Here is a 56,885-nt window from a genome sequence, read left to right as displayed (position 1 = left end):
TCGGCGAGGTCCGAACTGTGCACCCAGCGCAACGGCCTCTCGAGGGCGCCGACGGGGAGCGCGGCCGGGTGCGACACCAGACGGAGGTCGAGATCGCGGCGCCGGAGGAGGGCCTGCAGAGTGGGCTGATCGGCCATGCGCCGCCTCTCTTGTACGTCTCGGCGAAGTCTCGTCCTCGATTGTACAGTCGGGCGAATGCGCGATGTCGGTGCCCGGTCGTACGCTCGCGACATGGCACTCCTCGACACCGCATCCCCCGTCGTCCCTCTCGGAGGACCCGAGCTCCCCCAGGAGCGTCGCCTGGTCACCGACCTGCCCGGCCCGCGCTCGGCCGAGCTGTTGGCCCGCAAGGCGGATGCCGTGGCCGCGGGTGTCGGTCACACGGTTCCCGTCGCGGCGGTCGCCGCGGGTGGCGGCGTGGTCGTCGACGCCGACGGCAACTCGCTCATCGACCTCGGCTCCGGCATCGCCGTGACCTCGGTCGGCAACGCGCACCCGAAGGTCGCCGCCGCCGTCGCCGCGCAGGCCGCGCAGTTCACGCACACCTGCTTCATGATCTCGCCCTACGAGTCGTACGTCGGCGTCGCCGAGGCGCTCAACCGCATCACGCCCGGCGACTTCGCCAAGAAGAGCGCCCTGTTCAACTCGGGAGCCGAGGCGGTCGAGAACGCGATCAAGATCGCCCGCAAGTACACGGGTCGTCAGGCCGTCGTCGCCTTCGACCACGGCTACCACGGCCGCACCAACCTCACGATGGCGCTCACTGCCAAGTCGATGCCCTACAAGAGCGGCTTCGGTCCCTTCGCGCCGGAGGTCTACCGGGCACCCATGTCGTACCCGTTCCGCGACGGTCTCGGGGGCGGAGAGGCCGCGGCCCGCGTCATCCTGCAGCTCGAGAAGCAGATCGGCGCCGACAACCTCGCCGCCGTCATCATCGAGCCCATCCAGGGCGAGGGCGGTTTCATCGTCCCCGCCGAGGGCTTCCTCCCCGCGATCGCCGAGTGGTGCCGTGCGAACGGCGTCGTCTTCATCGCCGACGAGGTGCAGACCGGTTTCGCCCGCACGGGGCACATGTTCGCGAGCGAGATCTTCGGCATCGAGCCCGACCTGATCACGACCGCCAAGGGCATCGCCGGCGGTCTGCCGCTCGCCGCCGTCACCGGCCGCGCCGAGATCATGGACGCCTCGCACGCCGGTGGACTCGGCGGCACCTACGGCGGCAACCCGATCGCCTGCGCCGCGGCCCTCGCCTCGATCGACGTGTTCGAGAACGACGGAGTGATCGAGCGCGCACGCGAGATCGGCGAGATCCTCACCGCTCGTCTGCTCGACATCCAGAAGAGCGACGCCCGCATCGGCGACGTGCGCGGACACGGCGCGATGATCGCCGCCGAGTTCGTCGACCCCGAGACGAAGGCGCCGGATGCCGCGCTCACGGCCGCGGTCGCGAAGGCCGCCATCGCGCAGGGCGTGATCGTGCTCACGTGCGGCACCTACGGCAACGTCATCCGCTTCCTCCCGCCGCTCTCGATCGGCGACGAGCTGCTGAACGAGGGCCTCGACATCGTGGCGGCGGCGCTCGCCGCGGCGTAGCCGTCGGGCGCGCGTTCGCGCCACCCGGAACGTCCGGCCGCGACCCTGATCGGGGGATTGGGGGTCGCGGCCGGCACTCTTCACCACAGATCCACCCCGACAGATTCACCCGACAGTTTCATCCGACGAAGGAGTTGCAATGGCTGAGATCACGCGAGACGTCCTCATCATCGGCGCCGGCGCCGCCGGCCTCACGGCGGCGAACGACCTGCGCAAGGCGGGACTGTCGGTCGCCGTCCTCGAGGCGCGCGATCGCGTCGGCGGGCGCCTGTGGACCGATGTCATCGACGGCGCCATGCTCGAGATCGGCGGCCAGTGGGTCTCACCCGACCAGCAGGCTCTCATCGACACGATCGACGAGCTCGGCCTCGAGACCTACAGCCGCTACCGCGAGGGCGACAGCGTCTACGTCGGCCCCGATGGCAAGACCTCGCGCTTCACGGGCGAGATGTTCCCCGTCTCCGCTGCCACCGAGAAGGCGATCGCCGAGATCACCGAGCGCCTCGATGCGATGGTCGCCGAGATCGACCCCGACCGTCCCTGGGCGCACCCGAAGGCCGCCGAGTGGGACGCCGTCACCTGGGATGCGTGGCTCCGCCAGCAGACCGACGACGACGAGGCCGTGCGCAACCTGGCCTTCGCCACCGGCTCCGCGATGCTCACCAAGCCCACCCACGCGTTCTCGCTGCTGCAGTCGCTGCTGATGGCGGCATCCGCGGGTTCCTACTCCCACCTCGTCGACGCCGACTTCATCCTCGACAAGCGCGTCCTGGGCGGTCTGCAGCGGGTGCCGATCCTGCTCGCCGAGCGGCTCGGCGACGACGTCCTGCTGAACCAGCCCGTGCGTTCGCTCGAATGGGGCGCGACCGGGGTGACCGCCACGACCGACGACCTCACCGTCCGCGCGCGTTTCGCGATCCTCGCGCACGCGCCCGTGCTTTACAGCCGCATCTCGTTCGTGCCGCCGCTTCCGCGCCGTCAGCACCAGCTGCACCAGCACCTGTCGATGGGCTTCGTCATCAAGGTGCACGCCGTCTACGACCGGCCGTTCTGGCGCGAGCAGGGGCTCAGCGGTACCGCGTTCAGCCCGTACGAGCTGTCGCACGAGGCCTACGACAACACCAACCACGGCGACGAGCGCGGCACCCTCGTCGGCTTCGTCTCCGACCAGAACGCCGACGACCTGTTCGAGCTGTCGGCCGAGGAGCGCAAGGAGCGCATCCTCGAGTCGCTCTCGCACTACTACGGCCCCGAGGCCAAGAACCCCGTCGTCTACTACGAGAGCGACTGGGGCACCGAGGAGTGGACGCGCGGCGCCTACGCCGCGAGCTTCGACATGGGTGGTCTGCACCGCTACGGCGCCGATCTGCGCGCCGCGGTCGGCCCGATCCACTTCGCCTGCAGCGACATGGCCGGCGCGGGGTACCAGCACGTCGACGGCGCGATTCGCATGGGTCACCTCGCCGCCGAGAACATCATCGACGCGGGTCGTGCCGGCACGGCAGCGAGCGGCGCATGACCTCCGCGATCGTCGTCGGGTACACGGCGACGGATGCCGGGGCGGATGCCGCGGCCCTGGGCGCGCGTCTCGCGCGCAGCCTCGATGCGACGCTCCACCTGGTGATCGTGCTCCCCGCCGAGGGGACGCGCAGCCCGGTCGTCCCGCCCGAGCGGGCCTATGAGGACCACATCCGCGCCCAGGCGAAGCGCTGGCTGGAGGACGCGATCCTGCGCCTTCCGCACGAGGTGCTCAGCCGCGGTCACGTGCGGATCGCCGAATCGTTCGCCGAGGGCCTCATCGCCGCCGGCGAGGAGTTCGATGCCCGCCTGATCGTCGTGGGCGCGGCCGCCGGCAGCCTCTTCGGCCGGCACCGCCTCGGCTCGGTCGCCTCGGAGCTGCTGCACTCCTCGACCATCCCGGTCGCGCTGGCACCCGCGGGCACGGCGACGCAGGACGACCACGTCGTGCCGCGCGTCACGGCCGCCGTCGGAACCCGACCGGGCGCCGAGGTACTGCTCGACGAGGCGGCGGCGCTCGCGGCCGACGGAGGCGTCGACCTGCGACTCGTCTCGCTCGTACCCTTCGACGTTCCCCCGGGACTCGACACCGGCGCGATCCGCGTCGTCGGCGAGGAGCACGCCCACGAGGTGCTGGCCCGGGCGAAGGACCGTCTTCCCGACACCCTCGGTGCGGTGGTGGAAGAGGCCCCCGGAGACAGCGTCGAGGACGCCGTCTCGAATCTCTCCTGGCTCCCCGGTGAGGTCGTTCTCGTCGGCTCCAGTAGGCTCGCACAGCCGCGACGCCTGTTCCTGGGCAGCACGGCGGCGAAGATGCTGCACGAGCTGCCCGTTCCCATGATCGTCGTCCCGCGCACGCGCGGGGAAGCAGGAGACCGCTGATGAGCAGCACGAATCGGGCGACGGAGCCCGAAGCAGTCACCACCGGCCTGTCGAGCAAGGGCCTGAGCGCCGGCACCATCGGGCTCATCGGAGCCGTCGTCATCGGCATCTCGTGCATCGCCCCGGCGTACACGTTCACCGCCGCGGTCGGCCCCACGGCATCCACCGTCGGTGCGCAGATCCCCGCGATCATCCTCGTCGGCTTCATCCCGATGCTCCTCGTGGCCTTCGGCTACCGCGAGCTCAACAACCGGATGCCCGACTCGGGCACGTCGTTCACCTGGGCCACTCGCGCGTTCGGACCGTGGATCGGGTGGATGGCGGGATGGGGTCTCGTCGTCGCGACGATCCTCGTCCTCTCCAACCTCGCCGGCATCGCGGTCGACTTCCTCTTCCTGTTGATCTCCCAGATCACGAACAACCCGGCCATCGCCGACCTCGCGAGCGTCACCTGGATCAACATCGGCGTCTGTCTGCTCTTCATGCTCGGCGCGACCCTCGTGTCGTACCGCGACATGCAGACCACGCAGAAGCTGCAGTACTGGCTCGTGGGCTTCCAGCTGCTCGTGCTGGTCTTCTTCGCCGGTGCGGCGATCGTGCAGGCGGTCAGCGGCAACGGCTTCGACTACCAGCCGTTCGACCTGAACTGGTTCAACCCGTTCGCGATCTCGTCGTTCAGCGCGGTCGCCGCCGGGCTCTCGCTCTCGATCTTCATCTTCTGGGGGTGGGATGTCACCCTCACGATGAACGAAGAGACCAAGGACCCCGAGAAGACCCCGGGTCGCGCGGCCACCGTCACCGTCGTCACGATCGTGACGCTGTACCTGCTGCTCGCGGTCGCCATGATCATGTTCGCGGGCGTCGGAACGGGCGAACTCGGGCTCGGCAACGAGGAGATCCAGGAGAACGTGTTCTTCCACCTCTCCGGGCCGATCCTCGGACCGCTCGCGTTCCTGGTCTCGCTCGCCGTTCTCACGAGCTCGGCGTCGTCGCTGCAGTCGACGTTCGTCGGCCCCGCCCGCACGCTGCTCGCGATGGGGCACTACGGCGCCCTGCCGAAGTCGTTCGCGAAGGTCAGCCCCCGTTTCTTCACCCCCGGGTACGCCACCATCGTGTCGGCGATCGTGGCCTCCGCGTTCTACGCGGTCATGCGCGTCGTCAGCGAGAACACGCTGTGGGACACCATCCTCACGCTCGGCATGATGATCTGCTTCTACTACGGCATCACCGCGTTCGCCTGCGTCTGGTACTTCCGCAAGCAGTGGTTCGACTCGGTGCGCAACGTCTTCTTCACGTTCCTGTTCCCGCTCGTCGGCGGGGCGATCCTCGCCGTGCTGTTCGTCACGACGCTGATCGACTCCATGGACCCGGCCTACGGCTCCGGCGCCCAGGTCGGCGGCGTCGGGATCGTGTTCATCCTCGGCATGATCATCATCGTCGTCGGCATCGCGGTGATGATCTGGAACGCCGTCAAGCGCCCCGCGTTCTTCCGGGGGCAGACCCTCGGCATCGACGCCCCGCCGAGCCTCCGCCGCCGCTGATCCCCTTCGCCTCCTCAGAGAAAGAGAACCATGACCACGCAGATCGCACCGGCCGAGCAGGCCCTCCTCGACAGCATTCCCACCGGCCTCTTCATCGGTGGCGAATGGACGGATGCCTCCGCCGGCGGCACCTTCGACGTCACCGACCCCTCCACCGGGGCAGTGATCCGCACGATCGCCGACGCGACGCCGGACGACGGCATCCGCGCCCTCGACGCGGCCGTCGCCGCGCAGGAGTCGTGGGCGGCGACCGCGCCGCGCGTGCGCAGTGAGATCCTGCGCCGTGCGTTCGACCTCGTGCAGCAGCACAAGGAGGACCTCGCGCTGCTCATGACGCTCGAGATGGGCAAGCCGCTCGCCGAGGCGCGCGGAGAGGTCGTCTACGGGGGCGAGTTCCTGCGCTGGTTCAGCGAGGAGGCCGTGCGCATCAGCGGCCGATACGGCATCAACCCCGAGGGCACCGGGCACATGGTGGTCTCGCAGCGCCCCGTGGGACCGTCGTTCTTCGTGACGCCGTGGAACTTCCCGTTCGCGATGGCGACGCGCAAGATCGCCCCCGCGCTCGCCGCGGGCTGCACCGTCGTGATCAAGCCCCCGGCACTCACGCCGCTGACGACCATCTTCTTCACCAAGCTGCTCGAAGAGGCGGGGCTCCCGAAGGGCGTCGTCAACGTCGTGCAGACCTCGAAGTCGAGCGCCCTCTCGGCGCCGATCATCGCCGACCCCCGGCTGCGCAAGCTGTCGTTCACGGGCTCGACCGAGGTGGGTCGCAAGCTCATCGCCCAGGCCGCCGAGGGTGTGCTGCGCGTGTCGATGGAACTCGGCGGCAACGCCCCGTTCGTCGTGTTCGATGACGCCGACCTCGACAAGGCCGTGGAGGGCGCGCTGCTGGCGAAGTTCCGCAACATCGGCCAGGCGTGCACGGCCGCGAACCGCTTCATCGTGCACGAGGACGTCGCCGACGAGTTCGCCCGCAAGGTGACCGAGCGCGTCAATGCGATGAAGGTCGGCCGCGGCACGGAGGAGGGCGTGGCGATCGGCCCGCTCATCGACGAGGGCGCGGTCGCGAAGGCCTCCGAGCTCGTCGGCGACGCCGTCGAGCGCGGGGCCAAGCTGCTCGCCGGAGGCAAGGCGCTCGACGGCGTCGGCACGTACTACCAGCCGACCGTCCTCACCGACGTCGTTCCCGGCAGTGCGATCCTGCGCGAGGAGATCTTCGGACCGGTGCTCGCGATCTCGACCTTCTCCGCCGAGGAGGAGGCCGTGCGTCTCGCCAACGACACCGAGTACGGGCTGGTCTCGTACGTGTTCACCGAGAACCTGCAGCGCGGGCAGCGGATGATCGACGGCCTCGAGACCGGCATGATGGGTCTCAACGTGGGCGTCGTCTCGAACGCCGCGGCACCGTTCGGCGGCGTCAAGCAGTCGGGTGTCGGCCGCGAGGGCGGATTCGAGGGCATCCACGAATACCTGTCCACCAAGTACACGCTCATCCCGGTCTCCTGACCCAGACACCGGCGTGGGTCCCTGAGCCCGTCGAAGGGTCCCACGCCACCACGAGAGGACACGCCATGACCGACTACGCCGTCATCAACCCCGCCACCGGAGAGACGCTGGCGTCCTTCGACACCTTCACGGACGCGCAGATCGAAGAGGCACTGGTCGCCGCCGACGAGGCGCACCGCGAGTGGTCGCGCACCTCGACCGTCGCCGAGCGCGCCGCGCTCCTGCGCCGTGCAGCCGAGCTGCACCGCGAGCGCCGCGAAGAGCTGGCCGACATCTTCGTGCGCGAGATGGGCAAGCCCCGCGAGGCCGCTCTGGGTGAGGTCGACTTCGCCGCCGACATCGCGGAGTACTACGCCGATCAGGCGGAGTCGATCATGGCCGACCAGCCGATCGCGATCCTCGGCGACGGCTCGGCGATCATCCGTCGCTCGTCGCTCGGACCGCTCGTCGGCATCATGCCGTGGAACTTCCCGGCGTACCAGATCGTGCGTTTCGCGGCGCCGAACCTGATCGTGGGCAACACGATCCTGCTCAAGCCCGCGCCGCAGTGCCCGGAGTCGTCGACCGCGATCGAGGCGATCTACCACGACGCCGGATTCCCGAAGGGCGCGTACCAGAACGTGCTCGCCACGAACGAGCAGATCGCGACGATGATCGCCGACTGGCGCGTGCAGGGCGTCTCGCTCACGGGATCGGAGCGCGCCGGTGCCGCGGTCGCCGAGATCGCCGGACGCAACCTCAAGAAGGTGGCCCTCGAGCTCGGCGGGTCCGACCCGTTCATCGTGCTGTCGACGGATGACCTCGACGCGACCGTGCAGGCCGGTGTCGACGCGCGTCTCGACAACAACGGCCAGGCCTGCAACGGCGCCAAGCGCTTCATCGTCGTCGACGACCTCTACGACGCCTTCGTCGAGAAGTTCACGGCGGCGATGGCGGCGGTCGAGGCATCCGACCCGACGCTCGACGACACGGTCCTCGGACCGGTGTCGTCCGAGACGGCGGCCGAGAACCTGCAGAAGCAGATCGATCAGGCCGTCGAGCAGGGCGCGACGCTGCTGACCGGCGGCACCCGCGAGGGCGCGTTCTTCGCCCCGACCGTGCTCGCCGACGTCACTCCCGCGATGAACGTCTACCGCGAGGAGCTCTTCGGGCCCGCGGCCGTCGTGTACCGCGTCGCCGACGAGGATGCCGCCGTCGATCTTGCGAACGACACGACCTTCGGTCTCGGCTCGTACGTCTTCACGACCGATGCCGCACAGGCCGAGCGCGTGGCCGACAGGATCGAGGCCGGCATGGTGTACGTCAACCTCGTGCTCGCCGACAGCCCCGAGCTGCCCTTCGGCGGCGTGAAGCGCAGCGGCACCTCGCGCGAGCTCGGCCACCTCGCCGCCGACGAGTTCGTCAACAAGAAGCTCATCCGCATCGGCTGACCGCCCTTGCGTACCCTCTCGTGAGAGGTCAAGAAACGCCGCCTTCCCGCCCGGGAGGCGGCGTTTTCTGACTCTTCGGGTGCGGTCTCGCGCGCGTCCTCCCGTGAGGAGTCACAACACGCCGCAGGGTACGCCACCCATGCGGCGTGTCGTGACCCCTCATGGGTTCTGCACAGCCCGCGACTCTCTTGCGTTCTGCACAATGTCCGGGGTGCAACGGCCTCGAGGTGCTCATGACGCTCGCGAGGACGGCACGATCGGCGGATGCGTCCGTCCCCGCTTCCGTCAGCTCTGCCCACCGCGTTCACCGTCTCTGCAGCGCTCACCGAAGGAGTGACCCTCAAACGGTTGCGGGCGAAAGACCTCGATCGGCCGTTCCACGGCACACGCGCTCGGGTCGCGCTCGAGAACACTGAGAAGCTGCGACTCCTCCTCCAGGCGCTGCCCTCGCACGCCTTTGTCTGCAACACCACGGCAGCGCTGCTCTGGGGTCTGCCACTCCCGATGAAGGAAGAGGCAGATGCCTGGGCGCGTCCCCGAATCGGCGTGGCCCGGGCCGAGACTCGGATCCGACGAGCCGGAGTTTTCGGGCACCGACTTGAAACGGAGGAGGACGATGTCCTCGTCGTCGACGGCATCCGTGTTCTCGCGCCGGCTCGGCTGTGGGTCGATGTATCGCGAGTTCTCTCGCTTCCGCACCTCCTCGCCCTCACCGACGCGATCATCAGCCGTCGGGATCCGATCGCCACCCTCGGTGGGTTGATGACCGCTCACCATCGGTTCCGCGGTGGGCGCGGCGCGAGGTCGAGGGAACGCGCCCTGGAGTTGGCCGACGACCGAGCCGAATCGCCGCGCGAATCGATGGTGCGCCTGATCCTGATCGAGGCCGGTCTCCCCACGCCGCAGTGCAATGTGGAGATCCGAGACGGGCACCGCTTCATCGCCCGGGTCGACATGCTCTACCCCGAGTCGCGCCTGATCATCGAGTACGACGGCGATCACCATCGTGACCCCGACCAGTGGAGTCGCGACCAGATCCGTCGCGCGGAGCTCGAGGCGCTCGGGTACCGATACGTGACAGTCACGCGCCGCGACTTCGACGATCCTGCCGCACTCGTGCGGCGTGTGCGTCGGCTGCTCGCGGCCGCAGCGTGATCTGAGGGGTCAAAACACGCCGCCTCGTGGGGCCCGGAAGCGGCGTGTTCTGACCCCTCACATCGCACCTCGCAGAAGCCTCCCGCGAGGGGTCACGACACGCCTTACAGCCCGGAGAGGGCAGGGCGTGTTCTGACCCCTCACGGGGCGCACGCGGCCAGGAAGGACCCGACGGATGCCGAGCCGGCACTCGACACCCGATCAGACCGCGCGGGTCGGGGCGGGCGTAGGGTCGAAGCATGGCCAATGTCGCTGAGAACATCGTCAAGACTCTGCACGCCAACGGGATCGACCGGGTCTACGGACTGCCGGGCGATTCACTCAACGGTTTCACCGACGCCCTCCGGAAGGACGGCACGATCCGCTGGGTCCACGTGCGCCACGAGGAGGCTGCCGCCTTCGCCGCCGCTGCGGATGCCGCCACCACGGGCGACCTCGCGGTCGTCGCGGGCTCCTGCGGACCCGGCAACCTCCACCTGATCAACGGTCTGTACGACGCCAATCGCTCGCGCGTTCCGGTGCTCGCCATCGCCGCGCACATCCCGACGAACGAGATCGGCACGGGCTACTTCCAGGAGACGCACCCGCAGGAGCTGTTCCGCGAGTGCAGCGTGTACGTCGAGTACGTCGCCGACACCAAGCAGATGCCGCGGCTGATGGAGATCGCGATGCGCGCGGCGATCGAGAAGCGCGGCGTCGCCGTGCTGGTGATCCCGGGCGACGTCGCACTCTCCGAGATCGCCGACGACCGCAGCGTCGTGATCGAGCGCACCCGCCCGGTCGTCGTGCCCAGCGGCCCCGAGCTCGAGAAGGCGGCGACCCTGCTCAACGCCGCGAAGAAGGTCACGATCCTCGCGGGCGCCGGCGTCGAGGGAGCGCACGACGAGGTCATCGCCCTCGCGGACGCTCTCGGCGCACCCATCGTCCACGCGCTCCGCGGCAAGGAGTTCATCGAGTACGACAACCCGTTCGACGTGGGCATGACGGGGCTGCTCGGATTCGCCTCGGGCTATCGCGCGATGGAGTCCGCCGACGCGCTCCTGGTGCTCGGCAGCGACTTCCCCTACGAGCAGTTCTACCCCGACAAGGCGAAGACGATCCAGGTCGACATCCGCGGCTCGCAGCTCGGCAAGCGGCATCCGCTCGATCTGGGCCTCGTCGGCGACGTACGTGCGACGGCCGAAGCCCTTCTCCCGCGCATCGCCCGCAAGGACGACCGCGGCCACCTCGACGACGCCCTCGCGCACTACCGCAAGACCCGTGCGAAGCTCGACGACCTCGCGGTGCCGACGAAGCCGGGGCGTCCGATCCATCCGCAGTACCTCGCGAAGCTGCTGAACGACCACGCCGCAGACGACGCGATCTTCACCGCCGATGTCGGGTCTCCCACCGTCTGGGCGGCCCGCTACCTGCACATGACCGAGCAGCGCCGTCTGATCGGCTCGTTCACGCACGGGTCGATGGCGAACGCGCTGCTGCACGGCATCGGGGCGCAGGTCGCGCACCCCGAGCGGCAGGTCGTCGCGCTCGCGGGCGACGGCGGACTCGCGATGATGCTCGGCGAACTGATCACCCTCACCCAGAACCACCTGCCGGTGAAGACGATCGTCGTGAACAACTCCTCGCTCAACTTCGTCGAGCTCGAGATGAAGGCGGCGGGCTTCGTCACCTACGGCACCGACCTGACGAACCCGAGTTTCGCGGCGATCGCCGAGGCGATGGGCATCTTCGCGCGTCGGGTCGAGAACAGCGAGGACCTGCCGGATGCCGTCCGCGAGGTCCTCGCGCACGATGGCCCCGCGCTGCTCGACGTCGTCACCGAGCGCCAGGAGCTGTCGATGCCCCCGGCGATCGAGGCGGCGCAGGTCAAGGGCTTCGCGCTCTACGCCATCCGCACGGTCATGTCGGGACGCGGCGACGAACTCCTCGACCTGGCCCGCGCGAACTGGCGCCAGTTCCTCTGACCCGCCGCTGCGCTCAGGGATCCAGGAACCTGGGTCCCTGAGCCTGTCGAAGCGCCCGCCGCGAGAGACTCAGCTCTCGACGAGTGCCCGCACCTCGGCGGCCTCGCCGTGACGGCCGAGCCCCTCGAGCACGTCGCCGAGTTCGAGGGCCGCGACCTGGCGCAGCTGCGGGAACTCCGCCCCGTGCTCGATCGCACTGCGGTACACGGCCACGGCATCGGAACCGCGCTCGTTCGAGACGAGCACGCGGGCCGCGAACAGCTCCGAGCCCCCGGCGGAGCCGATGTCTCCGATGGTCGCGAAGGCGTCGGCGGCGGTGAGCGCGGCGGCGACGGACTCGTCGATCCGTCCGAGCTGGGCGAGAGCGCGCCCGCGGGAGTCCGTGACATCCGCGCGCAGCCAGTCGGCCTCGTGCTCGGTCGCGAGGGCTGCGACCTCGTCGAAGAGCGCGAACGCCCGCTCGTCGCCGCGCCCGCCGTAGGCCTGACCGAGGTTGTGCAGCACATCGGCCATGACGCCCACGGCGTCGGGTGCGCGACGCACGATGTCGGCGGCCGATTCGAGCAGCGCGAGCGCATCGTCGTTCTCGTCGAAGCGGGCGAGGATCTTGGCCTGCTCGCTCATGGCGCTGGCCTGATCCGCGTACTCCTCGCCCTGGCCGAACAGGTCGGCGGCGTAGCCGTACGCGCCGACCGCCTGACCGAACTCTCCCGCCGTGGCGAGCGAGCGGGCGAGCAGCATCGCCGTGGCGGCGCGCGAGGCGGGTTCGACCTCGGCCTTCTCCTCGCGCTCGAGCACGGTACCGAACAGCTCGGCGGCCTCCTCCGCATCGCCGGCCGCGAGCATCGCACGCGCGAGACGGAAGTCGGCGCCCGTGGCATCCGCCCCTTCCTGTGCGGCGATGCGCGCGAGCACCCGGAACCGCGCGACGGCCTTCTCGGGCTCGCCGGCGTCCTCCCATAGCGCGCCCGCGAGCAGGTGCGCCGAGCCGAGTGCACGGGTGGCCCCGAGGCCCGCGATCAGGCGGCAGACCTCGTCGGCATCGGCAGCGCCCTCGGCGAAGTCGCCGCTGCCGCCGCGGATGCGGGCCCGCGTCTCGAGCGCGTGCGCCCGGTGGCCCGTGCTGAGGTCGTCCTGCGCGATCAGCCGGTCGAGCAGCGCGGATGCCGCTTCGGTGTCTCCCTTGTGCAGCAACGCCGAGATCGCGACGAGCGTCGTCGTGTTCGACAGGCGGGCGTCCTCGGCCTCCGCGAATGCGCGCGCCGCCTGCTCGGCGAGGTTCAGCGCGGCGTCGGCGTCGTCGCCGCGCAGGTGCAGCGATGCCCGGCTCAGGGCGAGATCTCCCCGCGACCGCGCCGGCAGAGCCGCGGCGTCGGCGAGCTCGCGGTCGAGGGCAGCGGCATCCTCGGGGGTCGCGAGGCCGAAGGTCGCGAGCCCGAGGCGCTCCTCGAGATCGGCCTGCTCGGCCTTCCCCGCCGCGCGCAGGGCGGCGATGCGCTCGGGAAGCACCGGCCACGCCTCCTCGGCGCGATCGAGCGCGACGAGGATGCCGAGGCGCATCGACAGCAGCTGCGCGCGCTTCTCGGGGTCGGTGACCTCGAGGGCGTGCGGGAGCGCGGCGAGGGTACCCTGCTCGTCGCCGTACTGGGCGAGCTGCATCGCGCGCTCGTACCAGCCTTCGGCGTCCGTCGGATCGACGGTGGCGGGCTGTGCGACGAAGGCATCCGAGCGGATCGGCACGTCGTAGCTCTCGGTTCCGAGCGCGCGCATCCGGTCGAGTGCGCGGGCGTGACCGTCGGTACCGTCGCGGCGGTCGAACTCCGCACCGAGGCGCTCGGCCGTCGCCCAGGCGGCTGCGGCGAGGTCGGCGGCGCTCCAGGGACCGTCGTGCGGTCCGAAGAACGGCACGAGGGCCGCGGCATCCGCTCCCCGCACCGGGGTCTCGCCGTGGCCGGTCGCGGCGACACGGTCGAGCGCGACGGCGAACGCGGCGAGTGCGGCGAAGTGCGCGTCGACGTTGAGTCCGTCGTGCGCGAGCCAGCCGATGTGCCGTTCGACGAGCGACAGTGCGCGCGCCTCGTTGCCGGTGATCGCGGTGAAGACGATGTTGTTCGCGACGATGCGGAGGTTGTCGGGGTTGTCCTTCGCGAGCCGGTAGCTGCGCAGGTGCGCGGTCTTGGCCTCCTCGCCCCGCCCGTTGCGCAGGTACGGCACCAGCACGCGCGAGAGGGCGTGCTCGGGTTCCTCCCCGCACGAGAAACCGCCCTCGATCATCTCTTCGACGAGGCGGATGGCGTCGGCATCCCGATCCGTCTCGGCGAAGAACCCGGCGAACTGGCTGCGCCCGCAGGCGTCGCAGTGGCTGTGGTCATCGCGCGGGGTGGCCTCGAGCTGCACGCGCAGCGCCTCGGCATCGTCGATGCGTCCCGCGTCCCACGCGTCTTCGAAGCGGGCGGTGAGCACGCCGCTGAGTCCGAGGTCGGCCGCGCGGTAGTGGTTCTCCATGTCGTCGAGCACCGCGGCGATCTGCTCCTGCGAGAACGCGGGGGAGGAGCGCAGCGACGATGCCATCCACTTGAACTGCCACATCAGGTCGGCACCGCCGTACTCGAGGTCGGCGGGGAACCGGCCGGGGTCGGCGTCGTGGCGGGCGAGGCACCAGGCGAAGGAGTTGAGCATGACGTCGGTCGCGCCGTTCATGTTCGCCGACGCGGTCTGCCGCATGCGCGCCTGGTACTCGAGCTGCTCGTCGCCGATCTCCTGCGCGAGGGCGACCGCCTCGGCCACGAGAGTCTGCTCGGCGGGGCCCCAGGGCGTGCGGTCGATCTCTTCGATGAGCTGCGAGAAGCGCTTCTTCGGACGGGTCATGGAAATCTCCTCGGTGCGGGAATCAGCGGGCGGGCCCGTCGGCGGTGCCCTCGAAGGGGAGCGCGTCCTCTTCGAGACCGGCCGAGAGCGAGACGAGGTCGCTGAGAGCCGTGGTCATCAGCGTGCGGTCGGCATCGCTGAGCGGGTGGTGCCCGGCGAGCAGGGCCTGGATGTACAGCAGCTGGAGAGTGCGCGCGAACACGGCGTCGTCATCGACGCGGACCAGCGCGCGCACGACGCGGTTCGACCAGTTCAGGCACAGGCGCGCGCTCAGGTCGTCGTCGCGGGCGGAGGACAGGGTCTGGTCGATCTTGTCGAGCACACCGCCCCAGAGCGAGCCGGTGATGCCCTTCGTGCGGCCGCGGTCGATCGCACGCAGCACGTCGGGGTCGGCGACGTACAGGCCGGTCAGGTCGGGGCGGTCGATCGATCGCACCACGACGGCGCACGACGAGGCCGTGAGCACGGCGCTCGCCCTGGCCTCGAGGGCGACGGCGGCGTCGCGGTCGTCGAGCGGCGGAGGGTCGAGCCGGTCGAGTTCACCGGTGACGTCGACCTTCTCGATCGTCACGGCGGGGTAGAGGTCCGGCAGCATGCGCACGAGGTCGGCGTCGTAGAGGTAGCCGCCGTTGACGAGCACCTCGGATGCCGGCGAGATGCCGGCGACCTGGCGGAACTCGTCGACCGACGAGGCGTAGCGCACGTGCGGGTAGCGTTCGACGAGGTCGCCCAGCTGCATCGTGCCGTGGGTGGTCTCGACGGTCAGCCACCGGGTGATGAACCGGGCGAGTTCCTCGTCGTGACGCACGAGCGACTTGAGCCCGAGCTCGTGGATCGCGACGAACTGGGCCAGCCGGTGCGGCTCGCGCAGACCGAGCTCGAGGATCCAGCGGCGGATGCCGGCACCGAGCTGTTCGCGCACGCGTTCGAGTGCCGCGTCCTCGACGAGCGATTCGCGGCTCGCGGTGGGCGCGAGCCCGGTGGAGTCGACGACCGCTCTGACGAAGAACGCCCAGTCGGGGAGCACGTCGGCGGCGCGCTCCGAGAGGAGCATCCGGCCGAGGTACATGCGCGTGGCCTGCCGTGCGCCGGGAGGAGGAGCGAAGGGCAGCACGTAGGCGAGTCCGCGGGTGCCGGTGGCCGGCTCGTGCAGCTCGATGACGTCGAGGGGCGCCGCGCCGAGCAGTTCGCGGCCGTACTGCACGGCGGTTTCGGGGGTGCCGTCGAGGAACGGGGCCGGGTGCGTGATGTCGATGTCGCCCGCGCCGGAGTCGATCGTGACCCGCACGGGGAGGAACTCGCCGAAGGCGGTCGCGAGCTCGTTCACCGCGGCGGGGCGCAGCAGGTCGCCCGCGTCGAAGCGCGGCACGAGGCGCACGCTCGTGCCGATCGGCAGCTCCTCGTCGATCTCGGCGACCTGGAAGGTGCCGTCCGAGCTGCCCGTCCACTCGACCGACGCCCCGCCCTTCGCGCTGCGGGAGCGGATGACGATGGTGTCGGCGACCATGAAGCAGCTGAGCAGGCCGATCCCGAACTGGCCGAGGTAGTCGCTGCGGGGCAGGTCGAAGATGTCCCGCTTGGAGCTGCGGCCGACGGTGGCGAGCAGATCGGCGACCTCGGTGAGCGTGAGTCCCACGCCGTCGTCGCGCAGCACGAACTCGCCGTTCCCGGCGGTGAGCGGGGTGATGCGGATCCGTCCGCCCCCGCCGTCGACCTCTCGTCGGGCGGTGATCGCGTCACGGGCGTTCTGCAGCAGCTCGCGCAGATAGACCCGGGGGCTGGAGTAGATGTGGCGGCTCAGAAGGTCGACGACGCCGCGCAGATCGACCTGGAACTGCTGCACATCCGCTGTCATCGACACCCCTCCCAGAGATTCCCCGCATCGAAGCCTACAAGAGGGCGCCGACGTCGCCCCGGTTCGGCGGGCGACGTCGGATGCCGTACACTGGGGGAGCAGTTTGTTCTCTGCATTCTTTCGCCGTGCCCCGGGTCACTCCGAGTCATTCCGTGAAAGGATGTGGGAACACCCCGAGACCTCCCGGTCTCTAGGGCGGTAGCTCAATTGGCAGAGCAGCGGTCTCCAAAACCGCAGGTTGCAGGTTCGATTCCTGTCCGCCCTGCGCGTCAGCGCACGCTGACACACGAAAGGTACATTCAGGATGAGTCAGGACGAACCGCGCGGCGAGGTCATCGCGGCTGGCGCCGCCCGCGAGAAGAAGGGCAACCCCTTCTCCCGGTTCTTCGGAAGCATCGCCCTGTTCATCCGCCAGGTCATCTCCGAACTGCGCAAGGTCGTCACACCGACCCGCAAAGAGCTGTTCAAGTTCACCGCGGTCGTGCTCGTCTTCGTCCTGATCGTGATGGGTATCGTCTACGGCCTCGACACGTTCTTCGCGTTCGTGACGCACTACGTGTTCGGTATCCCCGGCTGATGACACCCCCGCGGCTCGCGCCGCAGGCTGACCGACAAGTCTCCACGGCTCTCGCCGCGGTGAGTGGAAAGAAGCAACGTGTCTGAACGATATTCCGACGACGCCGACTGGGCACCTGCCGCAGAGCAGTCCAGCGAAGAGGACGAGGCCCAGGAGGGCAACATCCTCGCCGAGGAAGAGCGCGCATCCGAGTCGGCGGAGCACGTGGCCGTGCACGTCGAGGACGAAGACGGCGATGACACCGACGACGACATCGAAATCGAAGACCCGGAGGCGGACGCGATCGTGAACGACGCTCTCAACCTGGACGAGGCAGCGGAGTCCGAAGCCGCCGCCGAGGTCCTGAACGACGCAGTGGCCGAAGAGACGGCTGAGCTCGAGGCCGCCGAGGCCGACGAGGTCACCCCCTACGACGGGCCCGACGTGAACGGCGAGGAAGACCGTCCCGCCGCCGACGTCGAGGCCGATGAGGACGACGAGGACTCCGAGGAAGACCCCTACGAGGCGTTCCGCCTCGACCTGCGGATGCTTCCCGGCAAGTGGTACGTCATCCACTCGTACGCGGGCTTCGAGCGCAAGGTCAAGGCGAACATCGAGCAGCGCAAGTCGACGCTCGAGGTCGAGGACGAGATCTACCAGGTCGAGGTCCCGATGGAGGACGTCGTCGAGATCAAGAACGGCCAGCGCAAGATGGTCACCCGCGTGCGCATCCCCGGCTACGTGCTCGTGCGCATGGAGCTCACGGAAGACACCTGGTCGGTCGTGCGCCACACCCCGGGTGTCACGGGCTTCGTGGGCAACGCCCACAACCCCACGCCGCTGCGCTTCGAAGAGGCCTTCAACATGCTGAAGTCGCTCGTCGAGGTCAAGGACGTGCCGACCGCCAAGAACATCGCGTCGAAGGGCGGCGTCGCCGTCGCCCGCCCGCTGCCGGCAGAGGTCGACTTCGAGGTCGGCGAGACGATCACCATCAAGGAGGGTTCGTTCGCGGGCCTTCCCGGTTCGATCAGCGAGATCAAGCCCGAGAGCGGCAAGCTCACGGTCCTCGTCTCGCTCTTCGAGCGCGAGACCCCGGTCGAGCTGTCGTTCGACCAGGTCACGAAGATGATCTGACCCAGAACTCTTCACGCAGAACGCCCCGCCGGTCCGTCCGGCGGGGCGTTCTGCGTTCGGTCGCTAGTCGCGATCAGCCGCGGCGACCATCGCGACCACGAAGTACGCGACGCTGTCCTCGGGGCCGTTCTCCACGCGCTTGAACGCCTTGCTCAGCGGATTGGAATAGTCGCCCTTCGGGCCGACGACCAGAAGGTCGAACGGAGCCCGGAGCGGTACGTCCTCCGGAGTCTCCACCCAGCGGTAGCCGTGCTGGCGCACCATCACCTCGCCCACGTAGAACCCGGCGGCGAGCACGGTCTCCGCCACGGCGTCGCTGCCGGGTTCCTCGAAGTTCCCGAGCACGCCGTCGACCGTGCGCAGACTCTCGACCGAGTAGTCGAGAGTGATGCCGTCGATGTTCCGCACGGCGTCGGCGAACGTCTGCGCGTGCGCTGCGGCGAACTCCGCCTCGGGCGGATGCTGCAGGCGCAGACCCCGGCCGGAGAACGCGGCTCCGCGAATCGGAGCACCGCCGTCGAGCTCGGCGGCCAGTTCCGCCTCGAGGTCACCGCGGATGATCGGCATCGCCGTCGTCGGCGGCGCGGCTTCGACGCGCGGTGCGGGTGGGGGAGTCGGGGTCTTCGGTTTGCGGCGGAACAGTCCCATTCGTGCTCTCCTTCTCCTGCCACCTCTCGTGCCGAGCTGGCGGTGGCTGACCCGTTCACCCTCGCATCCGTATCCGACTTCCGGCTGGGAACACCCGCGCGTCGCGCGAGGTGCGAGCAGCGGCATCCATCCGGTAGACTTCTATGGTTTGTGCGCCGTTTCTGCGTGCGCGCGAACATCACCGCCGTCCGGAATCGCCGGATCGCGGGAGAGCGGATGCATCCGGCATCCGTTCGAGGAAAGGAAGAGGAAATGGCACCGAAGAAGAAGGTGACCGGCCTGATCAAGCTTCAGATCAACGCCGGTGCAGCCAACCCGGCGCCGCCGATCGGCCCCGCGCTCGGTCAGCATGGCGTCAACATCATGGAGTTCTGCAAGGCGTACAACGCCGCGACCGAGTCGCAGCGCGGCAACGTCATCCCCGTCGAGATCACCGTCTACGAGGACCGCAGCTTCACCTTCATCCTGAAGACCCCGCCCGCAGCGGAGCTCATCAAGAAGGCCGCCGGCGTGCCCAAGGGCTCGTCGACCCCGCACACCGTCAAGGTCGCGAAGATCACCAAGGAGCAGGTCCGTCAGATCGCCGAGCAGAAGCAGGCCGACCTGAACGCGAACGACATCGAGGCCGCCTCGAAGATCATCGCCGGAACCGCCCGTTCCATGGGCATCACGGTCGAGGGCTGAGGAGAATAATCATGGCTAAGTCCAAGGCTTACAAGGCTGCCGCCGAGAAGATCGAGGCAGACCGTTTCTACACCCCGACCGAGGCAGTCGCCCTCGCGAAGGAGACCGGCTCGTCGAAGTTCGACTCGACCGTCGAGGTCGCGCTGAAGCTCTCGGTCGACCCCCGCAAGGCAGACCAGATGGTGCGCGGCACCGTCATCCTGCCCCACGGCACCGGCAAGACCGCCCGCGTCATCGTCTTCGCCACCGGCCCCGCGGCCGAGGCAGCGATCGCTGCGGGTGCCGATGAGGTCGGCGGCGCCGAGCTCATCGAGAAGGTCGCCGGCGGCTGGACCGCGTTCGACGCGGCCGTCTCCACCCCGGAGCTCATGGGCCAGGTCGGTCGTCTCGGTAAGGTCCTGGGTCCGCGCGGCCTGATGCCGAACCCGAAGACCGGCACCGTGACCCCGAACACGGCCAAGGCCGTCGAGGAGATCAAGGGCGGAAAGATCGAGTTCCGCGTCGACAAGCACGCCAACGTGCACTTCGTCGTCGGCAAGGCCTCCTTCACCGCCGAGCAGCTCGACGAGAACATCGGCGCAGCGCTCGAGGAGATCGTCCGCCTCAAGCCGTCCAGCTCCAAGGGCCGTTACATCCAGAAGGGTGCGGTGTCGACCACGTTCGGCCCCGGCATCCCGCTGGACGTCAACTCCATCTGACGCTGAGTCACCGAAACGCCCCCGGGTCCGCCCGGGGGCGTTTCTGCGTCCCGGCATCCGCACCCGATATACCAAAACCGCAACGCAACGTCATCGCCGGCCCGCCACCCCCTCGACTCCACGTACTGTGGGGGAGTCCCGCCGCGGTCGCGTAAAATCGCACCGCGCACCTTATGCCCCAGGAGGGTTCATGTCCCGTCGTCTCATCGCCGTCACCGCACTCGTCGTCGCCGCTGCGGCGCTCACCGCCTGCAGCGGTTCGAGCACGCCCGCCAGCACGTCGAGCGACGAGAGCTCGGCATCCTCCGACTTCGGCCTCGCGACGGAGGGCACGCTCACGGTCGGCACCGAGGGCACCTACCGCCCCTTCAGCTTCCACGACGACAACGGCGCGGGCGAGCTCACCGGCTACGACGTCGAGATCATCGAGGCCGTCGCCGACAAGCTGGGCCTCGAAATCAAGTTCGAGGAGACCCAGTGGGACGCGATCTTCGCGGGGCTCGACGCGGGTCGCTTCGACGTGATCGCGAACCAGGTCACGATCAACGACGACCGCACGGCGAAGTACCTCTTCAGCACGCCGTACACCGTGTCGCCCGGCGTGATCGTGGTCGCCGATGACGACGACTCCATCTCGTCGTTCGCCGACCTCGAGGGCAAGACCACCGCCCAGTCGCTCACGAGCAACTGGAAGGACCTCGCCGAGGAGTCCGGCGCCAAGGTCGAGGGCGTCGAGGGCTGGGCGCAGGCCGTCGAGCTGCTGCGTCAGGGCCGCGTCGACGCGACCATCAACGACAAGCTCACCTTCCTCGACTACGAGACGACCAACAGCCCCACGGGCCTCAAGATCGCTGCCGAGACCGACGAGGCGGGCGAGCAGGCCTTCGCCTTCACGAAGGACAAGGAGTCGCTCGTCGAGGCCGTCGACGCTGCGCTCGAAGAGCTGCGCGCAGACGGCACGATCGCCGAGATCAGCGAGAAGTACTTCAGCGAAGACGTCTCGCAGTAACCGATGGAGAGCCCCTGGCAGCTGTTCCTGGATTCGCTCGGGCCGATCGCCCTGGCGGGTCTGACGGCGACGGTCCCGCTCGCGCTGGCGTCGTTCGCCCTGGGGCTCCTCATCGCGGTCGGCGTCGCCCTGATGCGGATCTCGGTGAACCCGATCGTCTCGGGAATCGCCCGGTTCTACATCTCGGTGATCCGCGGCACCCCGCTGCTCGTGCAGCTGTTCGTGATCTTCTACGGCATGCCCTCGATCGGCATCACGATCGATCCCTGGCCGAGTGCGATCATCGCCCTGTCGCTGAACGTCGGCGGCTACGGCGCCGAGGTCGTGCGTGCCGCGATCCTCTCCGTGCCGCAGGGGCAGTGGGAGGCCGCGTACACGGTGGGCATGAACCGCACCCGCACGCTGACGCGCATCGTCCTGCCGCAGGCCGCGCGGGTGTCGGTGCCCCCGCTGTCGAACACGTTCATCTCGCTCGTGAAGGACACCTCGCTCGCGTCGCTGATCCTCGTGACCGAGCTGTTCAAGGTGGCGCAGCAGATCGCCTCGACCACCTACGAGTTCATGGTGCTCTACCTCGCCGCGGCGCTGGTCTACTGGGTGTTCTGCCTCGTGCTGTCGTTCGGCCAGAGCGCCCTCGAGAGGAGGCTCGACAGCCGTGTCGCCCACTGACCCGATCGCACTCCCGCCCCAGGCCCCGCAGGGCGAGGAGCTGCTCGCCGCCCGCGGCCTCCGCAAGAGCTTCGGCGACAACGAGGTGCTCCGCGGCATCGATCTGACGCTGCACCGCGGTGAGGTCGTCGTGCTCGTCGGCCCCAGCGGCTCCGGCAAGACGACCGTGCTGCGCGCGCTCAACGGCCTCGAGACCCCGGATGCCGGCACGATCGTCGTCGCGGGTGGACCCGACATCGACTTCGCCCCGGACGCTCGCCCGAAGCCGCGCGTGCAGAAGCAGAAGCGTCTCGCCCTGCGCGACCGCTCGGCGATGGTGTTCCAGCACCACAACCTCTTCCCGCACCTCACCGTGCTCGAGAACGTGATCGAGGGTCCGTGGCGGGTGCAGGGGCGCCCGAAGGCCGAGGTCGTGGCCGAGGCGCGGGCCCTGCTCGACCGCGTGGGTCTCGCCGACAAGGCGGATGCTCGACCCCATCAGCTCTCGGGCGGTCAGCAGCAGCGCGTCGGCATCGTGCGTGCACTCGCTCTCAAGCCCGACCTGCTGCTGTTCGACGAGCCGACCAGTGCGCTCGACCCCGAGCTGGTGGGTGAGGTGCTGCTGGTGATCAAGGAGCTCGCCGACGAGGGCTGGACCATGGCCGTCGTCACCCACGAGCTGAGCTTCGCCCGTGAGGCCGCCGATCACGTGCTGTTCATGGACGGCGGCGTGGTGGTCGAGCAGGGGCCGCCGGACGAGCTCTTCAGCGCCCCGAAGCACGAGCGCACGCAACGCTTCCTCACGCGCATCCTGCGCCCCCTCGACGGCATCTGACCCGGGAGCGCGCCTTCAACCCAGAACGGGCAGCACGAGGCTGACGGCGAGGGCGATCATCACGACGGCGATGAGCGCGTCGAGGATCCTCCACGAGCGCGGCGTCCGCAGCCAACGGCCCAGGTAGCGGGCGCCGAAGCCGAGAGCGGTGAACCACAGGATGCTGGCCGTCACCGCGCCGGCGGCGAAGAACCAGCGCTCCTCGCCGTGCGTCGCGGCGATCGAGCCGAGCATCAGCACGGTGTCGAGGTACACGTGCGGGTTCAGCCAGGTGAGGGCGAGGACGGTGAGGAGCACGGGCGCCAGAGCGGTGCGCGTCGCGGTGGCCGTGCCGCCCGCAGAGGGGGCGGTCTCGCCCCCGGGCTCCGAGGCATCCAGCGCCTGGCCCTCACCGCGCCAGGCGCGACGGGCGGCGAGCAGGCCGTAGGTCAGCAGGAAGAGCGCCCCGGCCCAGCGGGCGACGACGACGAGCCAGGGGGCGGCAGCGATGACGAACCCGAGCCCGGCGACGCCGGCGATGATGAGCGCGGCATCCGAGAGCGCGCAGATCACGACGACCGCGAGAACGTGCTCGCGGCGGATGCCCTGACGCAGCACGAAGACGTTCTGCGCGCCGATCGCGACGATGAGGGAGAGGCCGAGGCCGAGGCCGGAGAGCACCGAGAGCATGGTCTCAGCGTAGAAAGCGCGTCCATAAAGAGCCAGCGCAGATTCCTTCAGAACCATTAGCATCGCTAATGTGAGGATCGATCCCGAACTGGCCGCCACTCTCGCCGCCGTCGCCGACGAAGGCACGCTCGACGCGGCATCCCGCGCCCTGCGCATCACCCCGTCCGCGGTCAGCCAGCGGGTGAAGACGCTGGAGCAGCAGCTGGGGCGCATCCTGCTCGTGCGCACCAAGCCCGTCCGACTCACCGAGGCGGGGGAGTCGGTGGTACGCCTCGCTCGTCAGATCGCTCTGCTCGAGCAGGATGCCCTGACCGGACTCGGTGTCGACGACGGCATCCCGACGAGCAGGCCCGTCATCCCGCTGGCCGTCAACGCCGACTCGATGGCGACGTGGTTCCTGCCTCCGCTCGCTCGCCTCGCGGAGCGCCACGGCATCGACTTCGATCTTCATCGCGATGATCAGAACTTCACCGCCCGCCTGCTCGAGTCCGGCGACGTGATGGCCGCGGTGACCAGCGAGAGCGCACCGGTGGCGGGCTGCTCGGTCTCGCCGCTCGGGGTGCTCGAGTACCGGGCGGCCGCGGCCCCCGGGTATGCGCAGCGATGGTTCCCGGGCGGGGTGACGGCGGATGCTCTCGCCGTCGCGCCCTTCGTGGACTTCGACCGCCGCGACACGCTGCAGCACGAGTGGTTGCGCACACAGGGCGTCTCGCCCGAGGGTATCCCGCGGCACTACGTCCCGGCATCCCACGACTACGCGCGCGCGGTCGAACTGGGGCTCGGATGGGGGATGGTCCCGGCCGTGCAGGAGGCTGCGGGGCTGGTGCACCTCGGCGCCCCGGCGCTGCGCGTGCAGCTCTACTGGCAGCAGTGGAACCTGCGCTCCGCACTGCTCGACACGATCGCCGCCGAGATCGCCGCCGAGGCGCGGGCGGTGCTTCAGCCCTGAGCGGCGGTCGGCATGCCGGGCGTCCCGCCGGAGGCGAGGGCGTGCAGGAGTCGGGTGAGGCTCTCGATGTCGTCGATGTCCCAGTCGGTGAGCGACTGCATGAGCATGCCCTCCTGGGGTTTGCGGGCGAGCGCGAGGCGCTCCTGGCCGCGGGGCGTGAGGCGCAGGATCGACGAGCGGCGATCCGTCGGATCGGCCGTGCGCTCGACGAGGTCGAGGTCTTCGAGCTCGCGGACGGTGCGGCTGGCCTGACCCTTGTCCATCAGCATCCGCTCGGCGAGCATCGACACGGTCGCCTGCTCGCAGCGTGCGATCGTCGTGAACGCCTTGTATGCCCCGGGGAGCATGCCGGGGCTCACTCGGTTCGCGTTCTCCAGGATGAGGCGACGGAAGTGCGTGATCAGATCGCTGAACTCCGCCTCGAGGGCGCGGACCGCAGCGGTCCGCGCCTCCGAGGCGTCGATCGGGTGATCAGTGGCGGTCATCGGATGCCGTTCCCGTCGAGCCGCGGCCGTCGACGACGGTCAGGGTGCCGGTGGTCGCCGCACCCGAGAGGGCGACGGAGTCGGCGATCGCCGTCTCGCCGGCACCGTCGGCCGCGGCATCCGCCGACGCCCGCTCGCTCGTGGTCATCGTCGTCAGCGGCCGGTTCGGAAGGAACAGGATCGCGACGAGGCTGATGATGGCGAGCGGGATGCCGATGACGAAGGCGTGCGAGATCGCCTGAGCGTAGAAGTCCTCGATGATCGAGCGCACCGGTTCAGGGAGCAGGCGCACCTCGGGTAGCGTGCCGCTGGTGAGCTGCGCCGCGACATCGGCGCCCTTCTCGCCGAGCTGCGCGATCGCGGCGCCCAGGCGCTCCTTGCCGTCGGCGAACAGTCCGGTGAGCGAGTTCGCGAGCACCGCACCCATCACCGAGACGCCGACGGTGCCGCCGAGGCTGCGGAAGAAGGTGACGCCCGAGCTCGCGACGCCCATCTCGCTGGGCTTCGCGACGTTCTGCACGATCAGCACGAGGTTCTGCATCGTCATGCCGACGCCGGCACCCATGAGGAACATGTAGATCGAGACGAGCACGAAGTCCGTGTCGTAGTGCAGCGTCGACAGGAGGACGGACCCGGCGATCAGCAGCACGGCGCCGAGCACCAGGTAGCCCTTCCACTTGCCGAAGCGCGTGACGAGCTGCCCGATCACCATCGAGGAGATCAGCAGTCCCGCCATCATCGGCAGCGTCATGAGACCCGCCTCGGTGGGCGTCGCGCCGCGGGAGAGCTGCATGTACTGCGCGAGGTAGACGGAGGTGCCGAACATCGCGACGCCGATCGAGATCGACGCGATGACCGAGAGCGTGAACGTGCGCCCGCGGAACAGCGTGAGCGGGATCAGCGGCTCGCGCACTTTCAGCTCGACGATGACGAAGGCGATCGCGGCGACGACGGCTCCGCCCACCATGAGTGCCGTCTCGGTGCTCCACCAGTCGAAGGTCGACCCGGCGTTCGTGATCCAGATGAGGATCAGCGACACGGCGGCCGAGAGCAGCACGATGCCGACGTAGTCGATCGACGCCTTGCGAGTGCGCTCGGTCGAGATCTTCAGCGTGCGCTGCAGGATGATCAGCGCGGCGACGGCGAACGGCAGGGAGACGAAGAAGTTCCAGCGCCAGTTCGCGGCATCCGTGATCCATCCGCCCAGCAGCGGTCCGCCGACGGTGGCGACGGCCATGACGGCGCCGAAGAGGCCCATGTACCGGCCGCGCTCGCGCGGGCTGATGATGTCGGCCATGATGACCTGGCTGAGGGCGGCGAGTCCGCCGCCGCCGAGACCCTGGATCGCGCGGAAGGCGATGAGGGTGTTCGTGTCCTGCGCGAAGCCGGCCGCGGCGGTCGCGCCGACGAAGATGATGATCGCGATCTGGATCAGCAGCTTGCGGTTGAACAGGTCGGCGAGCTTTCCCCAGATCGGCGTCGAGATCGCGGTGGTCAGCAGGGTGGCGGTGATGACCCAGGTGTAGGCGGCCTGATCGCCACCGAGGTCGTGGACGATGACGGGCATCGATGTCGAGACGACCGTGGTGGCGATCATCGAGACGAACATGCCGAGCAGGAGGCCGGTGAGGGCCTCGAGCACTTGGCGGTGCGTCATCTTGGCGGGAGCGGAGTCCGTGGACATGCAGGACCTTTCGCAGTCGGAGAGTGGATGCCGCGACAGCTCTGGCGCGCACGAAGATGGTTGAACTTCGTCAACTATAGGACGGTGGTTGATGTTCGTCAACTATCGATCCGCGTCAGGTCGCGAACGCGCAACGATCGGGACCGCAGGCGAAAGATACCTTGAATGACCGTGCAGTCTCGGGAAGGATGGCCGGAACGCAACGGTGCGCGGCCTCTGAGGGGTGGCCATACGACGTACCGGAGCGACCGATAAGAATTCCTGAGGGGGAATCGCACATGGTTACGAAGGATCGGAAGCGCAAGACTCTGGCAGTGCTGGCGGGCGGGCTCGTGCTCGGCGTCGGAGTGGCGGTGACGCTCGCGGCCTGGAACGACTCCGAGTTCGCGACCGGCACGTTCACCGCCGGCTCGTTCAATCTGCAGGGGTCGACCGCGGGTGACGTGAGCGCCAACTACAGCGATCACAACGTCGACACCGGGGGAACGGCGGCCACGCTCGCCTTCACGCTGCCCACCGGTGTCGTCGGCAACATGGCACCGGGAGACGCGGTCTACGCGGGCTTCTGGGTGCGACTCGCTCCCGGAACGACGACGGGCGCGAGCCTCTCGGCCGCCGGCACGACGACGGGTGCCGCCGCGACGACGAACTCCGGCAACCTGTCGTACCAGGTGTACCAACTCGCGCCCGGTGCCACCTGCAACGCGGCATCCGCCACCGGCACCCCCGTCGCGACCGGGGCGACGATGGACGCCCAGACCGGCGTGACCGCGATGACGCTCGCCAAGGGAGCGGATGCCGCGACCGCCGGCACCGCCGTTCAGCTGTGCTTCAAGGTGACCGCCGGCACGGCGCTGAAGCAGGGCGTCGCGACCACGACGACCTGGAAGTTCACGGCGACGTCGACGAGCTGAGTCCGTCATGCAGACCCGCAGAGCGATGCGGGAGGCGAAGCGACTGCGCTCCCGCCGGATACGGGCCGTCCTCGCGGGCGGACTCGTCTTCGGTCTGGGCGCGGCCATGACGCTCGCCGCCTGGAACGACTCCGAGTACGCGACCGCGACGTTCACCGCCGGACGATTCGACATCGTCGGCGCGACCGACGGGGCCACGTTCTCGAGCCATGCGACGACGGGAGCTGCGGCGACGCTGAGCTTCGCCGTCGCGCCCACGGCCATGGTGCCCGGCACGACGACGTATGCGCTGTTCAGCGTCAAGACGGCGAACTCGTCCGGTGCGGGCACGCTGCAGCTGACGGCGGGGACGCCGAGCGGCACCGGGCTCGCCGCGCACCTGACGTACGGGGTGCGCCTGGTGCCGACCGCGGCGACCCCGAGCCAGTCGTGCACGGCCGCGACGTACGCCGCGGCATCCGCCTCGACGTCCATCGTCGTCGCCGACGGGTCGGCGCTCACGACGAACGGCGCAGCGACCGGCACCGTACCGCAGGCGGTGACCGCGAACGGCGGCAACCAGCTGAACTACTGCGTCGCCGTGACGCTTCCGACGACCGCGGTCAACGCCGCGCAGGGGCTCACCATGACGCAGACCTGGCAGATCCAGGGAACATCCACCTGACCGTCCGCAGCGGTCGACCACGCGAGGAGGGGTGATGAGCACGCCGACCACGAGGCGGGGCCTGCGCGAGCAGGCCGTCGCGTCGGGCGCGCCTGCGATGGCGCCGGCGCCCGCGGTGCCCCGCCGCCGCGGCGGCATCGGACGGATGCTCGGCGACCTCGGCCTGTGGATCGCCGCCGCGGCCGGGGTCGTCTGCATCGTGCTCGTGATCCTCGCCGTGACCGCGAACGTCACGCTCATCATGTTCCGCACCGGGTCGATGTCTCCGACGATCCCCGCAGGATCCGTGGCGGTCGTGCAGCGGGTGGATGCCGCTCAGGTCGAGGTCGGAGACGTCGTCACGGTCGACCGCGACGACGAGTTGCCCGTCACGCACCGCGTCACCTCGGTCGAAGCCGGTGCGAGCGAGTCCGAGCGCATCGTCACGATGCGCGGCGACGCGAACGCCACCGACGACCCCTTCCCCTACACCGTGACCTCGGTGCGGACCGTGCTCTTCTCGATCCCCGGCATCGCGAGCGTGATCGTCGGAATGGGTGACCCGTGGGTGCTCGGAGGACTCACCGCGGGGGCCACGGTGCTCGTGATCTGGGCGTTCTGGCCACGGTCGGGATCGGCCGCGACCCGCAAGCAGCAGGGGCTCACATGAGGCGCCGACTCGCGATCCTCCCGTCGGCGCTCGTCGCCGCCGGCATCCTCGCGGCCGCCCCCGCCATCCTGGCTGCCGCCCCCGCGTGGGCCGCTCCGACGACCGAGGTGATCCAGGGGCGCGTGCTGCGCCTCGTCTCGGTCGCCGACTGGGCGCAGGCCTCGCGGCTGCTGCCCGGCGAGCCGGTCCAGTGGGACGTCGCGGTGAGTGCGAGCCCGCCCGATCCCGGCACCGTCACGATCGCCGTGAGCGCCGCCGGGGACGCGCCGCTGCTGGTCGACGCGGCCCTCTGCATGCAGGAGTGGCAGGAGAGCGGATGCCCGGGCGGGGCCGAGGAGCTCGAGTCGGGGTGGAGCATCCCGCGCGACGGTTCCGAGGTCGCGCTCGCCGCATTCCCCTCCACCGACGTCGCGCACCTGCGACTGTGGATCACTCTCGACGCCGATGACGACGACGGCATCACCGATGTGCGGGTGCACGCGCAGGGTGCGGGGGAGGCGGTGGTCACCGGACCCGGAGGCGATCCTCTCCCGGCCACGGGCGGGACGATCGCGCCGTGGGTGACCGGGGCGGGCGTGGGGTTGGCCGTGGCCGGCATCGGACTCGTGGTGCTGCGCCGGCGGGACCGCCGCGGCGCGCAGCTCCCGGAGGGCGACGCATGAGCGGGCGGGAGCGGATCCGGGCGCGGGGTGGGAGGAGACGGCGGATGCTCGCCGGGATCGTCGGGCTGTCGGTGTTGCTCGCCGGCGGCACGGTCTCGAACGTCCCCCTCACCGAGGCGCGGTTCACCGGTACCGAGAACGTCGCCTCGGGAACGTTCACCTCGTTCCGCCTCGTCCCACCGCAGATCACCGCGGTCGTGAACTGCACGGGGCTGCTGGGACTGGGGCTCGCGAACGGCGTGACGTTGGAGTGGTCGTTCCCTGCGGGGGCCGCCTATTCGGGCTTCGCTCCGGCGACGAACGCGCAGTGGGCGTTCAACGCCGCCGGCGACAACTGGCAGGCGGTCACGACCACCACGGTGTCGCCGGGGGTATATCGAACGACCTTCAACACCGGCATCATCAGCGACCTCCTCAGCCTGCTTCTCGGCGGGTCGATGGTGTTCCAGGTGCGGACGAAGCTCAACGCCACGTCGACCTGGGTGTCGACCCAGACCTCGAGAGTGACGTTCACGAACACCGGAGGAGGCCCGCTCGGGCTCTCACCCGTGTGCTCCGCACCGGTCAACGGCACCTGAACCGGGGCTGCGGCCGCGCGCGGGTCTGCGAGGCGTCAGTCCGCGAGGGCGAGCGCGCGGAACGCGTCGCGCTCCCGCAGTTGCTCGCGGCGGCTGGCCGCGGCATCCGTCGTGCGGCTCGGAACCTGCTGGCCGGTCGTACGCCGGTAGAGCTCGTCGATGAGGTCGGTCGCGAGACCCACGAGCTTCGCGATCTCACGGTCGTCGCGGTCGATCCACACGCAGCGCGGCTCGTCGTGGACGGGGGCGAAGTCGACGTGCTCCTCCCAGACGAAGAGCGTGCGCTCGGCACCCAGCACGTGCTGCTGCCACCACACCTGACGGAGGTAGGTGCGCGGGATGCCGCGGAACGCCTTGTTCGTCGTCTTGATCTCGGCGAGCTTGATGCGGCCGTCGGCGTCGACCGCGATGCCGTCGGGGGTCGCGAGGTGCCGGTGCTCGACCTCGGCGCGGAACAGGGCGGACGAGGGCAGGATGCCGTGGGTCGCCGCCACCCAGGCGGCGATCTCGGGCTCGCGGCGCCGGCCGTGATCGGTGTAGGCGTTGCCGCCGAAGCGGGGTCCGCCGCCGAGCTTGGACTCCGCCGCGCGCGCGATCGACCTCTCGGAGGTGAGTCCGGCGACATCGGTGGCGGTGATGCCTCGTGACCGGGCCCGCAGCCAGGCGACGCGGTCGCGGGAGTCCGCGACGATGCGTGCGGCGAGTTCGGGGGTCACCCATCGAGCGTAACCCCGCCCTCCGACCTCGCCGACCCCACACGCCGCTCGTCCGCGCCGTGCCGTTGTCTCGGCGATCATGGCGGCGCAAAGAGACCCCGCGATTTGGGGGAGCGGATGCCGTGGGGTACAGTTGAACCAACCGAAGACCGCTGGTCATCGTCGTGTGCGCGAGTACATGTCGATCGAAGCTCTGCATCGCAGGGGCCCGCGCAGGTGTCACGATCTTCTCAGAGCTCCGTGCGCTTGCGCCGGAGCTCTTCTTGTTTTTGCGGGCGGTCCAGGTCGGCGCCCCACCACCGTGCGGCGCCTCGTACACACCAAGGAGTGACCATGGCGCAGAAGGATGCATCGGTCGCCGAGCTCACGAAGTCATTCGAGAACTCGTCCGCCGTCCTGCTGACCGAGTACCGCGGTCTGACGGTTGCCCAGCTCAAGGAGCTGCGCAACAGCATCCGTCAGGACGCTGAGTACGCCGTGGTGAAGAACACGCTGACCAAGCTTGCGGCCAACAAGGCCGGCATCACCGCGCTGGACGACGACCTCAAGGGTCCGTCGGCCGTCGCGTTCGTGCACGGTGACTTCGTCGCCACCGCCAAGGCTCTGCGTGACTTCGCCAAGGCCAACCCGCTTCTCGTGATCAAGGCCGGCATCTTCGAGGGCGAAGCCCTCACCGCCGACGAGGTCAACAAGTACGCCTCGCTCGAGAGCCGTGAGGTTCTGCTGGCGAAGGCTGCGGGCATGATGAAGGCGACGATGGGCAAGGCTGCCGCCACCATCGACGCGCTTCGCGAAAAGCTGGAGACCGCAGAGGCCGCGTAAGCGTCCGGCGATCTCGTCTACAAACCCCATCTATCTAGGAGATACATCATGGCGAAGCTTTCCACCGAGGAGCTGCTCGAGCAGTTCGCCGGCCTCACCCTCATCGAGCTCAACGAGTTCGTGAAGGCGTTCGAGGAGAAGTTCGAGGTCACCGCTGCTGCACCCGTCGCCGTTGCCGGCGCTGCGGGTGGCGCAGGCGCTGCTGAGGCTGAGGAAGAGAAGGACTCCTTCGACGTCATCCTCGAGTCGGCTGGCGACAAGAAGATCCAGGTCATCAAGACGGTCCGCGAGCTCACCTCGCTGGGCCTCGGCGAGGCCAAGGCCGTCGTCGACGGTGCTCCCAAGGCCGTGCTCGAGGGCGCGAACAAGGAGACCGCCGAGAAGGCGAAGGCTGCTCTCGAAGAGGCAGGCGCCACGGTTACCCTCAAGTAATCGCGTCTGAACGCTTCACGAATGCCCCGGCTCCGGCCGGGGCATTCGTGCGTTAAGGGGGGCGGGCGTCAGCGCGGCGCGGCGGTCGACCCGCGCACCACGAGGGCGGATGCCGCGGCGACCTGCTCGACGCCGGCATCCGGGTCGTCCATCCTCTGCGTGAGGAGGCGGACGGCGTCGTGACCCTGGTCGCGCGGCGACTGGCGGATCGTCGTCAGAGCGAAGAGCTCGGCGTGCTCGTGGTCGTCGATGCCGACGACGCTGAGCTCGGTCGGCACGGCGATGCCGAGGCGCCGGGCGGCGATGATCGTTCCGATCGCGGCCTCGTCGCACACCGCGACGATCGCGGTCGGTCGGTGCCGCCGATCTCCGAGGATGCCGACGGCTGCGGCGTACCCCTCGGAGAGGGTGGGTCCCGATCCTGCCACGCGCGCCTCGTCGGCGATCCCGGCGGTGCCGAGCGCGGCGAGATAGCCGTCGATGCGCTTCTCGTCGCCGTAGCTGAGCGCCGCGGCATCCGTCGTCCCGCCGACGAACGCGATCGCGGTGTGGCCCAGCTCGATCAGGTGCTCGGTGGCGATGCGCGCGGCGGCGGCGTCGTCGATCGAGACGGCGCTCGATCCCTCGCTGTAGGGCCCGACGCTGACGAGCGGACGCCCGGTCTGCTGCAACCGCTCGAGTTCGTGAGCACTGGGCTGGATGCCGACGGCGATGATGCCGTCGAAGCGACGGCGGGGGAGCACGTTCGAGAAGAGACGTTCGCGGGTCTCTGACCCCTCGGGGACCCCGTACAGGGCGAGGTCGTAGTCGAGCGCGAACAGTGCCTCCTGGATGCCGGCGAGGAGCTCGGCGAAGAACCAGCGGTCGACCGGGGGCATGACCACCCCGACGGTCTGCGTGCGGCCGGTGGCGAGGCTGGTGGCGGAGGAGTGGGCGACGTACGACAGCTCTGCGGCGGCCTGTTCCACGCGCTGACGCGTGTCGTCCGAGACGTAACCGCGTCCGCTGAGAGCCCTGCTCGCGGTCGCCTTCGAGACGCCGGCGCGGGCTGCGACGTCGGCGATCTTGCTCATCGGTCCTCCTCGACCAATCTCGGCATCGAGGGTTCTCGCTCCTGGCATCGACGCCGGCGCGCGGGGGGACGCGCCGATGTCAGCGTAGTGCGTGACGGGGCCGAAAAGGAACCGGTTCCACACGAAAACAATGAGAGCGCTCCCATTCCGCATCCCGATATGCCGCGAAAGGATGCGATCTTGTGACCTTCCCCAGTTGTGCCGCGGGAGGAAAGGCCAGTAGGTTTACCTGGAATCGGTTCCCCAATGGTTGCGGCGATTGCTCCCTTGGGCGGACGATGATCCACCTGAAGAGGAGAAGTAAATGGCTTTGTCACAGCGATACCGCCTTCTTGCACCGATCGCGCTCGTCGGAGCAGCGACCCTGGTTCTGGCCGGCTGCGCCGAGGGCGGCAGCGGCGACGGCGGTGGAGATGCGAAGACCACGGTCCGCATCTCCGGAGGTATCACGGGCGTCGAGGCTGACGACCTGAACAAGTCCTTCGAGCAGTTCACCGAAGACACCGGCATCACCGTCGAGTACACCGGCGACAAGGGCTTCGAGGGCAACATCGTGACCAAGGTCACCGGTGGCGACGCCCCCGACATCGCGATCGTCCCCCAGCCGGGTCTGCTCAAGACCCTCGTCGACACCGGCAAGGTGAAGGCGGCTCCCGAGGCCGTCGAGGCCGCGGTCGACGAGAACTGGTCCGAGGACTGGAAGAAGTACGGCACGTTCGACGACACGTTCTACGCGGCTCCGATGCTCGCGAACCTCAAGGGCTACGTCTGGTACTCGCCCAAGCAGTTCGCCGAGTGGGGTGTCGAGGTCCCGCAGACGTGGGACGAGATGCTGACTCTCACCCAGACGATCGTCGACACGACCGGTGGTCCCGCCTGGTGCGCCGGCTTCTCGTCCGAGGCGGCATCCGGCTGGCCGGGAACCGACTGGATCGAGGACCTCGTGCTCCGTCAGTCCGGCCCCGAGGTCTACGACCAGTGGGTGGCCGGTGAGGTCAAGTTCACCGACCCCGAGATCAAGGATGCCTTCGACGCCGTCGGTGAGATCCTGCTCAACCCGGACTACGTCAACGCGGGCTACGGCGACGTGAAGAGCATCAACTCCACCGCCTTCGGCGACGTGGCGGCGACCCTGGCGAAGGGCGACTGCGCCCTGACCCACCAGGCGTCGTTCCTCTCGGCGAACTTCCTCGAGGCGCAGACCGCCGACGGCAACACGCCCGAGGTCGCACCCGACGGTGACGTCTACGCGTTCATCATGCCGGGCGAGACGGCCGGCGAGGTCCAGGTCGAGGGTGGCGGCGAGTTCGTCGCCGGATTCTCCGACGACGACGCGACCCAGCAGGTTCTCGAGTTCATGGCCTCGCCGGAGTTCGCCGACGCACGCGTGAAGCTCGGTGGTGTCATCTCCGCCAACAAGAACGCCGACCCGAGCCTCGCCTCGAGCGAGTTCCTCCAGGAGGCCATGGAGACGATGCAGAGCGACACCACCACGTTCCGCTTCGACGCCTCCGACCTGATGCCGTCGACCGTCGGTTCGGGTTCGTTCTGGAAGGGAATGGTCGACTGGATCGACGGCAAGGACACCGACACGGTGCTCTCCGACATCCAGGCCGGCTACGAGAACTGATCGTCTCGCTACGATCAGCGTGAGCTGAGCGGGGTCGGGCTCCAGAGCCCGGCCCCGCTCCTCCCATCCATTCGCTCGAGTACGCGGCAGTACTCAGAAGGGGACTCCCATGTCGCAAGCGACCATCGAGAAGTCCGTCGAAGCCGACGAACTTCCGGTGACGAGGCACGGCGCCGATCCGAAGGGGCGCGCGATCACGCGCGCCGTCCTCGCGATCGGCTTCGTCGTGCTCGTCGCCCTCGCTCTCCTGCTCGTCTTCACCACCTCCACCGAAGAATCCGCCCGCACGACCATCGGGTTCTCGCTCAACAGCTTCTTCGTCGCCCTCGGCGGCATGCACCCGCTCGTGCAGATCCCCGTGATCCTCGCCGTCTTCGGCGTGGTGGTGGCCATCATCCTGGTGCTCATCGAGTTCGCCCCGCGCCCCGGCCGCGGCTACTTCATCATGCGGCTGGTCGCCTGCCTGGTGATCCCGGTGCTCGCCTTCCTGCTGCTGCGTCCGTACCAGAACGCCGTGCTCTACGTCGTGGCGATCGCCCTGCTGGTCGGCGCTCTGCTCTTCTTCGCGGACTTCCGCGCCCGCCAGGGAGCCGGCTACCTCTTCCAGCTCGTGCTCTTCATGGCACCCGCCTCGATCATGCTCATCCTGGGCCTGATCTACCCGGCGATCTCGACCATCTTCAAGTCGTTCTTCGACAAGACCGGCGCGAACTTCGTCGGCTTCGAGAACTACGTCTGGGTGTTCACGAACCCCGTCGGCACCTCCTCGGTGATCAACACGATCCTCTGGGCGCTCCTGGCCCCGACCATCTCGGTGGTCATCGGTCTCGCCTACGCCGTGTTCATCGACCGGGCGCGCGGCGAGAAGATCCTCAAGGTGCTCGTGTTCATGCCCGTCGCGATCTCGTTCGTCGGCGCCGGCATCATCTGGAAGTTCATGTACGACGCGCGTCAGGGTGACCAGATCGGTCTCCTCAACGCGATCGTCACCGCGTTCGGCGGCGACCCCGTGCAGTGGCTCGCCATCAAGCCGGTGCTCAACACCCTGATGCTCCTCATCGTGTTCATCTGGACGCAGACGGGCTTCGCGATGGTGATCCTCTCCGCCGCGATCAAGGCCGTGCCGATCGAGCAGATGGAGGCCGCCGAACTCGACGGCACCAACGCCTGGCAGCGGTTCCGCAACGTCACCGTGCCCGGCATCCGCTCCTCGTTGATCGTGGTGCTCACCACGATCACGATCGCCTCGCTGAAGGTGTACGACATCGTCGCCGTCATGACCGGTGGTCGTGACGAGACGAGCGTGCTCGGATTCGAGATGGTCAACCAGCAGCAGAGGTTCCAGAGTTACGGGCACTCCTCGGCGCTGGCCGTCGTGCTGTTCCTGTTCGTGCTGCCCCTGATCGTCTACAACGCCCGATCGATGGCCAAGCAGAGGGAGATCCGCTGATGAGCGCCACACAACTCGTCGTCACGCCCGACAACCGCACCAAGCGGCAGGTCGCCCGTGACACGCGCAAGAACGAGGCGATCGCCCACAAGAAGCTGACGTCGAAGGGCGCGACGATCGCTGCCGCGATCATCGCCATCTTCTGGACGATCCCGACCTTCGGGCTCTTCGTCACCTCGTTCCGTCCCGGTGCCGACACGCAGAACTCGGGCTGGTGGACGGTCTTCACGAACCCCGAGTTCACACTCGACAACTACGTGCAGGCCTGGAACTCGGGCGGCACCTCGACCACGCTCGCCTCGGCGTTCGTGAACTCGCTCGCGATCACCATCCCCGCGACGGTGTTCCCGATCGTGATGGCGGCGCTCGCCGCGTACGCGTTCGCATGGATCGACTTCAAGGGTCGCAACATGCTGTTCGTGTTCGTCTTCGCGCTGCAGATCGTGCCGCTGCAGATGGCCCTCGTGCCGCTGCTGAGCCTGTTCTCGGACGGCCTGTCGATCAACGACGTGCCGATCTTCCCGGGCTTCGGTCTGAACGAGGTGCAGTACAGCTTCGCCCGCGTCTGGATCGCGCACGCGATCTTCGCGCTGCCGCTCGCGACGTTCATGCTGCACAACTTCATCTCGGAGATCCCCGGCGAGATCATCGAGGCGGCCCGTGTCGACGGTGCCGGTCACGGTCAGGTGTTCTTCCGGATCATCCTGCCGCTGGCCGCTCCCGCGATCGCGTCGTTCGGCATCTTCCAGTTCCTCTGGGTGTGGAACGACCTGCTCGTCGCGACGATCTTCGCCTCGCCGGGCGCGCTGCCGATCACTCAGGCCCTCAACTCGTTGTCGGGCACGTGGGGCAACAAGTGGTTCCTGCAGTCGGCGGGAACCTTCATCTCGATCATCATCCCGTTGATCGTGTTCTTCGCCCTCCAGCGCTTCTTCGTGCGCGGCCTGCTGGCCGGCGCGACCAAGGGCTGACGCCTGAACGACGGATGCCGTGGTGCAACACTTCTGCGCCACGGCATCCGTCGTTCTACGCTGAACCTATGAAGTACGCAGATTCGATCGTCGACCTCGTCGGCGACACGCCCCTCGTGAAGCTCCGTCACGTCACCGAGGGCGTTGCGTGCACGGTGCTCGTCAAGCTCGAGTACTTCAATCCCGGCGGCTCGTCGAAGGACCGCATCGCCTCGCGCATCATCGATGCGGCGGAAGCGGCTGGGCAGCTGAAGCCCGGTGGGACGATCGTCGAACCCACGAGCGGCAACACCGGTGTCGGACTCGCCCTGGTCGCCCAGCAGCGCGGATACGCGTGCGTCTTCGTGGTGCCCGACAAGGTCGGCGACGACAAGATCGACGTGCTGCGGGCCTACGGAGCCGAGGTCGTCGTGACGCCGACGTCGGTGCCGGCCGACAGCCCGGAGTCGTACTACAGCGTGAGCGATCGGCTTGCGCGTGAGATCCCCGGCGCGTTCAAGCCCAACCAGTACGAGAACCCCAACGGTCCCCGCAGTCACTACGAGACCACGGGTCCCGAGATCTGGCGCGACACCGACGGCACGGTCACGCACTTCGTCGCCGGCGTCGGCACGGGCGGAACCATCAGCGGTACGGGGCGCTACCTGCGCGAGGTGTCGGACGACCGCGTGCGCATCATCGGCATCGACCCCGAGGGCAGCGTCTACAGCGGCGGAACCGGGCGTCCGTACCTCGTCGAGGGCGTCGGCGAGGACATCTGGCCCGGATCGTACGATCCGGCGGTGCCGCACGAGATCGTCGCGGTGGGCGATGCGGAGTCGTTCGCGATGACGCGCCGTCTCGCCCGCGAGGAGGGCATCCTCGTCGGCGGGTCGAGCGGCATGGCCGTCGTCGGCGCGTTGCGCATCGCCAAGGACCTGCCCGCGGATGCCGTGATGGTCGTGCTCCTGCCCGACGGCGGTCGCGGCTACCTCGGCAAGATCTTCAACGACGGCTGGATGCGCTCCTACGGGTTCAGCGAGGTGGAGGAGGGCGAGACCGTCGCCGACGTGATCGCCGCCCGTGCCGCGCGCCAGGGCGAGGCGATCCCGGATCTTGTGCACGCGCACCCGACCGACACGGTGCTCGAGGCGATCGGCATGATGACCGAGTACGACGTCTCGCAGCTCGTCGTGCTCAGCGCCGAGCCGCCCGTCATGATGGGCGAGGTCGTGGGCACGGTCGACGAGAAGGGTCTGCTCGACCTGCTGTTCCGCGGCGACGCCAACCCGGCCGACGCCGTGGGCGATCACGTGGGGGAGCGGCTGCCGCTCATCGGCATCCACGCGTCCGTCGCGCAGGCGCGTGCCGCGCTCGCCGCCGCCGATGCGCTGCTAGTCACCGAGGGTGGCAAGCCGCACACCGTCCTGACCCGGCAGGATCTGCTCGCGTACCTCTCGAAGTGACGCGCGACGAGTGACGCGCGACGTAACAGGATCGCCGCCGCTCTGGAGCCCGCACGTAGGCTGAGGGGCATGTCCGAGCACTCCTTCGCCACCCGAGCCATCCACGCAGGTCAGGAACCCGATCCCCGCACCGGTGCGATCATCCCGCCGATCTACCAGGCCTCCACGCACGTGCAGGACGGCATCGGCGGCTTCCGCGAGGGCTACGAGTACAACCGCGCGGGCAACCCCACCCGGTCGTCGCTCGAGACCCAGCTCGCCGCCCTCGAGGGCGGCGCCTCGGCGCTGTCGTTCGCCTCGGGGCTCGCCGCCGAAGATGCGCTGCTGCGCGGCATCCTGAAGCCGGGCGACCACGTCGTGCTCGGCAACGACGTCTACGGCGGCACCTACCGCCTGCTCACCCGCGTGCTCGCACCGTGGGGCATCGAGACCACCACGGTCGAGCTCGGCGACCTCGACGAGGTGCGCGCGGCGATCCGCCCCGAGACCAAGATCGTCTGGCTCGAGACGCCCAGCAACCCGCTGCTCAAGATCGTCGACATCGCGGTCGTCGCGGAGGTCGCGCACGCGGCCGGCGCCGTCGTCGTGGTCGACAACACGTTCGCCTCGCCGGCGCTGCAGCAGCCGCTCGCCCTCGGCGCCGACCTGGTCGTGCACTCGACCACCAAGTACCTCGGTGGGCACTCCGATGTGCTGGGCGGCGCGGTGGTGTTCGGCGACGACACCCACTTCGACGCGATCAAGTTCCAGCAGTTCGCCGTGGGAGCCGTGTCGGCCCCGCTCGACGCCTGGCTCACCACCCGCGGCATCAAGACGCTCGCGGTGCGCGTGCGTCAGCACTCCGAGAATGCCCAGGCGATCGCCGAGTGGGCGGAGAGCCGTCCCGAGTTCGAGCGCGTCTTCTACCCGGGTCTCGCTTCGCACCCGGGCCACGACATCGCGGCCCGCCAGATGAGCGGCTTCGGCGGCATGCTGTCGCTCGCCCTCGCCGCGGGCCCGGACGCAGCCAAGGCGTTCGCGGAGTCGACGGAGATCTTCCAGCTCGCGGAGTCGCTCGGCGGCGTCGAGTCGCTGATCGGCTACCCGCCGGACATGACGCACGCCTCGGTGCGCGGCACCGCTCTCGCGGTTCCGGAGAACGTCGTGCGCCTGTCGGTCGGCATCGAGGACGTGCACGACCTCATCGCCGACCTCGAGCAGGGGCTCGCTCGCATCGGTTCCTGACGCGGGGCGTCGGAGCGCGAGACACCACATCCCTCGCGAGACACCGCGGGGGCCGTGATGTCTCGTCGCGGATGTGGTGTCTCGGCACGCCGGAGCGGGCGTGCCCGTAGAATGGGTGGCTGGGTCGAATCGATTCGACCGTCCGCCCCCGCTCCGAAAGGCCGTCGTGCCCGACGCTCCTCGCACCGACTCCGTCCCGACGATCCCCGCACACGCCGCGCCCGAACGCACGGCGACCGGCAGCATCCGCATCCCCGCCGCGACGGGAGCGATCCGCACGCTCGGGTCCAACCCGACCACGGCGCCGATCATGCTGCACCCGGGAGACTCGATCTCGAACGGTCGGCGCGCGCTGTACATCATCCTCCTCGGAGCGCTCACCGCCCTCGGGCCGTTCACGATCGACCTCTACCTCCCGGCCTTCCCGGTGCTCGAAGAGGACTTCCAGACGACCGCCGCGGCGATCCAGCTCACGCTGACCGGAACCATGATCGGCTTCGCGGTGGGGCAGCTGCTCGTCGGTCCGCTCAGCGACAAGATCGGCCGGCGGCTCCCGCTCATCATCGTGACGGCGCTGCACGTGCTCGCGAGCCTCGCCGCCGCGTTCGCGCCCACGCTCGAGCTGCTCAGCGCCTCGCGCGTGCTCATGGGCATGGGTGCCGCAGCCGGCGGTGTCGTCGCGATGGCGATCGTGCGCGATCTGTTCGGCGGCCGCCGACTCGTGGTGATGCTCTCGCGCCTCGCGCTCGTCTCGGGCGTCGCGCCCGTCGTCGCCCCGCTGATCGGCTCGTGGCTGCTGACGCTCATGCCCTGGCGCGGCATCTTCGGTGTGCTCGCGGCCTACGGCGTCGTGATGCTGATCTCGACCCTGATCTTCATCCCCGAGACCCTCCCCGCGGCCCGTCGTCAGGGCGGCGGCGCCACGGTGCTGCAGCGCTACCGCTCGGTGCTCTCCGACCGCGTGTTCCTCGGGGTGCTCGTGATCGGCGGCATGACCTTCTCGGGTCTCTTCTCGTACCTGTCGGCCTCGCCGTTCCTGTTCCAGCAGACGCACGGTCTCGACCCGCAGCAGTACGGTCTGCTCTTCGCCGTGAACTCGCTCGGCGTCGTCGTCGGCGTGCAGACCGCCTCGCGCCTCGCCGCGCGCTTCGGCCCGCAGTGGGTGCTCGCGTACTCGACCTCGGTGCTGCTGCTCGCGGGCACCGCGATCATCGTGACCGACCAGCTCGGACTCGGACTGTGGGGCACCGTCATCCCGCTGTTCGTCTTCATGACCGCGTGCGGCTTCACGTTCCCGAACGTGCAGGTGCTGGCGCTCGACCGCCACGGGAAGGCGGCCGGGACCGCTGCCTCGATCCTCGGCGCGACGAACTTCGGCGTCGCCGGTCTCATCTCGCCGGTCGTCGGCTGGGTCTCGCACGACGCGGGCATCACGGCCACGACGATGGCCGCGGTGATGGCCGGGTGCGCGGCGATCGGCATCCTCGCGCTCTGGTTCGTCGTGCGCCCGCGCACCGTCGGCCTGCTCACTCCCTGACGCGGCGGGCGCACCTCCCGGGTTCCCAGGCGCGCTCCGACAGAATGGGGCGATGGACAGGCGGATGCTGGTGTGGTCGGGTGTCGGGTGCGTCGCGCTGACCTTCGCGCTGGGCGCGCTGATCACCCTCGGGGTCGCGCACCCGTTCGTGTTCGACGCCTGGTGGAACGACGTGGTGGTGTCGTTCCGCTCGGAGGGACTGGTCGCCTTCGCGCACGCCCTCGACACGGTGGGCGGCGGGTGGGTCGCGGTGTATCTCGTGCCGCTCGTCGTGATCATCTCGTTCTTGCTGGCACGCCGCTGGAGATCTGGCGTGTTCGCGGCGCTCGCGTTCCTCGCGAGCGCGGGAGCGGTGCAGCTGCTCAAGCACCTCTTCGGGCGCGCGCGGCCGGAGGACATGCTGGTGCTCAGCGACTACGGGTCGTTCCCCTCCGGGCACACTGCGAATGCCGCGACCCTCGCCCTCGTCTTCGCGGTGCTGTTCCCGAATGTGTGGATCCGGATCGCGGGGGCGCTGTGGATCGTGCTGATGGCGCTGTCGCGCACCTTCCTCTCGGTGCACTGGGCGACCGACACGATCGGCGGCGCTCTGCTCGGGGCCGGGGTGGTGCTGCTGCTGGCGGCGTGGCTGCTGCCGTGGGTGCGGCGCCCGGGTGCCGCGGAGCCGCCCGCCGATAGTCTGGACGACGCCCCACTCACCGACGCACCCACTCACTGAGGAGTCCCCGTGTCGAGCATCCGCCCGTACCGTCCGTCCGATCGCGCGTCGCTGTTCGACGTCTGCGTGCGCACCGCCGATGCGGGGGAGGATGCCACCGGTGTGTTCTCCGACGACGAGCTCTGGGGCCTGCTGTTCGCGGTGCCGTACGTCGAGCGCGACCCGAGCCTGGCGTGGGTCGTCGAATCGGACGACGGCCGCGTGATCGGGTACATCGTCGCGACCGATGACACGGATGCCTTCGAGCAGTGGTTCCGCGACGAATGGTGGCCGCGGTTCGCCGACCGCTTCCCGCAGCCCGCCGAGCCGCAGACGCGCGAGGAGAAGATGCTCGCGTACGCCTACGGACGCCGGCCCGGCGCCGAGCCGAACGCCCGGGAGTATCCCGCGCACCTGCACATCGACCTGCTGCCCGAGACGCAGGGTCAGGGCCTCGGGCGCCGACTCATCGAGACGCTGTTCGACGAGCTCTCGCGTCGCGGCGTGAAGGGTCTGCATCTCGGGATGGATCCGGCGAACACCGGTGCCGCCGCCTTCTACGAGCGCCTCGGCATGACGCCGCTCCCGACCGCCCCGGGCGGGCAGAGCTACGGCGTGACCTTCGCGGGCTGAGGCTCTCCCCTCGAACGGGCACGTGCGCGGAAGGTAGTGTCTCGCTGGCGTCCGGGCTGGTCAACGCCCTGTGGCGGGAGCGACAGCGCCCGTAACGTTCATCGTCCGCGACAGATCGGAGCTGGGCCATGAACGATTCGCGCAACACGCAGGGAACCCCCGCGACGAATGACGACGCAGGCGCCGCATCCGGTGGCGCGTCGGAGAACGGAGTTTCGGAGCAGACCGGAGCCTCGGAGGAGACCGAGAAGATGCTCCGGGACGAGAGCACCGACGACGACGGAATGCCCCTCGAGAACCCGTCGGGCGGATGACGCGGGCGTCAGGCGTGATCGCCACGGACGTCGTCGCGGTGGACACCCCGCACCTCGGAAACAAGAAGGCCCCGCACGAATGCGGGGCCTTCTTCGTCATCTGGCGGTGACGGCGGGATTCGAACCCGCGGTTGCTTGCACAACACACGCTTTCCAAGCGTGCTCCTTCGGCCGCTCGGACACGTCACCAGGGAACAACTTGTCCATCCTATCCGATGCGGCAGATGCTCCGTGACGCGGCGTACGATCTTGAGGTGGCAACCCCCAAGATCGTTCTCTTCTACGTCTTCACCCCGCTCGCCGACCCCGATGCGATCCGGGTGTGGCAGCGCGACCTCGGCGAGGCGCTGGGTCTGCGCGGACGGCTGCTGATCTCGGGCGACGGAGTGAACGGCACCCTCGGCGGCGACCTCCTTGCGCTCAAGAAATGGGCGCGCTCCTTCCGCTCGTACGCGCCCTTCAAGAACGCCGACATCAAGTGGAGCGAGGGCACCGGCGTCGATGCCGAGGGGCGCAGCCTCGACTTTCCGAAGCTGAGCGTGAAGGTGCGCGACGAGATCGTCTCGTTCGGCGCCCCGGGAGAGCTGAGGGTTGACGAGAACGGCGTGGTCGGCGGCGGCACCCGCCTGAGCCCGGAGGAGCTGCACGACCTGGTCGCCGAGCGCGGCGACGACGTCGTCTTCTTCGACGGCCGCAACGCGCTCGAGGCGCAGATCGGGCGTTTCCGCGGCGCGGTCGTTCCCGACACCGAGACCACCCGCGACTTCGTCGACCTGCTCGACTCGGGCGCCTACGACGACCTCAAGGGCAAGCCCGTCGTGACCTACTGCACCGGCGGCATCCGGTGCGAGGTGCTGTCGAGCCTCATGACCGCGCGCGGGTTCGGCGAGGTCTACCAGCTCGAGGGCGGGATCGTGCGCTACGGCGAGAAGTACGGCGACGACGGCCTGTGGGACGGCTCGCTGTACGTCTTCGACAAGCGCGGATCGATCGACTTCTCCGATCATGCGGCCGTGATCGGGAAGTGCGTCGGCTGCGGCGCCGCGACCTCGCGCACCGCGAACTGCCCCGACCTCTCGTGCCGGACGCAGTTCGTCGTGTGCGAGGACTGCGACCGCGTCGCCTGCGCACAGCACGCCGCCTGACGTACCGCATCCACGGTCGGAACCGGTCGGAACCGGTCGCAACCGGTCGCAACCGGTCGGAACCGGTCGAGACCCTAGGTCGCGGCGAGCGTGTCGACTCCCCGGGCGACGAAGAGCGAGCGGGGCACCAGGAGCGCCCGGGTGCGCGCCGGTGCATCGACGCTGCGCCGCAGATCGCGCAGCACGGTGCCCAGATCCGACGCGAGGTCGGCGGCATCCGCTCCGGATCGGGCATAGGTCGCTCGCTCGACGGCGTCTGCCAGGCGTCCGATCGCCGCCGCATCGACACCGCGTTCGCGGATCAGTGCGGCCGCACGCATGCGCGGCGAATCGGCATCCGACGGCGGGATGCCGAGATCGACGAGTGTACTCCGCACCTCGGTCCAGGCGGCGCCCGCGTCGCCGTCGCGCGCGCGATCCCGGCGACGGGCGCGAACGAGGGTGCGGATCAGCGCGGGAAGCAGCAGCACCACGACCGCGCCGAGGATCACGAACATCACCGGTGTCGGGTCGACCGTGCGCAGCTCGCCCGAGGAGGAGCTGTTGTCGCCGGCATCCTGACGATCGACCTCGGGGGCCGTCGTCTGCTCGGCCTGTGGAGCCGTGGTCTCCGGGGTGCCCGACGGTGTGGTGCCCGATCCCGGGGAACCCGTGACCGCCGTGCGGAACTCGGTCGGCACCCCGAGCGAGGCCGTGGGCTCGAAGGGCACCCAGCCGATGCCCGGGAAGAGCACCTCCGGCCAAGAGTGCAGGCGATCGCTCGTGACGGAGTAGATCGACTCGTCGCCGCGCTTCTCGCCGGTGAGCGAACCGGGCAGGTACCCCACGACGATCCGGGTCTCCATGCCGAGGCTCTCGGCCATCAGGGCGAAGGCGCCGGCGAAGTGCACGCAGTACCCCGAGCGCACGTCGAGGAACCGGGCGACGGCCTCGGCTCCCGTGCCGTCGAAGTCCTCCTCGACCGGGGTGTCGAGCGAGTACGTGAAGTCGCTGCGGAACCAGTCCTGCAGAGCGAGCAGGCGGTCGTAGTCGGTACCCTCTTCTGCCGTGACCTCGCGGGCCAACTCGCCGACGATGTCGGGGATCTCGACGTCATCGGTCTCTGCGGTGGACTCCGCCGCCGACACCGCGCGGATCTGCTCGAGCGTGGGGGTCACGCGCACCGAGGAGACGGTGTAGTCGGCGCCGACGGCATCCGCATTGCGCGAGACCAGCGTGCGGTTGTCGGGCATCACCCGCCAGGCGCGGGGCACGCCCTGGATGTCGGTCGCGGGGTAGGGGACGGGCAGCCACGAGCTCGACATCCGCAGGATGCGGATCGAGGTCGTCGTCTCCGTCACCTCGACGTCGGCGCCCCACTCGGGGTCGCCGAATCCGTCGGCCTGCGACTGCAGGCCCCCTCGGTCGGGCTGCCACACCTCGCCGTCGAAGTCGGAGAGGGTCGTGAGCCGCAGATACGGCGCCGCGCCGCCCGCCGTCGCAACCGTCAGCACCTCGACGGGGTTGGGCTGGCGCAGATCGTCGCCGAGCCGCAGCGATGCGTCGACCGTGATGCCCGTTCCGGTGCCGGTGAGTCCGGCGGCGAGAGGCAGACCGGGTGTGATGGCGAGCGTCACGGCGATCGCCGCGGCGCCGATGCCCACCGCGACGGATGCCGAGGTGCGGCGCGGCGTCTGCGGATCGGCGCGCGTCGCGTAGCGCAGCTGCGCGAGGACGAAGAGGGCGAAGAGCACGAACCAGACCACGTTCGCGTCGCCGAGGGTGACGATCATCGGGACGGATCCGACGAGACCGACGAGGAGGATCGGGAGGATCGCCGCACGGGCCGCGGCCAGCTGATCGAGCAGCACCGCGACGATCGCGAAGCCGAGCGCCATCGTCGCGGCGAGCCCGCGCGAGGCGGCGAGCGGCGCGGACCCGACCGCGACCTCCTGCCAGGCCGCGCCCGTCAACGCGCCGAACGTCGAGAGCGTGGCGGGCGACGGAATGATCCCGAAGAACGCCGAGTCGCCCGCCGTCACCTGGGTGACGAGCGCCATCGCGACGAGCAGTTGCACGAGGAGGGTGCCGACATCGCGCAGCCACGCGCGGCGGTAACGCAGCAGCACGCGCATCACGAGCCCGGTCAACGGGAGGAGCGTGACCGCCGCGACGACGGCGAACGACCAGGCTCCCGCCTCGATCACCGAGGTGAAGGGCCACATCGCGACGAGACCGCCGACCGCCGCGAGCACCGAGGGGGCGAGGATCGCCGTGGGCGTCTCCTCGTCGCGGTGCCACGCGACTTTCGAGCGAGAGCGGGAGCGCGAGCGTGAGCGTGACCGTCGGGAGGCGCTCGCCGTCGCCTGCTCAGCCCGGAACATCGCCGACTCCGATCCGCTCCGGGAGGGCGTCCGCCCATGCCGCGGCGACGTCATCACCGAGCGGGGCGAACGACCAGCCGTTGCGCGTCGCCGCCTCGGCCGCACCCTGCTCGGGCCCGGTGGCGAGGAGGATGCCCGCGGCCGCGCCGGCGGTTCGCAACGATGCCGCGTCGTCCTCCGTCAGCCTGCCCGTGATGTAGACCAGAGGGCCGGGAGGAGCGCCGCCGATCAGCGTCGCCACGTCGCGGTGGTCGCCCCGCGGCGCGATCAGTGCCAGGGCGACGAGCAGGGCATCACGGTCGTCCTCGTGACCGCGAAGGGTGCCGAGCAGCACGCCCGCGCTGTCGATCACGTCGACGCCGTACCCTTCGTCGGCGAGATGCACGGCCGACGAGGCGCAGAGCGAGACCGCGGCCTCGAACGCGGCATCCGCGTCGTCCCCCGGTCGATCCCACCGCTCGGCGCTGCGGTCGAGCACGACGATCGCATCGGGGCTCGACTCCTCCTCTTCCTGCCGCACCATGAGCTGCCCGCGGTGGGCGGTCGCACGCCAGTGGATGCGGCGCATCGAGTCGCCCGGCAGGTAGAACCGGGGCGAGAGGTTGTCGGCGCCCTGGCCGAGGCGCGTCGACGACGTGTGCGCCGTGCCTCCGGCCGCGCCGACGCGCACGGCGAGGGGCTCGAGCGCGAAGACCTCGGGCACGACCGTGACGGTGCGCGTCTCGCCGAACTCCTGCTCGCGCTGCGCGAGACCGAAGGGGTCGACGGTGCGCAGCACGAGCGGCCCGATCGGCCAGACACCGCGACGCACGCCCGTGATGCGGTACCCGAGCTGCCCGGACTGCGGCGGATACTCGCCGCCGGCGTCGCCGCTGACGGCGTCGGGCAGGACGTCGTGCCACAGCGCGTGCGGCACGCGCAGCGAGCGCAGGGCGAAGCGGATGCTGACGCGCGAGGTCTCCGACACCGTGAGCAGGTCGGTCGACACCTGTCGGGAGACGGTGCCCGTGCGCCGCGGGAGCCAGGCCATGAGCGCCGAGAAGCCGGTGAGGAGGGCGAGCAGGACTCCGATGTAGAGCAGGATCGGTGCGGCGACGAGGTTCGCTCCGATCACGCACAGCAGAGCCGCGACCAGCGCGCCCGCACCGCGGCGGGTCAGGGATCGGCGGCGTCGCATCGACTGTCTCAGACGCGGCTCGCGACGGGCACGCGCACGCGCTCGACGATGTGCGCGAGGGCCGTCTCGATGGGCTGGGCGCCCGCGCGGTGCGCACCGCGGGCGGGCAGCAGCCGGTGCGCGAACACCGGGATGAGGAGGGCGGTGACGTCGTCGGGGATCACGAAGTCGCGGCCGTCGAGCGCCGCCCACACCTTCGCGGCACGGATCAGCTGCAGCGTCGCGCGGGGGCTCGCCCCGAGGTGCAGGCTCGGGTCGGTGCGCGTGGCCTGCGCGAGGGCGACCGTGTACTCCTCGAGCGCAGGCGCCACGTGCACGGCGCGGGCCCAGGCGATGAGCTGCGAGATCGAGCCGGCATCGGCGACCGCCGCGACGGCCGCGAGCGGGTTCACCACGTCGCGCTGGCGGATCATGAGGGCCTCGGCCGCGGCATCCGGGTATCCCATCGAGATGCGCATCATGAAGCGGTCGCGCTGCGCCTCGGGCAGGGCGTACGTGCCCTCCATCTCGAGGGGGTTCTGGGTGGCGACGACGAGGAAGGGCGAGGGGAGCGGATGCGTCGACCCGTCGACGGTGACCTGACGCTCCTCCATGGCCTCGAGCAGTGCCGACTGCGTCTTGGGCGAGGACCGGTTGATCTCGTCGGCGATGACGATGTGCGCGAAGATCGCGCCGCGCTTGAACTCGAACTCGCGGTCGACCGGGTTGTAGACCGAGACGCCGGTCACGTCGCCCGGGAGGAGGTCGGGGGTGAACTGGATGCGTCGCACGGTCGCGTCGACGCTCGCCGCGAGGGCGCGCGCCAGCATGGTCTTGCCGACCCCGGGCACGTCCTCGATGAGCAGGTGGCCCTCGGCGAGCAGGCAGATCAGCGCACTGCGCACGGCATCGGGCTTTCCGTCGATCACCTCTCCCACGGAGGCGAGGATCGCGGAGGTCTGGGCGGCGAACTGTTCGGCCGTGATCAGGGGGGAGTTGTCCGTCATGCGTTCCCTCTCGTCGGCGCTGCAGCGCGCGTTACTCGATCGTAACCCGCAGGGCATCGGCGTGGGGCTGGCAGATCGCTGTGCTTCCTCGGGTCGCGGGCGCCGCCCCGCACACCCCTCAGCCCCAGACGCGGGCGCGGGGCCGTGCGACGTCGACACGGCCCTCGCTGCTGCGGGCGACGCGGAGCAGGGCGAGACCCTGCGCGCCCTGCAGCTCGTGCAGCGTGCACGTGCCGATGGCCTGCCGCCAGTGGCGCTCGAACTGCTCGGCATCGCCGCGCCGCCGTCCGATCGCGCGCGGGACCGGTAGGAGGGTGCGCCCCGGGGAGAGTCGGTCGGCGAGGCGTTCGAACAGACGCGTCGACCCTGCGGCGCCGCGGTCGATCCGCAGCAGGAAGCGGGGCGTGCGCACCGCCGCGAACAGCTCTTCGACGGCATCGGTCACCACTCGACGATCCGCGGGCGTGCCGCCCAGCTCGATGCGCACTCTGGTGCGGTCGTCGTCGACGTGCGCGACGATGTCGGTGTCGTCGAAGGAGCCGATGCGCCCGGCATCACGGAGGGTGCGTGCGACGACCAGGGCGGCCAACCGGTACACCTCGGCGGGGTGGCGGCGATCGCGCAGGGTGCGCCCGAGCAGGGGCAGGAGCGTCGTCGCGGCGGCCAGCGCCCCACCGGCCGCGACGAGCGCGGCTCCGAGCGCCGGGTGCACCGCGAGTCCCTGACCCGCCAGCACGGCGAGCAGCAGGCCGACGCCGAGCGCCCCGCCCACGGCGGAGGTCGCGCCGTCGGCGCGCGCGACCTGGGTGGTGCGCAGCAGGGGAGCCGCCGCGACCTGCCGCACCGTGATCTCGTCGCGTTCGCGCGACGTGTACGGGTCGCCGATGCGCCACTCGGCGCGCGTGGTCGCGCGCGCCGGCCACGCGGCGCGCAGCAGATCATCGACGCCGCGGATGGAGGCATCCGGATGCTTGTCGAGCACCGCCTCGAACGCCTGGGCCGCTGCCGAGGGCAGTGCGTGCGCGAGTCCGCTGACGATCCGACCGTCGCCGTCGGCGTTCAGGCCCCACAGATGCGAGTGCTTGCGGCGCAGACGATCCGGCTCGCTCGTGTCGTCGAGAGCGACATCGGCGGGGATCAGACACGCTACCGACCAGTTGTGCGCCACCTTCTCGGGCCAGCCCGGATCGAGGCGCAGGGTGCGGCCACGCAACTGCTGCGTCGCCGATGACGTCGCGACCGCGGTGAGGTCGATGAGGGTGTTCACGGCGGGGCAGTCCCATCCCTCGCCGAGCAGGCCACGGGTACCCACGAGCACACGCACCTCTCCGCGACGGATCAGCTCCGACACCGCGGCGACGATGCGTCCGCTGCCGGCGCCGGACGCGCGCAGGTCGCGCGTGGCCCCGGCGGCCTCGCCGATATCGACCGTCACCCCGAGCAGATCCGCGAGCGCGGGTGCGAGCGTCGCGGCGTCGTCGGCGCGCACGCGCAGGTACTGCGCGGTCAGCAGCACCGGCCGCAGCCCCGCGACGACGGGATCAGCGACGAGGGCGTCGAAGGTGCGCAGCGCTCCGGCCGCGGCATCCGCACCGCGCCGATTGCCGTGCGTCACGAAGTCGGTGACGACGACGGCACGGATGCGCTCGCCGTCGTCGCTCGCGAGCTCGCGGTGCAGGATCTCGACGGCCGCGGCATCCTTCGCCTCCGACGAGGCCAGTGTCGTCTCGACCGGGTTGCGCCCGCGGCGCAGCCCGCGGTCGGTGAGCAGGTAGCCGAAGTCGGCGAGCGAGCGCCGCACGTGCTCCCACTGGTTCGCGGCCGACGGATCGGCCAGCAGGCGCGCCTGCGCGAACCGCACGAGGACGGTGAGCAGATCGTCGGTCGTGCAGCGGTCGAGCAGCACCTGCGGGATGGCGGCGACGAGCGGATGCTGCGGCACGACCTCGCGCAGCACCACCGCGCACGAGCGGGTGAGGGCGAAGTCCGCGGACAGTGCCCGATCGATGCGGGCGAGCGGGTCTTCGCCGGGCGGTCCGTCGGAGGGCTGCAGCTGCTCCTCGAGGAAAGAGATGCCGTCGGTGGTCGACAGCACGTCGACGATCATCGAGTGCAGCAGCGCCTCGTGCCGGCGGATGAAACCGGCCTCCGCCGGCGTCGGTTCGGTGAGGAGAACGAAGTCGCGGTACGGGGCGAGGTGCCCCTCCTTCACCACCGCCGGAGTCGGGACCTCGTAGTCGACCTCTCCGAGCAGTTGGCTGTAGTTCTCGTACTCCGTCTCGTCGTCCGGCGACGGCAGGGTGGCGGTGAGACCGATCAGCAACGGCTCGACCCCCGTCTCGCGGATGCGCGCGGCGAGGTACGCCACGACCAGGGCCCAGTGGTCGAGCAAGTGGTGGCACTCGTCGAGAACGACCGTGCGCACCCCGGCGGCGACGAGGCGGTCGATGAGCGCCGTGGCGTTCGGGTGCAGCACGCGCGCGAGCTCGGCGGGATTGCGCCGGGCGAACTGCGAACGCAATCGGCGCGTGCGGCGACGGATGCCGGAGCGGTACTGCGCCGGATTGTCGATCGCGAGCTCGGCGAGCCAGGTCGCGGCATCGGCGTCGCTACGCCCCGCCTCGACCAGTTCCTCGGCCCACACCACCCGCGCCAGGTCGTCGAAGGGTGAGCCGTCACCGGTGACGCTGAGCGCCTGGTACGTGAGAGCGGTGAGGTCGGCGATCGTCTCGGGGTCGTCCGACACGGCGCCGGCATCCGGGGCGAGGTCGACGGCGGTGCGGACCCATTGCTGACGGATCGTGACGGTCGGGGCGAGGACGAGGGTCCGATGGCGTTCGCGCGCCGCGAGCAGCAGACCCAGCAGCGTCTTGCCCGATCCGGGAGGGGCGACGACGTGCAGCGGGTCCCGACCGCCGACCGGCAGCCGGGTGAGGACCTCGGCCTGGTACGTGCGCAGTTCGCCCGTGAAAATCCAGCCCGTGAGTGGGGAGGCGACGGGCTCGGGCGGCATGATCTCCCCAGTCTGTCAAAAGGTGCGCCCGCTCATCGGTTAGACTTGTCGACGGCTCTCCGCGTGGCGGCATCCAGGCCAATTCCCCCAGGGCGGAAACGCAGCAAGGGTAACCGGGCTCTGCTGGGTGCGCGGAGGGTCACTTTCTTTTTCAGCCTCCTCCGGGGCTGTCCTGTCAGGATCGTGATGTGACCGGCGCCACCACTCCTCCGCGGCAGAACGCTCTCTCGCGCTTCGCCTCCCCCGTGCTGCTCCTCGCCGCGATGTGGGCGATCCAGTTCGCCGACGCGCTGCTCCCGGGTTCGTTCACGGGTTTCGGCATCCGCTCCTGGGATCCCGAGGGTCTGCTCGGCATCGTGCTCGGGCCGCTGCTGCACGCGAACTGGGCGCATCTGATCGGCAACTCCGTGCCGTTCCTCGTGCTCGGACTGCTCGTCGCGGTCGAGGGCACCCGCAGATTCTGGACGGTCACCGCGATCGTCGCCGTCGTCGGCGGCCTCGGCACCTGGGTCTTCAACGCCCCGGGAACGGTGACGGTCGGGGCATCCGTGCTCGTGTTCGGCTACTTCGGGTACACGGTCGTGCGGGTCTTCGCGCCGGGCCGCGTCGCCCACCGCATCGGATACGCCGTCATCGCGCTCGTCGTGATCGGCGTGTACGGGGCGACGATGCTCGCGGGCGTGGTGGGCGTGAGCCAGGGCATCTCGTGGCAGGCGCACCTGTTCGGGGCGATCGGCGGAGCGCTCGCCGTGTTCGTCGGGCGACGCGGGGGCTCCGCGGAGTGAGCGCGCCGCGGTCGCGCTCGCGCACACCCGCTCGACGCCGGAAGAAGCGTCGGCCCGCGGCCCGGCGCCGACCGGGCGTCCGCGCACGGGCCGCCCGGCGTCGGCGGCGGATGCTGGTGCTCCGGCGTGTGCTGATCGGGGCCGTCGCCGTCGTGCTCTTCGCCGGGATCGCCGTGCTCGTGCCGCTCGGGCTCGCGCACGAGAAGCCCCTCGCGATCTGCGCGAGCGACCCGCGCACCTACCCCTCGGCCGGCATCGAGGGGTGGCGCGGGGAGCAGCTCGAGAACGCCGCGACGATCATGGCGACGGCATCCGCCCTGGGCTTCGCGCGCGACGGGCAGATCCTGGGCGTGATGACCGCGATGGGCGAGAGCAGCCTGCGCAACATCGATTACGGCGACTGGGAGACGAGCGGATTCACGAATCCCGACGGCTCGCGCACCACGAGCATCGGCCTGTTCCAGCAGCAGGAGTGGTGGGGGAGCGTCGAGCAGCGCATGGATCCCGCCACGTCCGCGACGCTCTTCTACGAGCGGTTGGCGCGGGTGCCGGAGTGGTCCTCGATGGACCCGTCGCTCGCGATCCATCGCGTGCAGATCAACCTCGATCCCACCTACTACTCCCGCTACGCAGCCGATGCGACCGCCGTCGTCGACGCGCTGTCGGCACCGTGTTGACCTCCGGGAATCACGCGAGGATTAAGTCCGGTCCGCTCCCAGGGCGTGCCGAGTGAGGTGCGCCTAAGCTGGAACCGTGGCGCGGAGCATCTACATCACCTCGGCCGAAGGCCATACCGGAAAATCGACGATCGCCCTCGGCGTGCTCGACGCGCTCATGCGGGTCACCCCGCGGGTCGGCGTGTTCCGGCCGATCGCGCGCTCGGTCACCGAGCGCGACGAGATCCTCGAGCTGCTGCTCGCCCACGACGGCGTGCACCTCGACTACGAAGACTGCATCGGCGTCAGCTACGACGACATGCGCCACGACCCGGAGCACGCGCTGTCGACGATCGTCGCACGGTTCAAAGCGGTCGAAGCGCAGTGCGATGCCGTGGTGATCATCGGCAGCGACTACACCGACGTCGCCAGCCCCGCCGAGCTCGGCGTCAACGCCCGCATCGCCGCCAACCTCGGAGCTCCGGTGCTGCTCGTGCTGTCGGGACGCGACCAGCAGCGCCAGGCAGAGCAGCTCGGCACGACGACCGCCCGGGTGCCGGCCGCGGTCGGGCAGATCGCCGCACTCGCACTCACGGAGCTCGAGCAGGAGCGCGCCGAGCTGTTCGCCGCGATCGTCAACCGCTCGGACCCCGCCGAGCTCGACGCCATCATCGAGGCGGTGCGCGGGGTGCGGCCGGGCAAGAGCACGCCCGTCTGGGCGATCCCCGAGGACCGCACGCTCGTGGCGCCCTCGATCCGCGGCATCCTCGCCGCCGTCGACGGCCGTCTCATCAAGGGTGACGAGGGGCGGCTGACCCGCGAGGCGCTGTCGATCGTCGTCGCCGGCATGTCGATGGTCAACGTGCTGCCGCGCATCACCGAGGAATCCGTCGTCGTGATTCCGGCCGACCGCACCGAGGTGCTGCTCGCGACGCTTCTCGCCGACGCCTCCGGCACCTTCCCCCGCGTCAGCGGCATCATCCTGAACGGGCCCTTCGACCTTCCCGAGCCGATCACGCAGCTGCTCGACGGGTTCCCCTCGACGGTGCCGATCATCGCCACCGATCTCGGCACCTACGACACCGCCGTGCGGGTCATGGGCGCGCGCGGCCGGCTCTCCGCCGACTCGCGCGCACGGTACGACCGGGCTCTCGGACTCTTCCAGACCCATGTCGACATCGCCGAGCTCGCGACGCAGCTCGGGCTCGCCGAATCGCGGGTCGTGACCCCGCTGATGTTCGAGTACGGCCTCATCGAGCGCGCCCGCGCCGACCGCCGGCGCATCGTGCTGCCCGAGGGCGGCGACGACCGCATCCTGCGCGCTGCCGCCACGCTGCTGGCCCGCGAGGTGGCCGATCTCGTGATCCTCGGCGACGAGGCCGCCGTGCGAGCCCGCGCGGTCGAGCTCGGCATCGACATCGCCGCGGCCCAGGTGATCAGCCCCACCGATCCCGAGTACGTCGCGAGGTTCGCCGAGGAGTACGCACGACTGCGGGCGCACAAGGGCATCACCCTCGCGCAGGCCGCCGACACCGTGACCGACGTCTCGTACTTCGGCACGATGATGGTGCACCTGGGTCTCGCCGACGGCATGGTCTCGGGAGCGGCGCACACGACGGCGCACACGATCCGACCCTCCTTCGAGATCATCAAGACGAAGCCGGGCGTGAACGTCGTCTCGAGCGTGTTCCTCATGGCGCTCGCCGACCGGGTGCTCGTCTACGGCGACTGCGCCGTCATCCCCGATCCCACGAGCGTCCAGCTCGCCGACATCGCGATCTCGTCGGCGGCGACCGCCCGCCAGTTCGGGATCGATCCGCGCGTCGCGATGCTGTCGTACTCGACCGGCGAGTCCGGGTCGGGAGCCGACGTCGACAAGGTGCGCGAGGCCACGGCGCTCGTGCGCGAGCGCGCGCCCGAGCTGCTCGTCGAGGGGCCGATCCAGTACGACGCGGCCGCCGATGCCGCCGTCGCGAAGGCGAAGCTGCCCGATTCCGCGGTCGCGGGTCGCGCCACCGTGTTCGTCTTCCCCGACCTGAACACGGGAAACAACACCTACAAGGCCGTTCAGCGCTCCGCCGGCGCGGTCGCGATCGGACCGGTCCTGCAGGGACTCAACAAGCCGATCAACGACCTCTCGCGTGGCGCGCTGGTCGAGGACATCGTCAACACCGTGGCGATCACCGCCATCCAGGCGCAGGGAGAGACCGCATGAGCGCGATCCTCGTGATCAACAGCGGCTCGTCGTCGCTGAAGTACAGCCTCCTCGACATCGAGCGCGAGCACGAGCTCGCCTCGGGCCTCATCGAGAGGATCGGTCAGAACACCGGTGCGGCCTCGCACACGGTGCGACCCGAGACCGATGCGGATGCCGTGCCCACGATGCTCGACGCGACATACAGCGACGAGCGCTCGATCCCCGATCATCATGCGGCCTTCGCGGTGATGCTCGAGCAGTTCGCCGAGCACGGACCTTCTCTCGCCGAGCATCCGCCGGTCGCCGTCGGACACCGGGTCGTGCACGGCGGAGCCCGCTTCTTCGCGCCGACCCTGATCGATGCCGATGTCGAGCGGCAGATCGAGGAGCTGTCGGTACTCGCGCCCCTGCACAATCCGGCCAACCTCGCCGGCATCCTCGCGGCGCAGGCCGTCTTCCGCGGCGTGCCGCACGTCGCCGTGTTCGACACCGCTTTCCATCAGACCCTGCCCGCTGCGGCCTACACCTACGCGATCGACGCCGAGCTGGCGAAGCAGCACCGCGTGCGGCGCTACGGCTTCCACGGCACCAGCCACCAGTTCGTCAGCGAGTCGGCCGCGGCGTACCTCGGCCGCGACCTCGGCGACCTGCGCCAGCTCGTGTTCCACCTGGGCAACGGAGCGTCGGTCACCGCGATCGACGGAGGGCGCTCGGTCGAGACGTCGATGGGACTGACCCCGCTCGAGGGCCTGGTGATGGGCACCCGCTCCGGAGACCTCGACCCGGCGGCTCTGGTGCACCTTTCGCGTCGCGCCGGCCTCTCGATCAACGAGCTCGATGCGCTGCTGAACACCCGCAGCGGACTGCAGGGCCTCGCCGGACGCAGCGACATGCGCGACATCCTCGCGGGCGTCGATGCGGGGGAGGAGGCGGCGACCCTCGCCTTCGACGTCTACGTGCACCGCCTGCGCGCCTACGCCGGGGCGTACATCGCCCAGCTCGGCGGCGTCGACGTGATCTCGTTCACCGCCGGCGTCGGCGAGAACGCCGCCCGGGTGCGCGCGGAGGCCCTCGCTACCCTCGGATTCGCCGGCGTGGAGGTCGATCAGGCACGCAACGCCGAGCGCGGTCGCGGCATCCGGAGGATCTCCACGGATGCCTCGACGGTGACGGTTCTGGTGGTCCCGACGAACGAGGAACTGCAGATCGCCCGGCAGACCGCCGACATGCTCTGAGCGCACGCTTTCCACAGGGGTTACTCTGGGGCGCGGCTCCCCATTACGCTGTCATGGTGGCACGGAGGAGTGCCGAAACCCTCGACCTTCTCCCTGGAGGCTTCTGTGCCGGAAAACCTGCCCGATCTGCTCGCCGCAGAAGGGGTGCTGTTCGACCTCGACGGCGTGCTCACGCCGACGGCAGAGGTCCACATGCGGGCCTGGAAAGCCGTGTTCGACGACGTGTTCGCCGAGTGGGGCATCACGCCGGCCTACACCGACGCCGACTACTTCGACTACGTCGACGGCAAGAAGCGCTACGACGGTGTCGCGAGCCTGATGCACAGCCGCAACGTCGAGATCCCCTGGGGCGAGGTCGACGACCCGCCCTCCGCCGACACCATCTGCGGCATCGGCAACCGCAAGAACGACGCCTTCGCCGCCGAGCTGCGCCGTGACGGCATCGCCCCGTACCCGGGCTCGCTCGCGCTGGTCCAGCGTCTGAACGCGGCCGGGGTGCCGCTCGGTGTGGTGTCGAGCTCGAAGAACGCCGAAGAGGTCCTCGCCGCCGCCGACCTCCGCTCGTACTTCCGCATCGTGGTCGACGGCGTCGTCGCCGAGCGCGAC

Annotated in this window: 51 protein-coding genes, 2 tRNA genes and 1 other RNA gene (2 of these 54 cut by a window edge); 40 read left to right on the top strand and 14 right to left on the bottom strand. The window is 69.7% G+C overall.

Annotated elements, in window-relative coordinates; translation table 11 throughout:
* Positions 1 to 137, bottom strand: partial view of a PucR family transcriptional regulator gene (locus WFJ97_RS15565; protein WP_336642162.1) — the start only. It extends 1,384 nt beyond the left edge of the window; only the first 137 of its 1,521 coding nucleotides appear in the window; it begins with the start codon at positions 135 to 137; its stop codon lies beyond the left edge, outside the window.
* Positions 138 to 231: 94 nt separating this feature from the next.
* Here WFJ97_RS15565 and gabT point away from each other — a divergent pair, with 94 nt between their 5' ends.
* From gabT to poxB, 8 genes are all read left to right on the top strand, one after another.
* Positions 232 to 1,593 (top strand): 4-aminobutyrate--2-oxoglutarate transaminase, encoded by a 1,362-nt coding sequence (gabT, locus tag WFJ97_RS15560; RefSeq protein ID WP_336642161.1) that lies wholly within the window; start codon positions 232 to 234, stop codon positions 1,591 to 1,593.
* A 139-nt stretch (positions 1,594 to 1,732) separates the two neighbouring features.
* A complete protein-coding gene (locus tag WFJ97_RS15555) occupies positions 1,733 to 3,112 on the top strand; it encodes a flavin monoamine oxidase family protein (RefSeq protein WP_336642160.1) in 1,380 nt (459 codons plus the stop codon).
* A complete protein-coding gene (locus tag WFJ97_RS15550; protein WP_336642159.1) occupies positions 3,109 to 3,993 on the top strand; it encodes a universal stress protein in 885 nt (294 codons plus the stop codon). The genes WFJ97_RS15555 and WFJ97_RS15550 overlap by 4 nt, the downstream gene beginning before the upstream one ends.
* On the top strand, positions 3,993 to 5,534 hold the full coding sequence (locus tag WFJ97_RS15545) for an APC family permease (protein ID WP_247625135.1): 1,542 nt from the start codon (positions 3,993 to 3,995) through the stop codon (positions 5,532 to 5,534). The genes WFJ97_RS15550 and WFJ97_RS15545 overlap by 1 nt, the downstream gene beginning before the upstream one ends.
* A gap of 30 nt (positions 5,535 to 5,564) precedes the next feature.
* Entirely contained in the window at positions 5,565 to 7,040 is a 1,476-nt protein-coding gene (locus WFJ97_RS15540; protein ID WP_336642158.1) for an NAD-dependent succinate-semialdehyde dehydrogenase, read from the top strand.
* 65 nt (positions 7,041 to 7,105) lie between these two features.
* On the top strand, positions 7,106 to 8,470 hold the full coding sequence (locus tag WFJ97_RS15535) for an NAD-dependent succinate-semialdehyde dehydrogenase (protein WP_247625133.1): 1,365 nt from the start codon (positions 7,106 to 7,108) through the stop codon (positions 8,468 to 8,470).
* A gap of 264 nt (positions 8,471 to 8,734) precedes the next feature.
* On the top strand, positions 8,735 to 9,625 hold the full coding sequence (locus WFJ97_RS15530) for an endonuclease domain-containing protein (protein ID WP_336642157.1): 891 nt from the start codon (positions 8,735 to 8,737) through the stop codon (positions 9,623 to 9,625).
* 239 nt (positions 9,626 to 9,864) lie between these two features.
* Complete coding sequence (poxB, locus tag WFJ97_RS15525; protein WP_247625132.1) at positions 9,865 to 11,589, top strand: ubiquinone-dependent pyruvate dehydrogenase; 1,725 nt, start codon at positions 9,865 to 9,867, stop codon at positions 11,587 to 11,589.
* A 69-nt stretch (positions 11,590 to 11,658) separates the two neighbouring features.
* Here the strand turns inward: poxB and WFJ97_RS15520 are convergent, their stop codons facing one another.
* Both WFJ97_RS15520 and WFJ97_RS15515 read right to left on the bottom strand, forming a co-directional pair.
* Positions 11,659 to 14,457 carry a hypothetical protein gene (locus WFJ97_RS15520; RefSeq protein WP_336642156.1) on the bottom strand — a complete coding sequence of 933 codons (2,799 nt, stop codon included), beginning with the start codon at positions 14,455 to 14,457 and terminating at the stop codon, positions 11,659 to 11,661.
* Between the two features lie 22 nt (positions 14,458 to 14,479).
* Positions 14,480 to 16,312, bottom strand: a complete 1,833-nt coding sequence (locus WFJ97_RS15515) for an HSP90 family protein (RefSeq protein ID WP_336642155.1) — start codon at positions 16,310 to 16,312, stop codon at positions 14,480 to 14,482.
* Between the two features lie 192 nt (positions 16,313 to 16,504).
* On the opposite strand from WFJ97_RS15515, the gene WFJ97_RS15510 reads away from it, so the two are divergent.
* The 3 genes from WFJ97_RS15510 (at position 16,505) to nusG (ending at position 18,002) form a co-directional block, all read left to right on the top strand.
* Positions 16,505 to 16,577, top strand: a tRNA-Trp gene (locus WFJ97_RS15510).
* A gap of 39 nt (positions 16,578 to 16,616) precedes the next feature.
* Entirely contained in the window at positions 16,617 to 16,889 is a 273-nt protein-coding gene (gene secE / locus WFJ97_RS15505; RefSeq protein ID WP_247625129.1) for a preprotein translocase subunit SecE, read from the top strand.
* A gap of 78 nt (positions 16,890 to 16,967) precedes the next feature.
* Positions 16,968 to 18,002: a transcription termination/antitermination protein NusG gene (gene nusG, locus WFJ97_RS15500; protein ID WP_336642154.1), complete on the top strand. Its 1,035-nt coding sequence runs from the start codon at positions 16,968 to 16,970 to the stop codon at positions 18,000 to 18,002.
* A 63-nt stretch (positions 18,003 to 18,065) separates the two neighbouring features.
* Here nusG and WFJ97_RS15495 read toward each other — a convergent pair whose 3' ends face one another.
* Entirely contained in the window at positions 18,066 to 18,650 is a 585-nt protein-coding gene (locus WFJ97_RS15495) for a hypothetical protein (protein WP_336642153.1), read from the bottom strand.
* Between the two features lie 252 nt (positions 18,651 to 18,902).
* Here WFJ97_RS15495 and rplK point away from each other — a divergent pair, with 252 nt between their 5' ends.
* From rplK to WFJ97_RS15470, 5 genes are all read left to right on the top strand, one after another.
* A complete protein-coding gene (rplK, locus tag WFJ97_RS15490; RefSeq protein ID WP_247625126.1) occupies positions 18,903 to 19,334 on the top strand; it encodes a 50S ribosomal protein L11 in 432 nt (143 codons plus the stop codon).
* Between the two features lie 11 nt (positions 19,335 to 19,345).
* Positions 19,346 to 20,032, top strand: a complete 687-nt coding sequence (gene rplA, locus WFJ97_RS15485) for a 50S ribosomal protein L1 (RefSeq protein WP_247625125.1) — start codon at positions 19,346 to 19,348, stop codon at positions 20,030 to 20,032.
* Positions 20,033 to 20,222: 190 nt separating this feature from the next.
* Complete coding sequence (locus WFJ97_RS15480; protein ID WP_336642152.1) at positions 20,223 to 21,041, top strand: amino acid ABC transporter substrate-binding protein; 819 nt, start codon at positions 20,223 to 20,225, stop codon at positions 21,039 to 21,041.
* Between the two features lie 3 nt (positions 21,042 to 21,044).
* Positions 21,045 to 21,710, top strand: coding sequence for an amino acid ABC transporter permease (locus WFJ97_RS15475; protein WP_247625123.1), 666 nt, complete (start codon positions 21,045 to 21,047; stop codon positions 21,708 to 21,710).
* On the top strand, positions 21,697 to 22,524 hold the full coding sequence (locus WFJ97_RS15470) for an amino acid ABC transporter ATP-binding protein (protein WP_308194267.1): 828 nt from the start codon (positions 21,697 to 21,699) through the stop codon (positions 22,522 to 22,524). The genes WFJ97_RS15475 and WFJ97_RS15470 overlap by 14 nt, the downstream gene beginning before the upstream one ends.
* Before the next feature lie 15 nt (positions 22,525 to 22,539).
* Here the strand turns inward: WFJ97_RS15470 and WFJ97_RS15465 are convergent, their stop codons facing one another.
* Entirely contained in the window at positions 22,540 to 23,193 is a 654-nt protein-coding gene (locus tag WFJ97_RS15465; RefSeq protein ID WP_336642151.1) for a LysE/ArgO family amino acid transporter, read from the bottom strand.
* Positions 23,194 to 23,263: 70 nt separating this feature from the next.
* Between WFJ97_RS15465 and WFJ97_RS15460 the strand changes: the two genes are divergently transcribed.
* The gene (locus WFJ97_RS15460) at positions 23,264 to 24,142 is read left to right on the top strand and encodes a LysR family transcriptional regulator ArgP (RefSeq protein WP_247956723.1); all 879 of its coding nucleotides are present in this window, start codon (positions 23,264 to 23,266) and stop codon (positions 24,140 to 24,142) included.
* Here the strand turns inward: WFJ97_RS15460 and WFJ97_RS15455 are convergent.
* Entirely contained in the window at positions 24,133 to 24,627 is a 495-nt protein-coding gene (locus tag WFJ97_RS15455) for a MarR family winged helix-turn-helix transcriptional regulator (protein ID WP_336642150.1), read from the bottom strand. The two genes, WFJ97_RS15460 and WFJ97_RS15455, sit on opposite strands and share 10 nt — an antisense overlap.
* Complete coding sequence (locus WFJ97_RS15450) at positions 24,614 to 26,311, bottom strand: MDR family MFS transporter (RefSeq protein ID WP_336642149.1); 1,698 nt, start codon at positions 26,309 to 26,311, stop codon at positions 24,614 to 24,616. The genes WFJ97_RS15455 and WFJ97_RS15450 overlap by 14 nt, the downstream gene beginning before the upstream one ends.
* Before the next feature lie 278 nt (positions 26,312 to 26,589).
* Here WFJ97_RS15450 and WFJ97_RS15445 point away from each other — a divergent pair, with 278 nt between their 5' ends.
* The 5 genes from WFJ97_RS15445 to WFJ97_RS15425 are packed head-to-tail and all read left to right on the top strand — an operon-like array spanning position 26,590 to position 29,778.
* Positions 26,590 to 27,225 (top strand): SipW-dependent-type signal peptide-containing protein, encoded by a 636-nt coding sequence (locus tag WFJ97_RS15445; RefSeq protein ID WP_336642148.1) that lies wholly within the window; start codon positions 26,590 to 26,592, stop codon positions 27,223 to 27,225.
* 7 nt (positions 27,226 to 27,232) lie between these two features.
* The gene (locus WFJ97_RS15440) at positions 27,233 to 27,889 is read left to right on the top strand and encodes a SipW-dependent-type signal peptide-containing protein (RefSeq protein WP_336642147.1); all 657 of its coding nucleotides are present in this window, start codon (positions 27,233 to 27,235) and stop codon (positions 27,887 to 27,889) included.
* 34 nt (positions 27,890 to 27,923) lie between these two features.
* The gene (locus WFJ97_RS15435; RefSeq protein WP_336642146.1) at positions 27,924 to 28,538 is read left to right on the top strand and encodes a signal peptidase I; all 615 of its coding nucleotides are present in this window, start codon (positions 27,924 to 27,926) and stop codon (positions 28,536 to 28,538) included.
* Entirely contained in the window at positions 28,535 to 29,200 is a 666-nt protein-coding gene (locus WFJ97_RS15430; protein ID WP_336642145.1) for an LPXTG cell wall anchor domain-containing protein, read from the top strand. The genes WFJ97_RS15435 and WFJ97_RS15430 overlap by 4 nt, the downstream gene beginning before the upstream one ends.
* A 44-nt stretch (positions 29,201 to 29,244) precedes the next feature.
* A complete protein-coding gene (locus WFJ97_RS15425; RefSeq protein ID WP_247634137.1) occupies positions 29,245 to 29,778 on the top strand; it encodes a hypothetical protein in 534 nt (177 codons plus the stop codon).
* Between the two features lie 35 nt (positions 29,779 to 29,813).
* On the opposite strand, the gene WFJ97_RS15420 is transcribed toward WFJ97_RS15425, so the two are convergent.
* Entirely contained in the window at positions 29,814 to 30,494 is a 681-nt protein-coding gene (locus WFJ97_RS15420) for a YqaJ viral recombinase family protein (protein WP_336642144.1), read from the bottom strand.
* 333 nt (positions 30,495 to 30,827) lie between these two features.
* On the opposite strand from WFJ97_RS15420, the gene rplJ reads away from it, so the two are divergent.
* Both rplJ and rplL read left to right on the top strand, forming a co-directional pair.
* Positions 30,828 to 31,316 (top strand): 50S ribosomal protein L10, encoded by a 489-nt coding sequence (gene rplJ / locus WFJ97_RS15415; RefSeq protein WP_247625112.1) that lies wholly within the window; start codon positions 30,828 to 30,830, stop codon positions 31,314 to 31,316.
* Positions 31,317 to 31,364: 48 nt separating this feature from the next.
* A complete protein-coding gene (rplL, locus tag WFJ97_RS15410) occupies positions 31,365 to 31,748 on the top strand; it encodes a 50S ribosomal protein L7/L12 (protein WP_247625111.1) in 384 nt (127 codons plus the stop codon).
* 68 nt (positions 31,749 to 31,816) lie between these two features.
* On the opposite strand, the gene WFJ97_RS15405 is transcribed toward rplL, so the two are convergent.
* Positions 31,817 to 32,821 carry a LacI family DNA-binding transcriptional regulator gene (locus WFJ97_RS15405; protein WP_336642143.1) on the bottom strand — a complete coding sequence of 335 codons (1,005 nt, stop codon included), beginning with the start codon at positions 32,819 to 32,821 and terminating at the stop codon, positions 31,817 to 31,819.
* Between the two features lie 304 nt (positions 32,822 to 33,125).
* Here WFJ97_RS15405 and WFJ97_RS15400 point away from each other — a divergent pair, with 304 nt between their 5' ends.
* The 9 genes from WFJ97_RS15400 to WFJ97_RS15360 all read left to right on the top strand — a co-directional run bounded on the left by WFJ97_RS15400 (position 33,126) and on the right by WFJ97_RS15360 (position 42,722).
* Positions 33,126 to 34,451, top strand: a complete 1,326-nt coding sequence (locus WFJ97_RS15400) for an ABC transporter substrate-binding protein (protein WP_336642142.1) — start codon at positions 33,126 to 33,128, stop codon at positions 34,449 to 34,451.
* Positions 34,452 to 34,560: 109 nt separating this feature from the next.
* The gene (locus tag WFJ97_RS15395) at positions 34,561 to 35,901 is read left to right on the top strand and encodes a carbohydrate ABC transporter permease (protein ID WP_336642141.1); all 1,341 of its coding nucleotides are present in this window, start codon (positions 34,561 to 34,563) and stop codon (positions 35,899 to 35,901) included.
* Positions 35,901 to 36,872 (top strand): carbohydrate ABC transporter permease, encoded by a 972-nt coding sequence (locus WFJ97_RS15390; protein WP_247625107.1) that lies wholly within the window; start codon positions 35,901 to 35,903, stop codon positions 36,870 to 36,872. The genes WFJ97_RS15395 and WFJ97_RS15390 overlap by 1 nt, the downstream gene beginning before the upstream one ends.
* Before the next feature lie 68 nt (positions 36,873 to 36,940).
* Positions 36,941 to 38,317, top strand: a complete 1,377-nt coding sequence (locus WFJ97_RS15385) for a cystathionine beta-synthase (protein ID WP_336642140.1) — start codon at positions 36,941 to 36,943, stop codon at positions 38,315 to 38,317.
* 69 nt (positions 38,318 to 38,386) lie between these two features.
* Positions 38,387 to 39,541, top strand: coding sequence for a cystathionine gamma-synthase (locus tag WFJ97_RS15380; RefSeq protein ID WP_336642139.1), 1,155 nt, complete (start codon positions 38,387 to 38,389; stop codon positions 39,539 to 39,541).
* Positions 39,542 to 39,707: 166 nt separating this feature from the next.
* Complete coding sequence (locus WFJ97_RS15375) at positions 39,708 to 41,078, top strand: multidrug effflux MFS transporter (protein ID WP_247634142.1); 1,371 nt, start codon at positions 39,708 to 39,710, stop codon at positions 41,076 to 41,078.
* A 52-nt stretch (positions 41,079 to 41,130) separates the two neighbouring features.
* A complete protein-coding gene (locus WFJ97_RS15370) occupies positions 41,131 to 41,796 on the top strand; it encodes a phosphatase PAP2 family protein (RefSeq protein WP_247625103.1) in 666 nt (221 codons plus the stop codon).
* Positions 41,797 to 41,805: 9 nt separating this feature from the next.
* A complete protein-coding gene (locus WFJ97_RS15365; protein ID WP_336642138.1) occupies positions 41,806 to 42,408 on the top strand; it encodes a GNAT family N-acetyltransferase in 603 nt (200 codons plus the stop codon).
* 128 nt (positions 42,409 to 42,536) lie between these two features.
* Entirely contained in the window at positions 42,537 to 42,722 is a 186-nt protein-coding gene (locus tag WFJ97_RS15360) for a hypothetical protein (protein WP_336642137.1), read from the top strand.
* A gap of 101 nt (positions 42,723 to 42,823) precedes the next feature.
* Here the strand turns inward: WFJ97_RS15360 and WFJ97_RS15355 are convergent.
* Positions 42,824 to 42,911, bottom strand: a tRNA-Ser gene (locus tag WFJ97_RS15355).
* A gap of 65 nt (positions 42,912 to 42,976) precedes the next feature.
* On the opposite strand from WFJ97_RS15355, the gene trhO reads away from it, so the two are divergent.
* Complete coding sequence (gene trhO, locus WFJ97_RS15350; protein WP_336642136.1) at positions 42,977 to 43,867, top strand: oxygen-dependent tRNA uridine(34) hydroxylase TrhO; 891 nt, start codon at positions 42,977 to 42,979, stop codon at positions 43,865 to 43,867.
* 74 nt (positions 43,868 to 43,941) lie between these two features.
* On the opposite strand, the gene WFJ97_RS15345 is transcribed toward trhO, so the two are convergent.
* The 4 genes from WFJ97_RS15345 to WFJ97_RS15330 all read right to left on the bottom strand — a co-directional run bounded on the left by WFJ97_RS15345 (position 43,942) and on the right by WFJ97_RS15330 (position 51,406).
* Positions 43,942 to 46,230: a transglutaminase TgpA family protein gene (locus WFJ97_RS15345; RefSeq protein WP_336642135.1), complete on the bottom strand. Its 2,289-nt coding sequence runs from the start codon at positions 46,228 to 46,230 to the stop codon at positions 43,942 to 43,944.
* Positions 46,217 to 47,407: a DUF58 domain-containing protein gene (locus tag WFJ97_RS15340; protein ID WP_247634149.1), complete on the bottom strand. Its 1,191-nt coding sequence runs from the start codon at positions 47,405 to 47,407 to the stop codon at positions 46,217 to 46,219. The genes WFJ97_RS15345 and WFJ97_RS15340 overlap by 14 nt, the downstream gene beginning before the upstream one ends.
* Before the next feature lie 8 nt (positions 47,408 to 47,415).
* The gene (locus WFJ97_RS15335; protein WP_247625097.1) at positions 47,416 to 48,393 is read right to left on the bottom strand and encodes an AAA family ATPase; all 978 of its coding nucleotides are present in this window, start codon (positions 48,391 to 48,393) and stop codon (positions 47,416 to 47,418) included.
* Positions 48,394 to 48,511: 118 nt separating this feature from the next.
* Positions 48,512 to 51,406, bottom strand: coding sequence for a DEAD/DEAH box helicase family protein (locus WFJ97_RS15330; protein WP_336642134.1), 2,895 nt, complete (start codon positions 51,404 to 51,406; stop codon positions 48,512 to 48,514).
* 50 nt (positions 51,407 to 51,456) lie between these two features.
* Between WFJ97_RS15330 and ffs the strand changes: the two genes are divergently transcribed.
* From ffs to WFJ97_RS15300, 6 genes are all read left to right on the top strand, one after another.
* Positions 51,457 to 51,553: signal recognition particle sRNA small type (ffs, locus tag WFJ97_RS15325), an RNA gene on the top strand.
* A gap of 41 nt (positions 51,554 to 51,594) precedes the next feature.
* Positions 51,595 to 52,191, top strand: a complete 597-nt coding sequence (locus tag WFJ97_RS15320) for a rhomboid family intramembrane serine protease (protein ID WP_247634151.1) — start codon at positions 51,595 to 51,597, stop codon at positions 52,189 to 52,191.
* A complete protein-coding gene (locus WFJ97_RS15315; RefSeq protein ID WP_336642133.1) occupies positions 52,188 to 52,868 on the top strand; it encodes a hypothetical protein in 681 nt (226 codons plus the stop codon). Before WFJ97_RS15320 ends, WFJ97_RS15315 begins: the two co-directional genes overlap by 4 nt.
* Positions 52,869 to 52,944: 76 nt before the next feature.
* Entirely contained in the window at positions 52,945 to 55,062 is a 2,118-nt protein-coding gene (gene pta / locus WFJ97_RS15310) for a phosphate acetyltransferase (protein WP_247956707.1), read from the top strand.
* Positions 55,059 to 56,279 (top strand): acetate/propionate family kinase, encoded by a 1,221-nt coding sequence (locus tag WFJ97_RS15305; RefSeq protein WP_336642132.1) that lies wholly within the window; start codon positions 55,059 to 55,061, stop codon positions 56,277 to 56,279. Before pta ends, WFJ97_RS15305 begins: the two co-directional genes overlap by 4 nt.
* 105 nt (positions 56,280 to 56,384) lie before the next feature.
* On the top strand, positions 56,385 to 56,885 hold the 5' portion of the coding sequence (locus WFJ97_RS15300; protein WP_336642131.1) for a beta-phosphoglucomutase family hydrolase. The gene runs 261 nt beyond the window's last position; only the first 501 of its 762 coding nucleotides appear in the window; its start codon is at positions 56,385 to 56,387; its stop codon lies off the right edge, out of view.

This window comes from Microbacterium sp. USHLN272 (assembly GCF_037149655.1).
Lineage (GTDB): Bacteria > Actinomycetota > Actinomycetes > Actinomycetales > Microbacteriaceae > Microbacterium > Microbacterium galbinum.
Note: the sequence above shows the minus strand (reverse complement) of the source record. Positions and strands in the feature narration are given on the sequence as shown.

Coding starts and splice junctions, on each gene's coding strand:
- gabT (WP_336642161.1), top strand. CDS start 232: ATGGCACTCCTCGACACCGCATCCCCCGTCGTCCCTCTCGGAGGACCC.
- WFJ97_RS15555 (WP_336642160.1), top strand. CDS start 1,733: ATGGCTGAGATCACGCGAGACGTCCTCATCATCGGCGCCGGCGCCGCC.
- WFJ97_RS15550 (WP_336642159.1), top strand. CDS start 3,109: ATGACCTCCGCGATCGTCGTCGGGTACACGGCGACGGATGCCGGGGCG.
- WFJ97_RS15545 (WP_247625135.1), top strand. CDS start 3,993: ATGAGCAGCACGAATCGGGCGACGGAGCCCGAAGCAGTCACCACCGGC.
- WFJ97_RS15540 (WP_336642158.1), top strand. CDS start 5,565: ATGACCACGCAGATCGCACCGGCCGAGCAGGCCCTCCTCGACAGCATT.
- WFJ97_RS15535 (WP_247625133.1), top strand. CDS start 7,106: ATGACCGACTACGCCGTCATCAACCCCGCCACCGGAGAGACGCTGGCG.
- WFJ97_RS15530 (WP_336642157.1), top strand. CDS start 8,735: ATGCGTCCGTCCCCGCTTCCGTCAGCTCTGCCCACCGCGTTCACCGTC.
- poxB (WP_247625132.1), top strand. CDS start 9,865: ATGGCCAATGTCGCTGAGAACATCGTCAAGACTCTGCACGCCAACGGG.
- WFJ97_RS15520 (WP_336642156.1), bottom strand. CDS start 14,457: ATGACCCGTCCGAAGAAGCGCTTCTCGCAGCTCATCGAAGAGATCGAC.
- WFJ97_RS15515 (WP_336642155.1), bottom strand. CDS start 16,312: ATGACAGCGGATGTGCAGCAGTTCCAGGTCGATCTGCGCGGCGTCGTC.
- secE (WP_247625129.1), top strand. CDS start 16,617: ATGAGTCAGGACGAACCGCGCGGCGAGGTCATCGCGGCTGGCGCCGCC.
- WFJ97_RS15495 (WP_336642153.1), bottom strand. CDS start 18,650: ATGGGACTGTTCCGCCGCAAACCGAAGACCCCGACTCCCCCACCCGCA.
- rplK (WP_247625126.1), top strand. CDS start 18,903: ATGGCACCGAAGAAGAAGGTGACCGGCCTGATCAAGCTTCAGATCAAC.
- rplA (WP_247625125.1), top strand. CDS start 19,346: ATGGCTAAGTCCAAGGCTTACAAGGCTGCCGCCGAGAAGATCGAGGCA.
- WFJ97_RS15480 (WP_336642152.1), top strand. CDS start 20,223: ATGTCCCGTCGTCTCATCGCCGTCACCGCACTCGTCGTCGCCGCTGCG.
- WFJ97_RS15475 (WP_247625123.1), top strand. CDS start 21,045: ATGGAGAGCCCCTGGCAGCTGTTCCTGGATTCGCTCGGGCCGATCGCC.
- WFJ97_RS15465 (WP_336642151.1), bottom strand. CDS start 23,193: ATGCTCTCGGTGCTCTCCGGCCTCGGCCTCGGCCTCTCCCTCATCGTC.
- WFJ97_RS15455 (WP_336642150.1), bottom strand. CDS start 24,627: ATGACCGCCACTGATCACCCGATCGACGCCTCGGAGGCGCGGACCGCT.
- WFJ97_RS15450 (WP_336642149.1), bottom strand. CDS start 26,311: ATGTCCACGGACTCCGCTCCCGCCAAGATGACGCACCGCCAAGTGCTC.
- WFJ97_RS15445 (WP_336642148.1), top strand. CDS start 26,590: ATGGTTACGAAGGATCGGAAGCGCAAGACTCTGGCAGTGCTGGCGGGC.
- WFJ97_RS15440 (WP_336642147.1), top strand. CDS start 27,233: ATGCAGACCCGCAGAGCGATGCGGGAGGCGAAGCGACTGCGCTCCCGC.
- WFJ97_RS15435 (WP_336642146.1), top strand. CDS start 27,924: ATGAGCACGCCGACCACGAGGCGGGGCCTGCGCGAGCAGGCCGTCGCG.
- WFJ97_RS15430 (WP_336642145.1), top strand. CDS start 28,535: ATGAGGCGCCGACTCGCGATCCTCCCGTCGGCGCTCGTCGCCGCCGGC.
- WFJ97_RS15425 (WP_247634137.1), top strand. CDS start 29,245: ATGCTCGCCGGGATCGTCGGGCTGTCGGTGTTGCTCGCCGGCGGCACG.
- rplJ (WP_247625112.1), top strand. CDS start 30,828: ATGGCGCAGAAGGATGCATCGGTCGCCGAGCTCACGAAGTCATTCGAG.
- rplL (WP_247625111.1), top strand. CDS start 31,365: ATGGCGAAGCTTTCCACCGAGGAGCTGCTCGAGCAGTTCGCCGGCCTC.
- WFJ97_RS15405 (WP_336642143.1), bottom strand. CDS start 32,821: ATGAGCAAGATCGCCGACGTCGCAGCCCGCGCCGGCGTCTCGAAGGCG.
- WFJ97_RS15400 (WP_336642142.1), top strand. CDS start 33,126: ATGGCTTTGTCACAGCGATACCGCCTTCTTGCACCGATCGCGCTCGTC.
- WFJ97_RS15395 (WP_336642141.1), top strand. CDS start 34,561: ATGTCGCAAGCGACCATCGAGAAGTCCGTCGAAGCCGACGAACTTCCG.
- WFJ97_RS15390 (WP_247625107.1), top strand. CDS start 35,901: ATGAGCGCCACACAACTCGTCGTCACGCCCGACAACCGCACCAAGCGG.
- WFJ97_RS15385 (WP_336642140.1), top strand. CDS start 36,941: ATGAAGTACGCAGATTCGATCGTCGACCTCGTCGGCGACACGCCCCTC.
- WFJ97_RS15380 (WP_336642139.1), top strand. CDS start 38,387: ATGTCCGAGCACTCCTTCGCCACCCGAGCCATCCACGCAGGTCAGGAA.
- WFJ97_RS15370 (WP_247625103.1), top strand. CDS start 41,131: ATGGACAGGCGGATGCTGGTGTGGTCGGGTGTCGGGTGCGTCGCGCTG.
- WFJ97_RS15360 (WP_336642137.1), top strand. CDS start 42,537: ATGAACGATTCGCGCAACACGCAGGGAACCCCCGCGACGAATGACGAC.
- WFJ97_RS15345 (WP_336642135.1), bottom strand. CDS start 46,230: ATGTTCCGGGCTGAGCAGGCGACGGCGAGCGCCTCCCGACGGTCACGC.
- WFJ97_RS15340 (WP_247634149.1), bottom strand. CDS start 47,407: ATGCGACGCCGCCGATCCCTGACCCGCCGCGGTGCGGGCGCGCTGGTC.
- WFJ97_RS15335 (WP_247625097.1), bottom strand. CDS start 48,393: ATGACGGACAACTCCCCCCTGATCACGGCCGAACAGTTCGCCGCCCAG.
- WFJ97_RS15330 (WP_336642134.1), bottom strand. CDS start 51,406: ATGCCGCCCGAGCCCGTCGCCTCCCCACTCACGGGCTGGATTTTCACG.
- WFJ97_RS15305 (WP_336642132.1), top strand. CDS start 55,059: ATGAGCGCGATCCTCGTGATCAACAGCGGCTCGTCGTCGCTGAAGTAC.